Source organism: Micromonospora sp. L32 (assembly GCF_052068055.1).
In the GTDB taxonomy this organism is placed as follows: domain Bacteria; phylum Actinomycetota; class Actinomycetes; order Mycobacteriales; family Micromonosporaceae; genus Micromonospora; species Micromonospora purpureochromogenes.
This window is the reverse complement of sequence record NZ_JBQHDD010000002.1, coordinates 56,210-108,932: the sequence shown is the minus strand read 5'-3', so window position 1 is coordinate 108,932 and position 52,723 is coordinate 56,210. Positions and strand designations below refer to the sequence as shown.

The following is a 52,723-nucleotide window of genomic DNA, read 5'->3' as shown; positions in this document are numbered from 1 at the left end:
CGGCGCACTCCGCGGAGCCCGCGTTGCTGCTCTTCTTGTCGTTGCCGGTGCCGCAGGCGGTGGCGCCGAGCGCCAGCCCCAGTACGCCGGCGATCGCGAGAGCCTGGCGTGATCTGGCAAACGCCATGCCGTTCTCCTTCCTTGCCGGCGCGTGGAGGAGTCGAAGTCGCGCCGGTCCGATGGTCGTCCCCACATGTAAGCGCTTGCATCACCTCCGGTCCAGCCCTGGCCGGACACGGCCCGGTAACAATCCCGAAACCCGCCCAGCGGCCCTGGGAACGCTCCCGCGCAGTAGTCGCGACCTGCACCAAGCGCCACTTCCCATCGATGGAGGTTTCTGCCACGCTGTGCCCAGCAGATTGAAGAATCTCAACATTGGAGGTGCTGGATGCGTAGACGGTGGTGGAGCCTGGCCGCGGCCGCGCTGCTCGCCTCGGTGGCCCTGGTGGCCCCGGCGAGCCCCGCGCTGGCCGCGCCGACGTTCAAGGTGCCGTTCCCCTGCGGCCAGTCCTGGTCCGGGCAGACCCGGTCCGACCACAGCCCGGCGTACGCGATCGACTTCAACCGCACCGACGACCTCGGCGACCCGGTGGTGGCCAGCGCCCCCGGCACCGTCGACCGGGTCACCGACCTCGGCGGCACCAGCTACGGCAAGTACGTCCGGATCGACCACGGCGGCGGCTACACCACCTACTACGCCCACCTCAACGGCTTCAACGTCTCGGTCGGCCAGACCGTCGGCTATGGCAAGGTGATCGGCTGGGTGGGCAGCACCGGCGGCTCCACCGGGCCGCACCTGCACTACGAGCAGCGGCTCAACGGCAACGACATCCAGGTGCGGTTCAACGGCGCGCTGGCGCTCTACTGGGGCACCAAGAGCTACTCCAGCGACAACGCCTGCTCCGGCGGCACCGCCTCTGGCACGGTCAACACCGCCGGCGCGGACCTGACCGTGCGCTCCGGCCCGGGCACCGGCTACAGCGCGGTCGGCTCGGTCGCCGACGGGGCCAGCGTGACCATCTACTGCCAGACCACCGGCACCACGGTCACCGGCACGTACGGCACCAGCTCGATCTGGGACCGGATCGGCTCCGGCCGGTTCATCTCCGACGCGTACGTCTACACCGGCTACGACGGCTGGATCCCGAACGTGCCGCGCTGCTGAGGCGCGCGGACAGCGCGTAGAGCAGCGTCCGTCCGGCCGACGGCACAAACCCGACCCACCAGCGGGCGCGACAGACCCCGGACGCACGGCGCCGGGGTCGTCGCTGCCGCATCTCCAGGTCTGGGAGGACGGAGATTCCGGAAGCGACGACCCCGGCGGGTCCGGTGACGCGAAACCAGCGTCAATTGAAGATGCTGACACCACCCGGGCCGACCAGCAGGCCCACCACGATGAGGACGACGCCCCACAGGATCTGCCGGCGGAACAGCGCGAGGATGCCGGCGACCACGAGTACGACTGCGAGAATCCAGAGAATCAGCTCCATGGCGGCTGAGTACCCGTCTCTCCGATCCCGGAAACCTGGGAGATCATTCGAGGTGATCGCCCAGGTGGAAGATGCTGTACGCCTGCTTGATCACGGGGTGCGCGACGTTGCGGACGCGGACCCCGCCGGGGGTGGTGCCCCGCTCGGTGCCCGCGTGGGCGTGCCCGTGCAGGGCCAGCGCGGTCGGCGCCGAGTCGATCGCCTGACCCAGCTGGTACGACCCCAGGAACGGATAGATCTCCAGCGGTTCGCCGGCGAGCGTGTCCGGCACGGGGGAGTAGTGGGTGAGCGCGACCAGCCGGTCGCAGTCCAGCCCGCGCAGCGCCTTGCCCAGCGCATCGGCGCTCTCGTTGGTCGTCCGGACGAAGGCCTTCATCTCCGGCTCCCCGAAGTCGCTGGCGCACCGGCCGGCGAAGCCACCGCCGAAGCCCTTGACCCCGGCCACGCCGAGCCGGCCGCCGGCGCACTCCACCACCGTGCCCGTCCCCTCCAGCACGGTGATCCCGGCGCCCTCCAGCACCTTGATGACCTGCGGCACCTGGTCGCACTGGTGGTCGTGGTTGCCGAGCACGGTGATCACCGGCACCCCGAGCCCGCCGAACTCCCGGGCCACGCAGCGCGCCTCGGACTCGGTGCCGTGCCGGGTCAGGTCCCCGGCGAGCAGCAGCACGTCGGCGCAGTCCGGCAGCTCCTCCAGCGCCGGGCGGAACCGGCCGACCACGTCCTCGTCCACGTGCACGTCGCCGACGGCGGCGATCCGGATCATCGTCGGGCCCTCCTCACGGCAGCTCCTCGACCTGGGTCGGCGCCTGCGCGCGGATCACCCCGATGTCGCTGGTGATCGGCAGGTCCGGGAAGCGCTCCGAGACCCGCCGGAGGATCTCCTCCCGCCGGTGCGGGGTTTCCACCTCGCCGTAGAGGACCAGACCGCGTTCCCGGTGGACCACGGTGATGCCCTGCTCGGCGACGTCCGGATCCTCGGCGAGCAGCCGGTGGATCTCCGCCTCGACGTACTCGTCCGGCGGGCCGGCGCCATGCTCGGTCACGGTGTCTCCTCTCCCTCGGGGGTGCGGGCGTACGGCACGGGCGTGCCGCCGTACGGCACCACGTCGAGCCGGTCCAGCAGCACCAGGAACGCCTCGGCGTACGGCGAGTGCCGCGTCTCCTTCCGTACCCGTTCCCAGTCGATCTGTTCCCGCAGCGAGCGGGCCAGCGGCAGGCCGCGGGCGAAGTCGCAGTAGTGCTGCGAGAAGCTGAGCAGCTTGTGCACCATCAGCCGGGTCGCGGACAGCACCGGCATGTGGATGGCGTCCACCGGGCGCACCACGGTGTCGGCGAAGGTCTCCTCGGTCACCGGGGTCTCGATCGGTCGGTGGATCAGGTCCACCATCCGCCCCTCGTCGTAGACCTTGACCAGCCAGTCCTCCGGCGGACGCTCGGCGTTGAAGCCCTCGGCGACCAGCGCCTCCAGCGCCCGTTCGATGTCCTCCTCGCGGAGCAGGAAGTCCACGTCGTGCTCACTGGAGTGGCCGCCGTGCGCGTAGACGGCGAAGCTGCCGCCGAGGGCGAAGGGGATGTCGTTCTGCTTGAGCACGGCGGCGACCCGCTTGAGGGTGTGCAACAGGCTCTCGTCCCCGCGCTCGGCCATCTGGTTCTCCCGTCGTCGAGAAGGTGGACAGGCGGTCGGAAATGACGTTGCGTACCCGGCCCGCCCACCGCCCACACCTGGGCGGCGATCAGAGACTGGTCACCCGGCCATCAACCGGGCAAACCGCCGGTGGGCGAGCGCCGGTCGGATAACCTGTGCAGAGTGGCCAGATCATTGCGGGGGACCGGCGGCACGGCCCGACTTCGCCGGGTCGCCCTGATCGGCATTGACGGCTCGGGCAAGACGACCCAGGCGCACCGGCTCGCCGACGCGCTCACCGCGGCCGGCCGGCCCGCCACCTACCACCGCAACGCCGGCGGCCGGCGCTGGCTCGGCCGGCTCGCCAACCGGCTCGGCCGCCCCGACGCGCAGCGCCTGGTGGGGCGCAACGGCGTGCTGGCCGTGGAATCGGTGCTGCGCTGGCTGGCGATCGCGGCCGCGCTGCTGAGCTGCCTGGTGACCGGCCGCACGGCGGTGATGGACCGCTACTCCGCCTGCCAGTACGCCAGCATCCGGGCGCACGGCGGGCAGCGCTGGGAGCGGCTGGCCCGGGTCGGTTACCGGGTCTTCCCGCCCCCGCAGGTCACCTTCCTGCTCACCGTGGACCCGGCGGAGGCGTACCGGCGGATCGAGCGGCGCGGCGACGACCACGAGACGATGGGCTGGCTGACCGCCGCCGACACGGCCTACCGCACCCTGCCCGAGTACCCGAGCTTCGTGGTGGTCGACGCCGGTGGCGCGCCGGAGGACGTGGCGCGGCGCATCCGCGCCCACCTGGCGGCCTGGCTGCCGCCCGAGGCCGGCCCGCCGGCTGTCGAGGCGTCGGCCGCCGACCGGCCGGTCGCCGCGGCGATCCCGGGGCGGTCGCCGGTTCAGGCCCGCCCGTAGACCGGGACGGCCGCCCCGCTGGTCGGCGCGGAGTCGTCCGAGGCGAGGAAGCGGATCACCGGGGCGATCTCGGCCGGGGTCACCCAGCGGCGGTGGTCGGCGCCCGGCTGGGCGGCCCGGTTCGCCGGGGTGTCGATCACGCTGGGCAGCACCGTGTTGCAGCGGACGCCGGAGGCCCGGTACTCGACCGCCACCGCGTTGGCGAAGGCGAGCACGGCCGCCTTGGCGGTGGCGTACCCGGCCGCCCCTGGGAACGGCGCGAGCGCGGCCCGGGACGAGACGCAGACCACCGCGCCGCCGCCGGCCGCGATCAGGTGCGGCAGTGCCGCCTGGGTGACCAGGTAGGTGGGCCGCAGGTTGATCGAGAGCATCCGCTCGAACTCCTCGACCGGCGTCTCGTGCACCCGGCCGCCGCTGGCGTACCCGCCGACCAGGTTGACCACCGCGCGCAGCGGCGCTGCCGGGTCGTCGGCGGCGGCCCGCACGGCCCGCTCGACGCCCGCCGGGTCCATCAGGTCCGCGGTCACCCGGACCGGGCCGGACGCCGCCGGCCCCGCCCCGGTGGCGCTCTCCCGCTGGGGTACGACCACCCGCCAGCCCGCCTGGACGAAGGCGGCGGTGACCGCCCCGCCGAGCCCGCCCGTTCCGCCGGTGACCAGCACGCTGCGATCCGCCATGCGGGACACCGTAGCGTGGTGTTCGACCGCGGCGGACGGGAGCGTGATGCTGTGGTGACCGCATACGCTGCCGGAACGTGACGCGCGCGGGGGATACTTGTTGTCGGATACGCGCGGTGATGGTTGACGGGCCACCGTTCATGAAAGTAAGTTTCATCCGTGGCGAAGAGTACGAAGATTTCTGCGAGTCACGAGCCGGGTGGGCTGATCGTCCACATCAGCGGCCTGCTCCCCTCGCTGTCGCCCGCCGAGCAGCGGGTGGCCCGGCTGGTCGTCTCCGACCCGGCCGACGCCGCGCGGCGGACCATCACCGATCTCGCCACCGCCGCGGAGACATCCGAGGCCACCGTCATCCGGTTCTGCCGGTCGGTCGGCATGGACGGTTACCCCCAGTTGCGGATCCGGCTCGCCGCCGAGGCCGCCCGCCGGGTCGAGCCGCCGGACGCCCGGGTCGTCGGTGGTGACATCCCGCCCGGCGCGGACCTGGCGCAGATCATCGCCACCATCGCGTTCAACGACGCCCGGGCTGTCGAGGAGACCGCCGAGCAGCTCGACCCGGCGGTCTGCGAGCGGGTGGTCGACACCATCGCCGCCGCCGGCCGCATCGACGTCTACGGCGCCGCCGCCAGCGGCTTCGTCGCCTCGGACTTCCAGCAGAAGCTGCACCGCATCGGCCGCACCGCCTTCTACTTCCCGGACATCCACACCGCGCTGACCTCCGCCGCGCTGCTCGGCAAGGGCGACGTCGCCGTCGGCATCTCGCACACCGGCACCACCTCCGACGTCATCGAGGTGCTGGAGCAGGCCCGGGCGCGGGGCGCCGCGACCGTCGCGCTGACCAACTTCCCCCGCTCGCCGATCACCGAGGTGGCCGACTTCGTGCTCACCACCGCGGCCCGCGAGACGACCTACCGCTCCGGCGCGATGGCCAGCCGGCTCGCCCAGCTCACCGTCGTCGACGTGCTCTTCGTCGGGGTGGCCGCGCGGAACCGGGCGCGCGCCCGCAAGGCCCTGGAGGCGACCGCCGAGGCGGTCCAGTCGCACCGGGTCGGCCCGGGTCGGAGGCGCGGGTGACCGCCGGTCGGGTGGAGCCGGACGAGGCGGCGACCGTGGCCCGACCGGTGGTCCGGGTGGGCGCGCCGACCGAGCGTCGCAACCCGGACAGCGCCGACCTCGACCTGATGTCGACCCGGGACGTGCTCACCGTCATCAACGACGCCGACCGCCGGGTGCCGGCCGCCGTCGCGGCCGTCCTCGACGAGATCGCCGCGGCCGTCGACCTGGCCGTCGCGGCCCTGCGCGGCGGGCACCGGGTGCACTACTTCGGCGCCGGCACCTCCGGCCGGCTCGGGGTGCTCGACGCCGCCGAGCTGGCCCCCACCTTCAACTCCCCGCGGGACTGGTTCTGCGCCCACCTGGCCGGCGGCCCGGACGCGATGTGGCGCGCCGTCGAGGACGCCGAGGACGACGAGCGGGGCGGTGCCGCCGAGGCGGCCGAGTGCGTACGACCGGGCGACCTGGTCGTCGGCCTGGCGGCCAGCGGGCGCACCCCGTACGTCCTCGGGGCGCTCGCCGCAGCCCGGGCGCAGGGCGCCGCCACGGTGCTGCTCTGTGCGAACCCGGAGGCGCAGGCCGCCTCCTCGGTCGACGTGTTCATCGGGGTGGACACGGGACCGGAGGTGGTCACCGGGTCGACCCGGATGAAGGCGGGCACCGCGCAGAAGCTGGTGCTGAACAGCTTCTCCACGGCCGTGATGGTGCGCCTCGGCCGGGTCTACTCGAACCTCATGATCGACATGGTGGCCACCAACGCGAAGCTGCGCGGGCGGATGATCTCCATCCTGATGGAGGCCACCAACTGCTCGGAGGAGATCTGCCGGCGGGCCCTGCACGAGGCCGCCGGCGATCTCAAGACCGCCCTGGTCTCGCTGGTCTCCGGGGCCGAGGTGTCCGCCGCCCGGGCGGCCCTGGCCCGCAGCGCGCACCAGGTGCGCGGCGCGCTCGCCCTGCTCGCCTCCTGACCCCCTCCGCCGCCCCCCGGCCCGCCCACGGCCGGGTGAGACGCGGAACACGTCGCGGATGGGACGTCCCACACGCCCCGGATTGTTGTCCAGGGGGCGGGGTAATCAATCCCGGAGCGGATGAACCGACCGGTACACCGGCGCGTATCTGGCAGTGACCAGGATCGCAGCCGGGCGGTGACGAGGGTCGCTGCGTCGTTGGGGTCGCAATGGTGCGATTGCCAGGGGCGGAGGTCGATTTCCCCTGATCCGCCAGCCTGTTCGTGGTGCGGAGTCGGTGAGCCCCGAATGGGCGCTGACAGCAAACGTGGACTTGGCTTACAGCTGATACTCAGGCATTCGTGACACTTTCGACTCACGACATGGAATCCCCGACACGTCTCATCTGTTGTGTAGGTGTCAGCACCGACGGGCACAGCGGAGGTTACGGGGGAGGGCCGATGGACGTGGGGATGGCAAGGAACCGGGCAACCGGCGCGAGCGAGGGGACCGTGGGCAACGTGGACAAGAACATCGGCATGCGGACCGACGAGGTCGCCGAGGAGCGCGACCTGGTCGGCGTCTACCTTCACGAGATCTCCCGGACGCCGCTGCTGGACGCCGCCAAGGAGGTTGATCTCTCCAAGGCCATCGAGGCCGGCCTGTACGCCGAGCACCTGCTCGCCGAGGACCGCGTCCCCGAGGGCGTCGACCGGGACGACCTGGAGCGCCTGGTCGTCGAGGGCGAGCGCGCCAAGGATCTCTTCATCCGGGCCAACCTGCGGCTGGTCGTCTCGATCGCCCGCCGCTACGTCCGGTCCGGGATGCCCATGCTGGATCTGATCCAGGAGGGCAACACCGGCCTGGTCCGCGCGGTGGAGAAGTTCGACTACGAGCGCGGCTACAAGTTCTCGACGTACGCGACCTGGTGGATCCGTCAGGCCATCAGCCGGGCGATCGCCCAGCAGGAGCGGACCGTGCGACTGCCGGTGCACCTGGTCGAGGACGTCAACCGGATGCGCAACGTGGCCCGGCAGCTCACCCGTGAGCTGGGCAGCGACCCGGAGCCGGAGCAGATCGCGGCGGCCCTCGGCGTCACCGTCGAGCGGGTCAACGAGCTGGTCCGCTGGTCGCAGGACACGGTGTCGCTGGACACCCCGGTCGGCGACGACGGCGACACCAAGCTCGGTGACCTGGTCGCCGACAGCGACGCCCCGTCGCCGGAGGAGATCGTCCTCACCGGCCTGGAGCGGCAGCGGATCGAGGGTCTGCTCAACCACCTCGACGACCGGTCGGCCGGCATCATGCGGGCCCGGTACGGGCTCGAGGACGGTCGGGAGCACTCGCTCACCGAGGTCGCGTCGCGCTTCTCGCTCTCCCGGGAGCGGATCCGCCAGCTGGAGATCCAGGCCCTCGGCCGGCTCCGTGAGCTGGCCCGCGCCGAGGGGCTGCAGGCAGCCTGACCTGGTAGTAATGACGGCGAACGGCCGGCGTCCGATAGGGGGACGCCGGCCGTTCGCCGTGCCGGGACGGGGTCAGCGGACCCGGCCGTAGCCCTGGATCGGCATGATGTCCATGTCCCGCTTGAGCACGTTGCGCCCGGCGCTGGGCGCGTCGATGATCTGGCCGCCACCGACGTACAGGGCCATGTGGCCCAGGCCGCTGTAGAAGACCAGGTCTCCCGGGCGGAGATCACCGCGGCCGATGTGGGTCACCACACCCCACTGCATCCGGGTGTTGTGCGGCAGGGACTTTCCCGCCGCCCGCCAGGCGGCCGAGGTGAGGCCGGAACAGTCGTAACCGTTGGGACCGTCGGCACCCCAGACGTACGGCTTGCCGATCGCCCCGTACGCGTAGCGCACGGCCACCCCGGCGCTGCCCGCCACGGCGGGTGCGTCGGGGGCGGAGCGGGCGGCCGGCCGCGGGCTCGGCGCCTCGGTGGCCTGGCCGTACGCCGCCCGGCGCAGCTCGTAGAGGCGGGCCAGGTCGCGCTCGATCTTCTTCCTGGTGTTCGCGATGCTGCGCGCCTGTGCGGCCTCCCGGGCCAGCGTCGCGTCCAGCCGGTTCTTCTCGTCGACCAACCTGCGTTGGCTGGTGGTGAAGCCGGCGATGCGGTCCTGGCGTTCCCGGGTGAGCCGGTCGATCGTGCTGAGCCGGTCCAGCAGGGAGGCGGACCCGCCCGGTTCCAGCAGCGCCTGCGCGGTCCGCAGGCCGCCGGTCTTGTACGCGGTGACGGCCATGTGCCCGACGTCCGCCCGGCTCCGCGCGGTCTGCTCCTCCAGCGGGCCGATCCGCGCGTGCAGCGCGGCCGCGGTCTTCTTGTTGGCCTTGATCTCCTCGTTGAGCTTGTTGTAGGACTCGACGACCCGTTCCAGCTCGGTCGAGGACTTCTCGATCCGTGCGGTCAGCTCGGCCACCGACGGCTCGGCCCGAGCCACCGACGACGGGGCGATCAGCGCGGCCGTGAGGCCGGCGACCGTGAGCGTTCGCACCAGCATCCGTAAGGACGACAAGAGCGGAAGGCTCCTCTCCACGGGCCCTCGGGGGATGCTGACGCCCCCGACGGCACCGGCTCGGGGCCATCCGGACGGATGGCGGCCGACCGCGCCGGCCCGCCCAACGTAACCCGGGACGGGAGTGACGCGCAGAGGAAGCCGGGGCGAAAGTTGGCAAAGGGGCAGGAAAGGCCGCTGCGCAGCGTGACATCCCCTGACGCCGTTGTGCCGTGGCGTGCGGCGTGTCGCGGGTGCTTCGTCGCTCTTGGTCGCTTGCGCCGGATTCGTCGTTCTGGGCGGATGTCGTGGCACGTGAGCGACGACCGCCGGACAAACCCGAAATGGACGCCAGATGCGGGCGGCCCTGATCGGCCGGGCGCGGCGGAGGCGGGAATCCGACCGGCACGGCTGGCGGGCGGGCAACAGAATGGAACCCGGTGCCGGGAATCCCGCCGTGAGCAGGCACGGGGCGGTGGGAGAGCCGACGCCGCCGGCCCCTGGGAGGATGCCGTGCAGCAGGCAGACCGCTCCGCCACCCGCCCGCCGCGCTCGTCGCGCGGGACGACCCTGCTCTACGCGCGCCCGGGGATCGTGGTGACCACCGAACGGTTCACCGTCGGTCGGAACACCTTCGCCGTCGCCGACCTCACCCACCTGCGGGTGGGGCGCGGGCCGCACGACCGGCTGGCCGTGCGCGCCGTCGCGGTGACCGCCACCCTGATCACCGGCGTCGGCGTGCTGCTCGGCTTCACCGGTGGGCTGCAACGGCTCACCGCCGGGGCGTACCTGACCCTCGGGGTGGTGTTCCTGCTGCCGGTGCTGCTGGCGCTGGCCGGCGACCGCTGGCGGCCGCCGGCGTACGAGCTGTGGGGGCACTGCGGCGGCGTCGAGGTGCTGCTGTTCAGCAGCGACGACGAGCGGCAGTTCGGGCAGGTCAGCCGGGCGTTGAACCAGGCCCGGGAACTGCACCCGTATCCCGACGCGGAGGACCCGGCCGCCGCGGCCGGCTACTGGCGACCGCAGCCCCGACGGGCCTAGGTCGCCGCCCGCACGGGCCTAGCGCGCGGCGACCGGCTCCGGGGCCTGCGGCTGCCGGGCGGCGAGATCCCGGGTGACCCTGCGCTCGGCGACGAACGACACGAACGGCACCGTGCCGGCGAGCATCACCAGCAGCATCCGCTTGAGCGGCCAGTTCACCCGGCGGCCCAGGTCGAAGGTGGCGGCCAGGTACAGCATGTAGAGCCAGCCGTGCGCGGTGCCGACGACCGCCACCACGATCGGCTCGTCGAACGCGTACTTCAGCGGCATGCCGATCAGCACCAGCACGGCCAGCGCCACGCCCACGATCCAGGCGATCACGCGGTACCGGGTAAGGGCTCCGCCCACCGTCGTCCGTCCTTCCGCACCGGCCTCAGCCGGGATAGTCACCGGGCCTCGCGCCCGGATTGGCGTTCAACCATGTCAGGTAGCGGTTGTACTCGGTCAGGTCCGCGTCGTCCGGGGCGTCGACCGCGGCCGGCACCCGGGCCACCCGCACCGGGCGGCGTACCCCCGGGGCGCCCGGATCCGGCGCGGCGCCACCGGCCGTCTCCGGCGCGGCGGCGGCCGGGCCGCGCAGCGTGTGCCGGACCTCACGCCACCAGACGAAGACCACGAAGCCGGCGAAGATCGGCCACTCCACGGCGTACGCCCAGCTCAGCGTGTTGCCCGAGGCCGCCCGGCTGATCTGCCACCAGCCCAGCGCCAGGAACCCGACGACCAGCACGACCATGGCCACGTGGCGGGCGATCCACGCCGGTGTCCAGAGCCGTTTCATGGCATTGAGCGTACCGGGACGGCCGGGCGTCTCCGACGCGGTGTCGTAGGAGGGTTTGGTGACACCCCGGCTGGGCATCCGTTTAGCTGCCAGCCCGAACGAGCCCGAGGGGGCGACATGACCGAATCAGTACGCCAGTCCGGTGACGTCAGCCCGGAGCAGCGGATGACGGAGTGGGACGGCGACCACGCCCGCGACACGTCGGCCACCGGCGCGCACGTCGACGGAGAGCTGCTCGGGGTGGACCCGGCGGAGCTGGACGACGAGGACCTGATCCGGGAGATGCAGAGCCTGCACCGCACCCGGCTGGACACGCTGCGCCACGCGGCCGACTCCGCGCTCGCCCACCACCTGCGCCGCACCGCCGAACTGGAGACCGAGTACCTGGCCCGGCACCCCGGGCGCGAGGTGGATCCGAGCCGGCTGCGGGACGCCTGATGGGCACGCACGCCGAGCGGGGGATGTCCGCGCCGCCCGAGGTGGTGTTCAACACCGCGACCGACCCGGACCGGGCCTCGGCCTGGCTGCCGGAGCCGCTTCGGTCCGACGGTGGGGAGCACCCCCAGGCCAGCGCCGACGACCTGCGGGCCCGGTGGAGCAGCGACTCCGCCCCCGGGTGGTCGGCGGAGATCCAGGTGGAGCCGGCCGACGCCGGCGGGTCCCGGGTCCGCCTCGACCTGACCGGCGGGGACGACGGCCTGGCCGACGAGACCCTTACCAACCTCGCCCGCGAGGTGGCCGACAACCTGACCGCGGGATGAGCGGAACGTGACGAGAAACGAGGAGACGTAGTGACCCAGGGCGGGCTGAAGCAGAAGGTGGCGCGGCTGCGCCAGGCGTACGCGCCGCACGAGCACCGGCCGCTGGGCGGTTACCTGGCCGCGATGGGCACGTACGCCACCGTCACCGCGTCCCTGGCCGGCCTGGTGCGGGCGACCGGCCGGCCGGTGCCCGACCGTCCCGCCCCGGCCGACGTGGTGCTGCTCTCCATCGCCACGCACAAGCTCAGCCGGTTGCTCTCCAAGGACGCGATCACCAGCCCGTTGCGGGCCCCGTTCACCCGTTACGACCACCCGACCGGCAGCGGCGAGGTGATGGAACACGTCCGCGACCGGGGCAGCTCGACCCGGCACGCCATCGGCGAGCTGCTGAGCTGCCCGTTCTGCCTGGCCGTCTGGGTCGCCACCGGCCTCACCGGCGGCCTGGTGCTCGCGCCCCGGCTGACCCGGCTGGTGGCCACCGCGCTGACCGCCGTCGCCGCCTCGGACTTCCTCCAGATGGGGTACGCCGTCGCCCAGCGGGCCGCCGAGGGCGGGGAGCACGACGAGGAGTGACCCGTACGCGCGAAGAGGGCCGGCGGTGCCGGCCCTCTTTCGCGTCGTCCCGCTCAGGTCGGGGTGGTGCCGTGGTCCTCGCCGGCCCAGCCGCGCGAGGCCTCCGGCTCACGCTCGTCGGCGTCCTCGTCGGTGATCACGTCGCGGTCGACCGCGGTGCGGTCGTGCTCGTTGGCGAAGTCCGGCTCGGGGGTGGTGTCCCGGCCCTCCGGGGGCTGGCCGAGCGCCGGCACGGACTCGTGCTCATGCCCCTCGTGGTGCGTCATGCCGTCGTCCTCTCGTCGTCCTCGTCCACCCCCGTGCGCCGCGCGCTCAGGCCACCGAACCGCCCAGCAGGTCGGCCACCTCGTCCGCCGCGTACTCGCCCTGCGGAAGCGCGGCGATCCGGGAGAGCAGCGTCGGCGGCAGCTCCGCGGCGACCGCCCGGCGGTAGATGTCCGCCTGGCTGATCCGCTCCTGGCCGTGGTAGATGTCGTCGAGCAGCTCGTCGAGCTGCCGGGTGTCGACCTCGTCGGTCACCGGTGCGTCATCGGTCACTCCGCCCAGCTACCCCCACCCGAATCGCCCAAACCCGTGCAGAGGCTGTCGGGTCTCCCGACACCCGCTCAGGCGGGGGTGGGCAGGGCCGCCCGGCGGGCGCGGACGGCGGCGGCCAGGTGGTCCAGGACCTCGGCGGTGGTGTCCCAGCCGATGCAGGCGTCGGTGACCGAGCGCCCGTAGGTCAGCTCCCGGGTCGGGTCCAGGTCCTGGCGGCCGTCGAGCAGGAAGCTCTCCAGCATGATGCCGACGATCCCGCGCTGCCCGGCGGCGAGCTGGGCGGCCACGTCGGCGGCGACCTTCGGCTGGTTGCGGTGGTCCTTGCCGCTGTTGGCGTGGCTGGCGTCGACCACCAACCGCTCGGGCAGGCCGGCGGCCCGCAGCAGGTCCAGCGCGCCCGCCACCGACTCCGCGTCGTAGTTCGGCCGGCCACCGCCGCCGCGCAGCACCAGGTGCCCGTCGGCGTTGCCCCGGGTGTGCATGATCGCCGGGGTGCCGGAGACGTCGATGCCGGGGAAGACGTGCGGCACGCCGGCCGCCCGGATCGCGTCCACCGCCGTGCCGATGCTGCCGTCCGGGCGGTTCTTCATGCCGATCGGCATGGACAGCCCGGAGGCGAGCTGCCGGTGCACCTGGCTCTCCACCGTCCGGGCGCCGATCGCGCCCCAGGCCACCGTGTCGGCGATGTACTGCGGGGTGATCGGGTCCAGGAACTCGCAGCCCACCGGCAGGCCGAGGCGGAGCACGTCGAGCAGCAGCGCCCGGGCGGTCCGCAGGCCGAGGTTGACGTCGCCGGAGCCGTCCAGCGCCGGGTCGTTGATCAGGCCCTTCCAGCCCACCGTGGAACGCGGCTTCTCGAAGTAGACCCGCATCACCACCAGCAGGTCCTCGGCGTGCCGGTCGGCGGCCTCGCGCAGCAGGTGGGCGTACTCCAGGGCGGCGGCCGGGTCGTGCACCGAGCAGGGGCCGACCACCACCAGCAGGCGGTCGTCGGCGCGGTCCAGCACCCGGCCGACCGCGCGTCGGCCGGCCAGCACGGCCGAGGCGAGCGGGGCGTGCAGGGGCAGGTCGTGCAGGAGCAGGGCGGGCGTGGTCAACGGCACGACGCGGTCGATCCGTTGGTCGATGACCGCGTCGGTCTCCGGGGTGGTCACGGTGGGCATCCTTTCGCCGACCGTGCCCGGGGCCGGTACCCGGGTGGAGCCGGCTGCTCGTACGCAGAAGGGCAGGAGCTTCAAGCTCCTGCCCGGCCGGCTCGAAAACGAAGGTGACGTCAGCTCATGGCGAGGTCACCGGCGTCGGAGCCGGCTGCCTAAACCATCGATACGAGCGCGTCACGTCGGCCAGCGTACCCGACCGGACGGGCAAGGCTCACCGGGGCGTCCGGAAAGCCTCGCCTCATGTTTACCTCCGTCGATGCCACCACGGGTAACTTCATCGGCACCGCTCGCATCCCCAGGAGGTAACCGATGGACCGTCGTACCGTCCTGCGCGCCACCGCTGCCGGCGGGGCCGCCGCCTTCGCCGGCAGCCTCTGGTCCGGCGCCGCGCTCGCCGCCCCGGCCCAGCCGGGCGTCGGCCCGTACGGGCCGCTCGGCACCGCCGACGCCCGCGGCCTCCAGCTGCCCGCCGGCTTCACCAGCCGGATCGTCGCCCGGTCCCGGCAGGTCGTGGCCGGCACCTCGTACACCTGGCACGACGCCCCGGACGGCGGCGCCTGCTTCGCCACCGGCACCGGCTGGATCTACGTCTCGAACTCGGAGATCACCACCACCGGCGGCGCCTCGGCGATCCGGTTCAACGCCGACGGCACGATCGCCTCGGCATACCGGATCCTGTCCAACACCAACCGCAACTGCGCCGGTGGGGCGACCCCGTGGGGGACCTGGCTCTCCTGCGAGGAGGTCAGCCTGGGATACGTCTACGAGACGTACCCGCAGGGCGGGACGAGCGCCGTGCGCCGGCCCGCGCTCGGCCGCTTCAACCACGAGGCGGCGGCCGCCGACCCGGTCCGCAAGGTGATCTACCTGACCGAGGACGAGAGCAGCGGCTGCTTCTACCGGTTCCGCCCCACGGTCTGGGGTGACCTCTCCGCCGGCACCCTGGAGGTGCTGGTCGCCGGCACCGCCACCAGCGGCCCGGTGAGCTGGGCGCGGGTGCCCGACCCGGACGGCTCGCCGACCACCACCCGCCAGCAGGTCTCCGGCGCGAAGAAGTTCAACGGCGGCGAGGGCTGCTGGTACGCCGACGGCACCTGCTGGTTCACCACCAAGGGCGACAACCGGGTCTGGGCGTACGACGCGGTCAACCAGCGGATCGAGCTGGCGTACGACGACTCGCTGGTGACCGGCGGCACGGCGCCGCTGACCGGGGTGGACAACATCACCGGCGCCCGCTCCGGCGACCTCTACGTCGCCGAGGACGGCGGCAACATGGAAATCAATCTGATCACCCCGGACGAGGTGGTCGCGCCGTTCGTCCGGATCACCGGGCAGTCCTCGTCGGAGATCACCGGCCCGGCGTTCTCCCCGGACGGCAGCCGGCTCTACTTCTCGTCCCAGCGCGGCACCTCCGGCTCCTCCTCCGGCGGGATCACCTACGAGGTGCGCGGCCCGTTCCGCTGAGTCTCCGCCCGGCCGGTCCGGCGCCGCACGCGCCGGACCGACCCACGGCGATCTTGTGGCGTGTCGGGCGGGCCGGCGGGGTATGAGACCCGGCATGAGTCACGAGCAGAGCGACCAGGAACGGGTGGAGTCCCGCGCCCACCTGCTGCCCGAGGAGGCGTCGGTCGGCAGCGAGGACGCGCAGGCGCAGGCCGACGCCATCCTCACCGAGTCCGACATCCGGGAGGAGGACCAGAACGCCGCCCCGGACACGGTGCTGGAGCACCGCACCTCTGATCAGACCGTGACCCCGATCGAACCCCCCGACTGATCGACCGCGCCCCGGCCCCGGCGGGACCCCCGGTAGCTCTGCTCACGCAGCCAGGCGAGCGGACCCGCCATCCGCAGGCCCGCCGGCAGGTTCCGCACCGGGTCGAAGGCCAGCGCGGCGTCCGTCCGGGCGTCCAGTTGCCCGCCGAGGGTGACCTGGCCGAACGGCCGCCACGGCCCGACGGCGGACGCGACCGCGAGCACCAGCCGCGGCGCATCCGCCCGGGTTGCCGCGGCGACCTCGGCCAGACTCCGGCCCAGGTCGGAGGAGTCCGGGTCGGCCAGCGCCGCCAGCCAGAGCCGCCGCGTCCCCACCCGGAAGGGCATGATCGAGCTGTACGTCCCGGCGAAGCGCCGCCGGGGCAGCGGCATGTTGCGCAGCACCGGGGCGGCCCCGCTGGAGCTGACCAGCAGGTCGAACGCCCGGGCGTCGGCCAGGTGCAGCCGGACCGCCAGCCCCAGCACGTCCGGCCAGCCGTCCGGGGTGGGCACGCCGCGGGAGAACCGGACGGTGGCGCGGTGCCGGCCCGGCTCGTCGAGCAGCGCGACGCCGGTCGGCGGTCCGGGCGTACCCCAGATCATCACCTCGGCGGTGAACGACCGGCCGGTCGGGTGCAGCAGGCGGGCCCCGCGCCAGCGGGTCAGGACGGCGGCGGCCCCGGCGACGGCGACGGAAGCGCCGGCGGCGACGGACTGCGAGGGGGTCGGCATGCCGCTGCGGTACCCCGCGCCGCCCGGTAGATGCCCGCCGCGCCGCGTGGGCTCGCCGACGGATGAGCAGTCCCCTTTCCGTCCGGGAGATCGGATAGCGTCGGGTCATGCCCGACAGCGGTTACCCCTGGCCCATCGAGACGACCCGACTGGACAACGGCCTGCGCGTGGTGGTGAGCGAGGACCGCACCGCTCCGGCGGTGGCGGTCAACCTCTGGTACGACGTGGGCTCCCGGCACGAGCCGACGGGGCAGACCGGTTTCGCCCACCTCTTCGAGCACCTGATGTTCGAGGGCTCGCTCAACGTCGCCAAGACCGAGCACATGAAGCTCATCCAGGGCTCCGGTGGTTCCCTCAACGCCACCACCAACCCGGACCGGACGAACTACTTCGAGACCGTCCCGGCCGAGCACCTGGAGCTGGCGCTCTGGCTGGAGGCCGACCGGATGGGCGGCCTGGTCCCGGCGCTCACCCAGGAGACGCTGGACAACCAGCGCGACGTGGTGAAGAACGAGCGCCGCCAGCGCTACGAGAACGTGCCGTACGGCGACGCCTGGCTGCGGCTGCTGCCGCTGCTGTATCCGCCCGGCCACCCGTACCACCACGCGACGATCGGCTCGATGGCCGACCTGAACGCCGCCGACCTGGTCACCTTCCAGGCGTTCCACACCACCTACTACGCGCCCAACAACGCGGTGCTCACCGTCGTCGGCGACGCCTCCGCCGCCGAGGTCTTCGCGCTCGCCGACAAGTACTTCGGCGCGATCCCCGCGCGCGAGGAGATCCCGGCCGCGCCGGACGGCCGGACCGTCACGGCCACCGGCCGGGCCGCCGTCGAGACCGTCACCACCGACGTCCCCGCCCCCCGGGTGTACGTCGCGCACCGCACCCACCCCTTCGGCACCCCCGGGTACGACGTGGCCACCGTGCTCGCCGCGGTGCTCGGCAGCGGCCGGGGCAGCCGCCTCTACCAGCGCCTCGCGGACGGGGAACGGATCGCCCAGCCGGACCTGGTCGGGGCGTACGGAGTCGACCTGGCGCACGCCCCGGCGCCGCTGATCGCCACCGCCACCGCCCGCACCGGGGTGGGCGCCGAGCGGCTGGCCGCCGGGGTCGCCGAGGTGGTCGACGAGCTGGCCACCGTGCCGGTGACCCACGCCGAGCTGGACCGCGCCAAGGCGCTGCTGAGCACCGCCTGGTGGCGGCAGATGTCCACGGTGGACGGCCGGGCGGACACCCTCGGCCGGTACGCCACCCAGTTCGGCGACCCGGCCAAGGCCGCCGAACGGTTGCCGGCCTGGCTGGCGGTGACCGCCGACCAGATCGCCGAGCAGGCCGCCGAGCTGCTCGGCGCCGACGACCGGGTGACCCTGACCTACCTGCCGGAGGAGACCCCATGACGCTGATCACCGCCCGTCCCGGCGCGGGCACCCCCCGCCCGTACCGGTTCCCCGCCGTGGTCCGCCGGGAGGTCGCCGGCGGCCGGGTGGTCGCCGCGCACCTGCCCGGGCAGAACCTCGCCGTGGCGGTGCTGCTGCTCGACGCCGGGGCCGGCCGCGAGCCGGTCGGCAAGGAGGGGCTCGGCGGGGTGCTGGCCAAGGCGTTGGAGGAGGGCACCGCCCAGCGGGACGCCACCACCTTCGCGCTCGCCGTCGAGGGGCTCGGCACCGAGCTGGTGACCGGGCTGGACTGGGACTCCTTCCAGGTCAGCGTGCAGGTGCCGGTGGACCGGTTGAGCGCGGCGGTGGAGCTGCTCGCCGAGGCGGTCCGTACGCCCCGGCTCGACCCCGACGACGTGCGCCGGGTCCGCGACGACGAGGCGACCGCGCTGCGGATGGACTGGGCCAACCCCGGCCCGCGCGCCGACGCGGCGCTCCGCGCCGACCTCTTCGGCGCCGACAACCGGTGGGGCCGCCCGATGTACGGCGACCCGGACTCGGTGGCCGCGCTGGACGTCGAGGACGTCACCGTCTTCCACTCGGAGTGGTTCCTGCGGCCCGGCACGCTGATCGTCGCCGGCGACCTGGACCGCCTCGACCTGGACGCGCTCGCCGCGGCGGCGTTCGCCGGCACCGGCGGCGGCCCCGCCGATCGCGGTGGCCCGATCGAGGTGCCGCTGCACACCGGGCGGCGGATCCTCCTGGTGGACCGGCCCGGCTCGGTGCAGTCGACGCTGCGGCTCGGGCACCCGTCGCCGCACCGCGCCCACCCGGACCACGTGCCGATGACGCTCGCCGGCACGGTCCTCGGCGGGGCGTTCACCTCCCGCCTCAACCACCTGATCCGGGAGGTGCGCGGCTACACGTACGGCATCCGGGGCGACTTCGCCTCGTCCCGCCGCTTCGGCCGGTTCGCGGTCAGCTCCGGCGTGCAGAACGCGGTGACCGCGCCGGCCCTGGTGGAGGCGGTCGGGGAGATCACCCGTACCCGGGTCGGCGGGGTGACCGCCGACGAGCTGGCGGTGGCCAGCTCCTGGCGGGCCGGCCAGCTGTCGGTCGAGTTGCAGAGCCCGCGGGCGATCGCGTCGGCGCTGACCACCCTGGTGGTGCACGACCTGCCGGACGACTACCACGCCCGGCTGCGGGAGGCGCTGCTCGCCGCCGACGTGGCGGAGGTCTCCGCCGCGGCCGCCGCCCACCTCCACCCGGAGTCGCTGACCCTGGTGGTGGAGGGCGACGCGGCGGTGATCCGCGACGAACTCATCGCGACCGGGCTCGGCGAGGTGACGGACGCCACGCTCTGATCGGGGCGAATCCGGTCCGGGCGGTGGGAAAGCATTCCCGCCCGGACCGGCCGCCTGGGTAGCCTCGCGGGCATGAGGATCGGCATTGTGGGGGCCACCGGCCAGGTCGGTGGCGTGATGCGGCAGGTGCTGGCGGAGCGCGACTTCCCGGCGGAGCAGGTGCGGTTGTTCGCCTCCGCCCGGTCGGCCGGGCGCACGCTGCCCTGGCGCGACGGCGAGGTGACGGTCGAGGACGCGGCGACCGCCGACTACTCCGGGCTGGACATCGTGCTCTTCTCGGCGGGCAAGGGCACCGCGAAGGAGTTCGCCCCCCGGGTCGCCGCCGCCGGCGCCGTGGTCATCGACAACTCCTCGGCGTTCCGGATGGACCCGGAGGTGCCGCTGGTGGTGGCCGAGGTCAACCCGCACGCCGCCGCCGTCCGCCCGAAGGGCATCATCGCCAACCCGAACTGCACCACGATGGCCGCCATGCCGGTGCTGCGCCCGCTGCACGCCGAGGCGGAGCTGGTCGGCCTGGTCGTCTCGACGTACCAGGCGGTCTCCGGGGCCGGCCTGGCCGGGGTCGCCGAGCTCGACGAGCAGGTCCGCAAGGTCGCCGAGGACGCCAGCGCGCTCGCCTTCGACGGCGCCGCCGTGCAGTTCCCCACGCCGCGCTCCTTCGCCCGGCCGATCGCCTTCAACGTGCTCCCGCTCGCCGGCTCGATCGTCGACGACGGCTCCTTCGAGACCGACGAGGAGCAGAAGCTGCGCAACGAGAGCCGCAAGATCCTGGACATCCCGGGGCTGAAGGTCTCCGGCACCTGCGTCCGGGTGCCCGTCTTCACCGGTCACTCGCTGCAGATCAACGCCCGGTTCGCCCGGCCGCTCACCCCGCAGCGGGCCCGCGAGCTGCTCGACGGCGCGCCCGGCGTGGCCCTGGCCGAGGTGCCGACCCCGCTGGAGGCCGCCGGCCAGGACCCGACGTACGTGGGCCGGATCCGCGCCGACGAGACCGTCGAGCACGGCCTGGCGCTGTTCTGCTCCAACGACAACCTGCGCAAGGGCGCCGCGCTGAACGCGGTCCAGATCGCCGAGCTGGTCGCCGCCGAACTCCGCTGAGCGACCCGCCCGGCGCGGTGGGACCGGTCGATCCGGGTGCGGGCGACCCGCCGGACGGGCATATTGGTGCCTCTCAGGTGTGTCGCCCGCGCGGCGTACCACGCCGTCGACGTCGACGCGGAGGATCCCATGGCGGACGAACGGGCCCGAGCGGCCCTGACCGATCTCATCGCCGGCCGCCGGGTCGGCGTGCTCGCCACCATCAAACGGGACGGCCGGCCGCAGCTGTCCAACGTGCTCTACGCCTTCGACCGCGAGCGGGAGCTGATCCGCGTCTCGGTCACCGACGACCGGGCCAAGACCGCCAACCTGCGCCGCGACCCCCGGGCCAGCTTCCACGTCAGCAGCGACGACGGGTGGGCGTACGCGGTGGCGGAGGCGCGGGCCGAGCTGACCCCGGTGGCGGCCGGACCGGACGATCCCACCGTCGAGGAACTGATCGGGCTCTACCGGGCGGTGCAGGGCGAACACCCCGACTGGGACGACTTCCGCGCCGCCATGGTCGCCGAGCGGCGCCTCGTGCTGCGCCTGCACGTCGAGCGGCTCTACGGCATGCCCCCGCCCGGCTAGGGGCTGTCGCGGCGGCGGTGTGGCGGCGGCCCGGCGGGTATACGGGGCTCCTGCGTAACGCCGGCGACCGCACGGCCGGCGGGAACGGGGGAGCCGATGAGCGCCGAGCGGGCACGACCGGGACCGGTCGCGGCGCAGGAGGAGGCGGCGCTGCGGTCGGACACCGCACGGGCCGTCGGGTTCAGCGACGCCGTCTTCGCGATCATCATCACGGTGCTGGTCCTGGAGCTCAACCCGCCCGAGGTGCACCCCGGCGGGATGGGGCACCTCCTGCTCGAACAGTGGCCCACCTACCTGGCGTACGTCACGTCGTACCTGTGGGTCGCGGTGGGCTGGCTCAACCACAAGGGCACCTTCCACCGCATCCGCAGCACCGATCGCGGCCTGCACTGGTGGAACCTCGGGGTGCTCTTCAGCACCGCGCTGCTGCCGTTCGCCACGGTCGTCGTCTCCCGGTCGGTGCAGGCCGGCGACCGGGCCGACGAGACGGTGGCGGTGGTGCTGTACGCGGCGGTCGGGGTGATCCTCTCCGCCGCCTGGCTCGGGCTCTACCACTACCTCAGCCGGCACGAGGACCTGTTGCAGGAGCGCGTCCCGGCCCGGTTCTTCGCCGTCGAACGCGGTCGGGCGGTGTTCGGCATCGGCGGGTACGCGGTCGCCGCGCTGGTCGGCTGGCTGGGCGCGGTGCCGGTGGCACTGGTGATCTTCCTGCTGCTGCCGCTGTTCTACGCGCTGTCCAGCAACGGCTTCTACGACCTGCGGCGGCGGCTGCGGCGGCACCGGTGAGCACGCGTTACCTGCTGCTGCGTGGCGGGTAGACGGGGCCTGCCGACACCGAGAGGGGAGCACCATGACAACGGTCGGAGAGTTCATGACGACCCGGTTGGTGACGATGGACGGCAACGACACGCTCACCGCGGCGGCGCAGGAGATGCGCGACAGCGCGATCGGCGACGTGGTGGTGACCGCGGGAGACGACGTGGTCGGCATCGTCACGGATCGGGACATCACGGTCCGTGCGGTGGCCGAGAACATGGATCCGAACACCACCAGGCTCAACCAGGTCACCAGCAAGGACGTGGTGACGGTCAGCCAGTACGACGACGCCGTCGCCGCGGCCGACCTGATGCGCACCTACGCCGTACGCCGGCTGCCGGTGATCGACGACGGCAAGCTGGTCGGCCTGGTGTCGATGGGTGACCTGGCGGTCGAGCGGGAGCCGCAGTCGGTGCTGGCCGACATCAGCGCCGACGAGCCCAACAACTGACCTGTCCGCCGCGGGTCGTGACGCCGGCTCCCCTCGTGGGGGCCGGCGTCCGTCCTGCCCGGGGTGCCCTCAGGCGGACTCCACCCGGACCGTCACGGCGGACGCCCCACGGGCCAGTCGTACCGTCTCGGCCTCCGCCTCGATCCGCTCGCCGGCCCGAGCCGACAGCCGGGTGAACGGGGCGACGGTCAGGTCGAGCCGACCCCGGCCGGACTGCCTGGCCCGCCAGGTGCCGCTGATCTCGCCGTCGACCAGCAGCGCGCCCGGGTTGCCGAGCATCCGCCACAGCTCTCGCTGGTGCGCCCGGTCGGGGACCAGGACGTCCCGGTCCCGCGCCTGGAGGAACGGGTCGCCGGTCGGCAGGAGGCGGACGCCGTCCAGCGGCTCGGCGCCGCGCAGCGCGTCCAGGCGGTCGGTGGGCAGCCACGCCCGCCGGCCGTCCACCCGGACCTCGGTCAGCTCGGCCGCCGGCCACACCGCTCGCAGCTCGGTGGCGGAGGTGCCCAGGAAGCCGGCCACGTCCGCCACGGTGGCCGGCCCGAGCAGGCGGAGATACGCCAGCACCAGGCCCGCCGTGCCCGCCGCCCGGGTGGGCAGGGGCGGCCGGTCGGCCAGCGGCGCCAGCCGGGCCCCCCGCCCGGACACCTCCAGCCGGACGCCGCCGACCAGCCCGGCCTGCTGGAAGAGGGACCCGGAGACGTGCCGCGCCGCGCAGGGCCCGCAGTCGTAGCTCAGCTCGGCGGGGATGCGGTCGGTGACCGCCCGGCTCACCGCGCCCTTGTCCATGGCGGTGGTGACCACCTCCCGGAAGGCCTGCGCGGTGCGCTGAAAGGCGACCGTGCCGAGCTTCGTCACCCCGGCGCGGATCCGCCCGGCCACCCGGCGCGCGGCGTCGGCGTCGCTGAGCGGCCACAGCGCGGCGGCCAGCCCGGTCAGCTCGGCGCGGCGGTGCAGGTGCGGCGCTCCCCGGGCGGCCCAGACCAGCTCCAGGCGGTCGTCGTCGAGGCCGTCGGCACCCCGCGCGGCCAGCGCCAGCCGGGCCGAGCCGTAGGGGGTGTCCTGCACGCCCAGGTCGAGCACCGCCAGGTCGGCCGGGCGCAGCCCGGGCCGGTCGAGCTGCTGCGCCGCGGCCCGGTGCGCGAGCACCCGGCCGCGGTCGACCGTCGGCACCGCCGCCATCGGCCCTCCCGTCGTCGTCCGTCGAGCAGGCTACTGCGCAGGTACGACGCCCGCCCGGACTCACCCGATCCGGGCGAGGTTGACGGCGTGCCGGACGGGGACCCGGTCGGCGTACGTCGTGATGCCGTGGATCGACGGGGGGAGTGGATGGTGGACCCGACCACGAGGTTCTTCGAGGATCTCGACCGGCGGGGTTACGAGCCCCTGCTGGACAAGACCTCGGGGACGTTGCGCTTCGACCTGCACGAGGGGGCGCAGACGACGCACTGGCTGCTCCAGATCGACCGGGGCAGGCTCGAGGTGAGCCAGGAGGACCGGGAGGCGGACACGGTGATCGGCACCGATCCGGTGTTCTTCGGAGACATGGTCGCGGGCCGCGAGAACGCGATCGCCGCGGTGCTGCGGGGCGACATGACCGTCTCGGGTAACCCGCGACTGTTGCTCCAGGTGGAACGGATCTTCCCGGGTCCCGTCACCTCCACCGGCCCCCGTCACGAATACCGCAGGGAGGCCCGCTGATGGCGCAGAGCAACATGATCCGCATCCTGGACGGCAACACCTTCGTCGTCTCCCAGGACACCGGCGACATCGAGGCGACGCCGAGCGAGCCGACCGGCCTGTTCTCCCTCGACACCCGCTTCCTGTCGAAGTGGGTGCTCACGGTCAACGGCGAGCGGCTCAACGCGCTCTCCTTCGACGACCTGCAGTACTACGAGGCGCGGTTCTTCCTGGTGCCCGGCATGGCCACCCACTACATCGACGCCAAGCTGTCGATCATCCGGGAGCGCGCCGTGGGCGGCAGCTTCCGTGAGCAGGTGACCATCCTCAACCACGACGAGAAGCCGGTGGACCTGGAAATCCGGATGGACGCCGGCTCCGACTTCGCCGACCTGTTCCAGGTCAAGGACGAGATCCTGAACAAGAAGGGCGAGATCTACACGGAGGTGGAGGCGGACCGGTTGCGCCTGGGCTACCGGCGGGGCAACTTCCGGCGGGAGACGGTGATCACGGCGTCCCGCCCGGCCCGCTACGACAAGAACGGGTTCGCGTTCAGCGTCCACCTGGAGCCCAACGAGCAGTGGGACACCGCCATCCAGGTGGACACGGCTGCGCTCGGCCCGGGCGGTCGGGACCTGCGGATGGGTGTGCGGGCGCACGGCACCGAGCGGCTCGCCCTTGAGCACGACCTCCAGGAGTGGGTGGCCAAGGCTCCCAAGGTCAACAGTGAACACCCGGAGCTGGCGTCGACCTACCGGCGCAGTCTGATCGACCTGGCGGCGCTGCGCTTCTCGCCGCTGTCGCTCGGTGGCGCGGCGCTCCCCGCGGCCGGCCTGCCCTGGTTCATGACGATGTTCGGCCGGGACAGCATCCTGACCAGCCTGCAGGTGCTGCCGTTCGCCCCCGAACTGTCCAAGACGACGCTGCGCATCCTGGGCGCCCTGCAGGGCACCCGGTTCGACGACTTCCGGGACGAGGATCCGGGCCGGATCCTGCACGAGATGCGCTACGGCGAGACCGCCGCCTTCGAGGAGCAGCCGCACTCGCCGTACTACGGGTCGGTCGACGCCACGCCGCTCTTCGTGATCCTGCTCGACGAGTACGAGAAGTGGAGTGGGGACGTCGCGCTGGTCCGCGAGCTGGAACGGGAGTGCCGGGCCGCGCTCAAGTGGATCGACGACTACGCCGACCTGGTCGGCAGCGGCTACATCTGGTACGAGCGGCGCAACAGCGAGACCGGCCTGGAGAACCAGTGCTGGAAGGACTCCTGGGACTCGATCCAGTACCGCGACGGCACGCTGCCGCCGTTCCCCCGGGCCACCTGTGAGGTGCAGGGCTACGCGTACGACGCGAAGCTGCGCGCCGCCCGGATGGCCCGGGAGTTCTGGGAAGACCCGGGGTACGCCGACCAACTGGAGCGGGAGGCGGCGCAGCTCAAGGAGCGGTTCAACCGGGACTGGTGGGTGGAGGACGGCGAGTACTACGCCCTCGCCCTGGACCCGGAGGGGCGTCAGTGCGCCACGCTGAGTTCCAACATCGGGCACCTGCTGTGGAGCGGGATCGTCGACCAGGACCGGGCCGAGAAGATCGCCCACCACCTGGTCGGTCCCCGGCTCTTCTCCGGTTGGGGCGTGCGCACCCTCGCCGAGGGCGAGGTCCGCTACAACCCGATCGGTTACCACAACGGCACGATCTGGCCCTTCGACAACTCCTTCATCGCCTGGGGCCTGCGCCGGTACGGCTTCAACGAGGAGGCCGCCACCATCGCCAGCGGCATCCTCGACGCCGCCCGGTACTTCAACGGGCGGCTGCCGGAGGCGTTCGGCGGCTATCCCCGGGAGCAGACCAAGTTCCCGGTGGAGTACCCGACCGCGTGCAGCCCGCAGGCGTGGTCCACGGGCACCCCGCTGTTGCTGCTGCGCACCATGCTCGGGCTGGAGCCGCACGAGGGGCACCTGGCGGTCGAGCCGATGCTGCCGGTGGGCATGGGGCGGATCGAAGTGCTGGACATCCCGGGCCGGTGGGGTCGGGTGGACGCCTTCGCCCGGGGCCGGTTGGACCTGGAGAAGCTGGCCGACTGAGCCGCGTTCCGCCTGCTCTCCCGCCGCCCGCTCAGGGCCGGTGGGGGAGCAGGCAGAACTCGTTGCCCTCGGGGTCGGCGAGGACCGTCCAGCCCGGCAGCTCTCGGACCACGGTGGCGCCGGCCGCCAGCACGTCGGCCCGCTCCTCGGCGTCGCCCACCAGGTCGAGGTGGATCCGACCGGGGGCGGGCAGGTCGGGCACGGGGGAGATCCACACGTCGGGGCGGTGCCCGTGCGGGTCGCGCAGCAGCACCGACTCGCCCGGGTCCAGCGCCCGGTCGGCGAGCTTCGCCTCGTCCTCCGGCACCACCGGCAGCCCGGTGACCACGCTCCAGAAGGGCGCCAGCAGGTACGGGTCGCGGCAGTGGATCACGATGGAGTGCAGCTCCGGCATGCGTCGACGGTAGCCCCGCCGACTCCTTGCGGCGGAGGATTTCCCCACCGGTCAGCGGGCCGGCAGGACGGTGTCGAGGAACCCGGCGGTGACCGCCCGGATGTCCGGCCGGTCCAGGGCCGGGGCGTGGCCGCCGTGGGTGATCCAGGTGTGGGTGGGATGGCCGGCGGCGACGAGCGCCCCGGTGAGGGCGACCGACTGGCCCACCGGGACGGCCGCGTCGCCGGTGCCGTGCACCAGCAGCACCGGCACCCGGTTGCCGAGGTGGCTGGCGACGGTCGCGTCGACGGTGGCGGGGTCACCGGCGGCCGGCGGGTGGCCGAGCAGGTCGGCCCACGGGTCGTCGGGCGCCCGCGACCGGCGCCACTCGTCGTCCAGCGGGTCGCTCACCGGCCAGTACGCCAGCCCCGCCGCGACGTCGTCCGGCCGGTCGATCCCGCGCAGCGCCAGGTGCAGGGCCAGGGTGCCGCCGGCCGAGTCGCCGGCGACGAGCAGCGGCAGCCCGCCCGCCTCGTCCCGGGCGGCCCGCGCCGCCCGGCGTACGTCGTCGAGCTGCGCCGGCCAGTGCGCCTGGTGGGAGAAGCGGTAGGTCGCCGCCACCACCCGCAGCCCGAGCCGAAGCAGGGCCGCCCCGTCCTCGTCCGACCGCCCACGCCACCCACCGCCGTGGATCCAGAGCAGCACCGCGCGTTCCGTCATCCCGCCATCCTGGGCCGCGGGCGCAGGCCGGGGCGAGCCCTTCTGCCAGCGGCAGAGCGACGGACCCGGGGCCGCAACACCGGGGCCGTCTCCGGCCCTACGGGTCCGTAACCTACGCGGGGTAAAGTTGGCGAATGTCGGAACTCGTGTACCCCCCTGTGATCGCCGCCGCCAAGACGATGTTCCGGGTCCTCGACCTGCGCCTGACCGTCGATGGCAGCCACCACGTGCCGCGTACCGGCGGGGCCGTGCTGGCCAGTAACCACGTCAGCTACCTCGACTTCATCTTCTGCGGCTACGGGGCGCACGAATCCCGCCGGCTGGTCCGGTTCATGGCCAAGCACGAGGTCTTCGCGCACAAGGTCTCCGGCCCGCTGATGCGCGGCATGAAGCACATCCCGGTGGACCGCCGCGCCGGCGCCGGGTCGTACAACGCGGCGGTGGGCGCGCTGCGGCGCGGCGAGGTGGTCGGCGTCTTCCCCGAGGCGACGATCAGCCGCTCGCTCACCGTCAAGGAGCTCAAGAGCGGGGCCGCCCGGATGGCGCAGCAGGCCGGCGTGCCGCTGCTGCCGGTGGCGGTCTGGGGCACCCAGCGGCTCTGGACCAAGGGCCGGCCCAAGAACCTGACCCGCCGGCACACCCCGATCACCATCCTGCTCGGCGAGCCGATGGACCCGGCCGACTGGCCGGACACCAACGCCATGACCGTCGAGCTGAAGAGCCGGCTGTCGGCCCTGGTGGACCGCGCCCAGCGGGAGTACCCGGACAAGCCGGCCGGCCCGGAGGACGCCTGGTGGCAGCCGGCCCACCTCGGCGGCACCGCCCCCACCCTGGAGGAGGCCGCCGAGCTGGACCGGCGCGGGCGGCGCACCACCGCCTCCTGAGGCTTCCGCTCCGGCACCGCCCCGCACGACGCCCCGACTCCCGTGGGCCGGGGCGGTGACCGGATCGTTCCGCATCCGGGCATGATGGTGTCTGCCGCCCCGGCAGCCACCCGGCCAGGATCAAAGCCATGAGCAGAGCAGCACTCGTCGTCATCGACGTCCAGGAGTCCTTCCGTCAGCGCCCGATCTGGGCCCACGCGTCGCAGCCCGACATCGTGCGCCAGGTCGACCGGCTGGTCGACGCCGCGCGTCGCCGAGGCGACCTGGTGGTCTGGGTCCTGCACGCCGAGCCGGGCAGCGGGACGGTCTTCGACCCGGCGCTCGGCCACGTTCGGCTGATCGAGGGGCTGACCCCGGTGGCCTGCGAGCCCACCCTGGTCAAGACGTCCCACAACGCCTTCACCACCACCAACCTCCAGCAGCTCCTCACCATGGCCGGCATCCGCGAGCTGGCCGTCTGTGGCATCCGTACCGAGCAGTGCGTCGAGACCACCACCCGGGTCGGCTGCGACCTGGGCTACGAGATGACGTTCGTGACCGACGCGACGGTGACCTTCCCGACCCCGCACCGGGACCTGCCGCCGACCGCCACCGTCGAGGAGATCCTGGCCGACCCGCGCACCCTCTCCGGCGAGGAGATGACCGCCCGGACGGAGTATGCCCTCGGCGGCCGTTTCGCCACCGTCCGCACCGTCGACGAGGTGGCCGGGGCGACCCCGGTCGGCGCGCGGAGCTGACCCCGATGGCCCGGGTCGTCTTCCTGCTGGTCCCGCAGCTGCACCTGCTGGACCTGGCCGGCCCGGCCCAGGTCTTCTCCACCGCCGCCGACAACGGGTACGACTACCGGCTGCACTACGTCGCCGAGCGGGACACCGTGCCGACCGTGCAGGGCGTACCGCTGGGGGCCGCCACCGGGTGGCCGGAGCTGGACGCGGACGACCTGGTGGTCGTACCCGGCTGGCGGCCGCGGGCGCACGGCCCGGCGGGGCCGGTCGGCCGGGACGACCTGCGGCGCCTGGCCGACCACCACGCCTGCGGCGGCACGGTGGCCAGCATCTGCGCCGGCGCGTTCGCGCTCGGCCGGGCCGGCCTGCTCGACGGGCGGCGCTGCACCACCCACCACGAGGTGCAGGACGACCTGGCCCGGGTCTTCCCGGCCGCCCGGGTGGCCCGGGACGTGCTCTACGTGGTGGACGATCGGGTGGTGACCTCCGCCGGCATCGCCAGCGGCATCGACGTGGCGCTGCACCTGGTGGCCACCCGGCACGGCCCGGCCGCCGCCGCCCGGATCGCCCGAACCCTGGTGGTCTACGCCCGGCGCAACGGGCACGAGCAGCAGGCCAGCGCGATGATGCGGCACCGCTCGCACCTGTCCGACGCGGCCCACCGGGTGCAGGACCTCATCGACAGCCGGTTCTCCGAGCCGCTGCCGCTGGCCGACCTGGCCGCCGCCGGCGGGGTCGCGGAACGCACCCTGACCCGGCTGTTCCGCCAGGCCACCGGGCTCACGCCGCTCGGCTACCAGCAGCTGCTGCGGGTCGAGCGGGCCGAGCACCTGATCGGGCACGGCGCGACCGTCGAGTCCGCCGCCCGGGCCGTCGGGTTCACCGACGCCCGGATGCTGCGCCGGCTACGGGCCCGGGCTCACTCGCCGACCGCGTCCCGCGCCGACGGCGCCGGCGTGCGGTAGTAGTCGTCCCGGGACAGGAACTCCACCGGCAGCGAGCCGGGCAGCGTCACCCGGACCACCCCGTCCAGCGGACCGGGCGCCGCCCGGCGGGCCAGCTCGTCGCGCTCCGGCGGGGAGAGTTCGACCAGGTCCGGGTGGCTCAGCCGGAACGTGGCCACCGACCGGCGGACCAGCCGGGCCAGCTCCGTCACCGTGTCGGCCGGACCGCCGAGGGCGAGCGCCGGCTGCTGGATGGTCCGCAGCGCGTCGCAGACCACCAGCAGCTCCCCGTCGGCCGTCGAGTCCGGGGCGGACCGCTCCGCCGTCGGCCGGGCGGGTGGCGGCAGCTCCAGGCGGGACGGCCACTGCCAGCGGATCTGCCCGCTGACCAGGCGGGACAGCCGAAGAGCGCGCCGGTGCCGGGCGTCGCTACGGCCGTCCCGCCCGGAGACCACGGCCAACTCGGCGCCGGCGCACACGTACGCCAGCCGCCGGTCGGTGACGGTGACGGTGGCCGGCGCGGGCAGCACCCACTGCCGCCGGGTGCCGGTGGGGCTGAGCAGGCAACCGGCCACCGGGGTACGCAGCCGCCGCAACACCCGCTCGCCCGGCTCGGGGACCAGCTCGTAGCGCCGGTCCAGCACCGGCCGGAGCTCGTCGTCCGGCGCGTCGAAGCGGTGCGGTGCGATGAAGAACGGGGACGCGTCCTCGCGCATCGTCACGACCTCCCGGCGGTTGACCTCCTGCCGGTAAGCCTCGCCCAGCCCGCCGGGCCTGTCATGACAGCCGTTAGGGGGTCGGCCGGTCGGCCGCCGCCTGCGACCGGTAGATGCCGATCTCCTCCGGTCGGACGAGGCCGTCCTCGATCGCCCGGGCCAGCAGCGCCGCCTTGGTCGCCGCCGGCCGGCCCGCCCGGGTGTACTTGATCCGCGCCCGGTCCACGTACTGCTTGACGGTGTGCTCGCTGATCCGCATCCGACGGGCCACCGACGCCTTCGACATCGACTGGAACCAGAGCAGCAGCGCCTCCCGTTCCTTGTCGGACAGGGCCGGACGGTCGGGGCGGGGGTCGCCCACCATCGCCCCGGCCAGCGCCGGTGGTACGTACGGGCGGTCGCTGGCGGCGGCCAGCACGGTCGCCACGCAGTGTTCTCGCCCCTCGTGCTTGGCCAGGAACGCCGCCGCTCCGGCGTCCAGCGCGGCGAGCATCGTCGCCGGGTCGGTGTGCTCGGAGTAGACCACCACCCGCCGACCGGCGGCGCTCAGCTCGGCCAGTTTGTCGATCACCATCCGTCCGTGCAGGCGCAGGTCCAGCAGGACCACGTCGGCGTCCGGCGCGTCCCGCAGCACCTGGTCCGGATCGTCCCCGGTGGCCAGGACACGCAGCTGCGGCTCGGCGGCCAGCCAGGCCCGCACCCCGTCGATCACCACCGGGTGGTCGTCCACGATGGCCACCCCGACGGGCCGGTCACCGCTCACGTCCTGCGCCACCGGGTCTGCGTCCACCTGATCTCCCCGTCCCGCTCCTGCACGTGCTCCACCTGGCCGTCGTCCTCGACGTGGCTGGGCGGACCGGTCCCGGCGGAATCGTCCACCTCGGGAGTGACCAGGCTGACCACCACCTCGTCCGGGCCGGCGACCACGGTCAGCCGGGCCCAGCGCCGCGCCTCGGCCAGCGCGGCGGTCGGCGGGTCCACCAGTCGGCGGCGGACCTCCACCGGCAGCAGCGGGGGCGTGCCGATGGCCACCAGGTCGATCGGCAGGCCGTTCCGCTCGGCCAGGTCGGCGGCGGCGCGCAGCTCGTGCAGCAGCGGGTCCGGCACGTCGTCCGACTCGGCGATCAGCCGGCGCAGCCGGGCCGCGGCGAGCACGCACCGGCGCTGCACCAGCGGGTCGGCCGGGTCGGCGCGCCCGTCGGCCAGCTCGGCCAGCACCTCCTCGGCGGCGCCGCTGACCAGGGCGAGCCGGGCCTGCCGCTCCCGCCGGGCCCGCTCGGCGGCGTCCCGCTCGGCGGCCACCGCGAAGGTGGCCGTCGCCGTCGCGGCGCGTTGCCGGGCCAGGCCGGCGATCACCGCCGCGCCGGTGAAGACCGCGATGGGCAGCGACGACGTGCCGTAGACGTACATCACGTACCGGGTCAGGTCGGCGGGGGCGGTCGCGCCGTGCCCGAGCAGCGCGGCCAGCGCGATCAGCGAGTGGGCGGCGAGCAGCGCGAGCAGCCAGGGGATCCGCCGCCCCCAGAGCACCAGCACGAAGAACCAGCCGAGGGTGCCCCAGACCCAGTTGGCGGCGGTGAACAACAGCTCCCGCCCGCTGGCCGCGAAGACCGCCGCGTCCACCGCCAGCAGCACCGCGACCAGCGGCAGCGCTGGCGGCCGGGCCCCGCCCAGCAGCCGGGCCGCGGCGTACCCGCCGGTCGCGGCGACGACCAGCCAGCCGGCCGCGACCACCGCCGGCGCCGCCAGCTCGGACCACGACCCCAGCAGCGCCGGCAACCCGATCACCGCGTGCCAGACCAGCGCGATGGCGACGGCCGCGATCCGGGCGCCCCGGTCCGAGGCGCGGGCCACGTCGACCGCCGGGACGTCGTCCGGCGGCGGGAGGCTCGCCGGGGACGGATCGACCCGGGGTACGGCGACCGGGCCGGCGTCGAGGTCAGCCGACATGGGGCCATTCCAACCGGATCCGGGTGCCCTCGCCAGGGGCGGAGGTCACCTCAGCGTGCCCGCCGACCTCGGCCAGCCGCCCGCGTACCGACTCGCGCAGCCCGTACCGGTGGGCCGGGACGGCGGCCGGGTCGAAGCCGGGACCGTCGTCGACCACCTCGACCACGACGGTCTCCGCCTCAGTGGTCAGCCGCAGCGTCACGGTGGCGCCGGGCGCGTGCCGGGCCACGTTGGCCAGCGCGGCGGCGGTGGCGTCCGCGAGCGCGGTGGCGGCCGCTGTCGGGGCGGCGCAGGGCGCCAGCTCGGCGGTCACCGCCAGCTCCGGATGGGCGTCGCGCACCGCCCGCAACCGCTCGTCGACCGCGACCCGGCCGCCGACCGGCGCGGACCGCGCGTCGGCGAGCCCGACGAGGGTACGCAGATCGGCCCCGGCCCGCCGGCGCAGCGCGGGTGACCCGTCGGGCACCGCACCGAGGCCGACCATGGTGAGCGTGCCGAGGACGGTGTCGTGCAGGTCCCGGTTCTGCCGTCGCTCCGCCTCCCGGGCGGTACGGGCGATCAGCGCGTCCCGGCGCAACCCCTGGTAGGCGGCGAAGGCCCGGTCGGCCCGGCCGATCCGCCGGCGCATGACGGCGGTCATCATCGCCGCCAGCCCGGTCTGCCCGAGCAGGGTCGCCGCGTGGGCGGTGGCCTCGGCCGGGTTGCCGGCGGCGGTGGCGCCGGTGGCGTAGGCGGCGGTGAGCAGCAGCCCCGCCGGGACCGACCAGCGGGCGGCGGCGGTGGCCTGCGTGTTGATCACCGTGGTGCTGGCCAGCACCGCGATCCAGCTGCCCTCACCCGGCAGCACCTCCGGCGCGACCAGGTGGGGGATGAGCAGGCATGCCGCCGTGGTGAGGGCCACGTCCCCGGTGACCAGCGCGGGGCCGATCCCGGCGCGCAGCGCGCGGACGGCGTAGAGCACCGACCACGCCGTCAGCACCGCGACCGCCACGAGCAGCGCCCCGGTCCGCACCGGCGGGGTGCGCACCGTCAGCGCGGTGACCGCCCCGACCAGCCCGCAGGTGAGCCGCAGCAGGGCCGGCAGGGTGGTGAAGATGAGCGTGAACGCGCCACCGGCCGGCCGGTCCAACAGCGACGGCGGCGAGGTCGGAGCGGGTACGGCCGACATCGGGGAGGCGTCCTTCGGGCAGCGACCCGTCCGGGTCCGCGCAGCGGTAGATCGACGACGGAGAATAGCACGGTACGTCCGTTCCGATCACCTTCGGTACGCGTCGTGTCGCTGACAGGTCACCAGGCTCCCACCGTCGCGGCGGCGAGCAGGTGGCAGCTGACCCCGATCACCGCCGGGTCGCACTCGAACGCCCGCGCGCAGGCGACCGCCTCGCGGAACACTGTGGACTCCTCGGCCGCGCCGAGCGTCTCCAGCACCGGCCAGAGCGGACCCTCGATGCCGTACACGGTGACCGCCGGCAGCCCGGCGGCGGTGAACTCGTCCACCAGCTGCTCGGGGCGGTGGAAGTAGGCGGTGGTGAAACCGGTGGCCGGGTCGTTGACCCCCGTCGCGTACGCAGCCAGGATCGCCGGCCGGGTGTCGTCGTCCACCCGGCCCTGCCGGACCAGGTCGATCATCGGGGTGTTGCGGCTGATCGCGGCGGCCAGCACCGGCCCGCCCGGACGGGTGACCCGGGCGGCCTCCCGCAGCGCGGTGACCCGGTCGCCCCGCTCGGTCAGGTGGTAGAGCGGGCCGAGCAGCAGCGCGGCGTCCACACTGGCGGCGGCGTAGGGCAGGTGCCGCGCGTCGCCCGCGCTGGCGCTCGCCACCGGGTGGTCGCGCCGGGCCGCCGCCGCGTGCGCCGGCACCAGGTCGACCAGGTGCACCGGGTGGCCGGCGGCGGCCAGCCAGCCCGCGTACGCCCCCGGGCCGCCGCCCAGGTCGAGCACCGTCGCGGGCGGCGGCAGCAGCCGCGCCAGCAACTCCCGGGTACGGGCTCGCTCCAGCCGCCCCTGCGGCGTGCGGTCCAGTCGGCCGGCCTCGTCGTAGACGTCGGTGTAGTAGCGGCGGATGTCCGGCTCGGGTGATCGGGTCGGTGGCATCCGTCGATGGTGGGGGCCGGTGCGCCGGACGTCACCCGGTTTCCGCGCCGCATCGCGGGTGGGTCCGGCGTCGCCCTCATGGAGGGCCGGTGTGACGTATCGGGGGAGGCCGGCGCTGAGGGGCACGGAAGGTGTGGTCCGGAAGGCGCCCCGGGCACACCGCCACTCCGTCATCCCCCAAGACCGGAGACCTCATGCTGCACACCGCACTGGCGAAGCTGCTCACCCTGAAGGTCGGTGCCACGGCGCTCGCCGTGACCGCCACGGGTGGGGTGGCGCTCGCCGCCGCGAACCACGCCCTGCCGAATCCGCTGGCCGGGGCGAGCGCCAAGCCCTCGGCGCACGCCACCGGCGCCCCCGCCGACAAGGCGAAGGGCGAGAAGTCGCCGGACGCGAAGGGCAGCCCCTCGCCGTCCCTGGTCGGCCTCTGCCGCGCCTACACCGCCAAGGCCGGCGACAACCCGGGCAAGGCGCTGGAGAGTTCCGCCTTCACCGTGCTGATCACCACCGCCGGCGGCCGGGAGCAGGTGGCCGACTACTGCGCCACGCTGCTCGCCGCCGAGAAGGGCAAGCCGTCCCACCGCCCCTCGGTCCCGCCCAGCCACCCGACCGGCAAGCCGGACGCGCGACCCAACCCGCAGGACACCACCCGTACCGGGGGCCCGGGCGGCGGCCACAAGCCGGCCGCCCCGACCGCCAGCTGAGCTCCGACGCCGGGCGGGGCACCTCACCCCCATTCCCCCCCTCCGCCCCGCCCCGGCGTCGGTCAGGCCGCGTCGCACCGATTACTCACCCCCCTTGGTGGTCGGTGCGACGCGCGCCGCACCCCCGCCCCGCCGGGGGCGAGCCGGGGCGGCGGTTCGCGGCCGCCGCCCCGGCGGGTCCGCACCGGGGCCTGGCCGGGTCTCCCGGTCTCGCGACCGGTCGTCGTACCGTCGGTCAGCTCGCCGCCCAGCCGGCGGCGTTGCTGGTGGACTCCCGCGAGATGCCGGAGCCGGTGTCGGGCCACTCCCCGAAGCGTTCCTCGTGCAGGTGGGCGAAGAAGTAGCACATTTCCTCGCAGTCGGCGTCCAGCACGGCCATCCCCGGGTCGGCGCGCACGGCTTCGTAGAACGCCCGACCCAGCGCGACGATCCAGCCCCGGCAGTAGAGGAACCCGTCGTCGGAGCCGTCGGTCACCTCGTGGACGTCCTCCCGGTCGATGTCGTGGAGCTTCCGCTCGACGACGCGGTCGAGGTCGGTCAGCTCCCGGCCGGACAGCTCGGCACAGAGCGCCCGGAGATTGGCGAGGAACGGGTCGAGCCAGTCGTCGATCGCGTACGGGTCGACGTCGTCGGCCTCCGGGTCGCGGGTCGCCAGGGCCCGGCGCAGCGCCGCCGGCTCCGGGCCGAGCCGCTCCCAGGCGGCCTCGACCAGTGCCCAGAAGCGGGCCTCGTCCTCCACAGTGGGCACCTGGATCGCGTCAGCGGTGTCGGTCACCGGCGGAGGGTAGCGAGCCGGACCGACAACCGGCCCGCCGCTTCCGGCCGGCCGTCGTCGGGCGGCCGGGTGGACGCCCACGGGGCTAGATTGGGGCCGTGACCGGGCGGATCAGGCCGCGGGAGTTCCACCGGCTCGACGGCGTCGAGGACTGGCGGATGCTCTTCCACGCGACCTGCGCGCACTTCCGCACCGGGTCGTTCGCCCGGGGCGTCGCCCTGGTGGCGGCGATCGGCGGGCTCGCCCACGCAGCGGGCCACCATCCCCATGTCGACCTGCGGCCCGACGGCGTGACCGTACGGCTGCTGACGCCCGACGTGGACTGGCCCAGCGAACGCGACGTCACGCTGGCCCGGCAGATCTCCGAGGCGGCGCGCGAGCTGGACGTGCCCGCCGACCCCGCCGCCCTCCAGCAGGTCAACGTCGCCGTCGACGCCCTCGTCATCCCCGAGGTGCTGCCGTTCTGGCGCGCCCTGCTCGGCTACCGGGACAAGGGGCCCGAGGACCTCGTCGACCCGCACGGCCACGGGCCCTCGTTCTGGTTCCAGCAGATGGACGTCCGGCGCACCGCGCGCAACCGGCTGCACGTCGACGTCTCCGTGCCGCACGACCAGGCCGAGGCGCGCATCGCGGCGGCGCTCGCCGCCGGGGGTCGCCTGGTCACCGACCGGAACGCCCCGACGTGGTGGGTGCTGGCCGACGCTGAGGGCAACGAAGCGTGCGTGGCCACCTGGCTGGGCCGCGACTGAACGTCGGCGAGCCGCCCCGGCGGGGCCCGCCGGCAACTCGGTTGCGGCGCTCACCCCGGTTCGCTGAGGATGGCCGCGATGAGCGCTCTCAAGATGCACGCCGACGAGATCGAGACCGACGTCGACCTGGTCCGTCGCCTCCTGGCCGGACAGTTCCCGCACTGGGCCGGGCTGCCGATCCGGCGGGTCCCGTCGTACGGCACCGACCACGACATCTACCGGCTCGGTGAGCACCTCGTCGTCCGGCTGCCGCGGATCGGTTGGGCCACCAGGCAGGCAGCCCAGGAGGCGGAGTGGCTGCCGAAGCTCGCACCGCACCTGCCGCTGGCCCTGCCCGTGCCGGTGGCGATGGGGCGTCCCGCCGAGGGCTATCCCTTCGACTGGTCGGTCTGCGAGTGGCTGCCGGGCGAGAACGCGAACGGCACGATCGACGACCTGGACCGGGCGGCGGTCGATCTCGCCGCGTTCGTGGCCGCGCTGCGCCGGATCGACACCACCGGCGCCTTCCCCCGCCTTCCCGGCAAGCGGGGCGCACCGCTCGCGGAGCTCGACGAGGGCGTCCGGCGGGCGGTCGCGCGGCTCGGCGACCGGATCGACGGTACGGCGACCCTGCGATCCTGGCAGGAGTCGCTCGACGCCCCGGCATGGGACGCCCCGGAGGTCTGGGTGCACGGTGACCTGCTGCCGGGCAACCTGCTCGTCGTCGACGGCCGGCTGTCGGCGGTCATCGACTTCGGCGGCCTCAACGTCGGTGATCCCGCCTGCGACCTGCAACCGGCGTGGAACGTGTTCGCCGGCGCCAGCCGCGAGCGGTTCCGCGCCGAACTGGACGTCGACGACGCGTCGTGGCTACGGGGGCGTGGCTGGGCGCTGTGCCAGGCCGTGATGGCCCTGCCCTACTACTGGGAGACCAACCCCGGCATCGTCCGGCAGGCCACGCACGCCCTGACGCAGGTCCTGGGCGGCCGGCACTGACCTCCCGGCCGGCTTTGTTGACACCTACCTGGCCGGCACGGCCTTCACCGGCGGGCAGCCGTATTCCGGGTCCGATCCGCTGTGCGGCCGGGTGTGGCCGAGCAGCCTGCGATACGGTCGGAGGCTGTGACCGCGCCTGAGATCACCGTCGCCACCCTGGAAGACCGTGAACGGGTCATCAGTTCGCTGGTCGCCGCCTTCACCAAGGACCCCGTCCTCCGGTACCTGTTTCCCGACGAGGCGACCTATCCCCGGTACGCCGCCGCCTTCTTCGGGCACCTCTTCGACAAGCGGGTGGGCAAGGAGACGATCTGGACGATCGAACGGGGCGCGTCGGTCGCGATCTGGGAGCCTCCCGCGAGCCAGAGCGAGTGGCCGGACGACGACCTCGTCGCCCAACTGCCCGCTGACGCACTGGCCCGCGTCCACGCCTACGACGAGGCCGTGCACGCGGCACTGCCGGCCGCCCCCTACTGGTACCTCGGCGTCCTGGGTACCCACCCGCAGAACGCCGGCCGCCGGTGGGGCCACGCCGTCATGACAGCCGGACTGCTGCGCGCCGCCGCAGACGATCTGCCGGCGATCCTGGAGACCAGCAACCCCGACAACGTCGAGGTGTACGGCCGCGCCGGCTGGGAGGTGGTGCGCGCCTTCACGGAGCCGCTGCCCACTTGGATCATGCGGCATCCGGGCTAGGCGTCAACCCGCCGGCTCGTCGGTGACGTAGGGGCCTAGCCGGGGCAGCGTCACATGGACGTGAAGGACGATGTGCGCGTAGTCGAGACAGGGGCCTTCAACCAGGCCTCGTGAATGCCCGCCATGGCGCGCCCGGCGGGTGGCGGAGGAAGGAGCAGGCATGTCAACCGAACCGGAGCCCGGCCTCGCGCCCGAACACACGAGCCCCCGGTATGCCGAGGCCGATCCGATCGTGATGACGGTCGACGGGCAGGACTTCCGCATTCGTGAGCGCGCTGAGAAGCCCGGCGAGTACGACTTCGACTGGCTCAGCGGGCCGCACGAATACGGCTTCGGGATCACCAGAGCTGACGGCTACGCAATGACGCTGCCTGAGATCGAGGAGGCCATCCGGAACTTCCTCGCTGAGATCGATCCCGCCACGGGATACCTGAAGGAGTAGTTGAGCGGGCGTGACCTTGCCCATTACTTCTGGGGCTATGTCGATCGGGTGGCCGTGGACGAGGCCAGGAAACTCCGCGCCGCCGCGCCGCCGGTGCCCAGCAGGCGGTGGATGAGAGCGAGGCGGCGTAGGCCCGCTACTGCTTCCCGGCCATGTACCGGCAACGGGCCGCCCACCAGCAAGGTAGGCGGCCCGTTCTGCTGTGCGTGTGTGGGGACTACACCCAACGCCCGCCGTTGGGGCCTGCCTTGGCCATGCCGAGCAGGTGGGCCAGCCGGTACCGCAGTACGCGCGCCTGCCCGATCGACAGGACGAGGCTGGCCGCGGCGCTGCCTTCCACACTGGTCAGGTTCACCATCGGCTCGGCGGCCGGGTGCAGAGCCTGGACGAGGGCCACGTCAACGATGAACGTCTCCGGCCGGTTGGTGTTCACGTGCCGGGCGCGGGAGCGATGCTCGCCTCGGCGCTGGCAGTCGGTCCGGTCGCACCAGCGCGGGTGGCCCTGGTCGGCCGGCTCGGCAAGCGTGCCGGTCGCGTAGACGTGCACGTAGCCGCAGGGCCGAGCCACGTCGGGTGCCAGGCCGACCGGATGGGCGTCCAGCCCGGCGCGGGCGATTAGGGCGGTGGCGTGGGTGGTGTGCGCGGGGCAGGTGTACGCGCAGGCGTCCAGGGAGTAGGCGGTGTACAGCTCGATGCGGACCGTCGCGGGCTCTCCGCAGATGGGCAGGGTGGGTAGGGTGCTCACGGGTCGCCTCCTAGCTAGGCGATCAAGGCCCTCGATCAGCGGCGCAATCGCTGGTCGGGGGCCGCCTCTGTTCTGGCCACGACAAACGTACAGTCCATGTACGTCTAGTGACTAGACGTCTAGAGTCTGGACAACCCCGAACACGTACAGATCATGTGCGTGCCTACGCTCTCGCCCATGACGAGCCCGCTGTCCAATGTGCCGCTCTACCGGCAGTTGGCAGATCTGCTTGCCAAGCAGATCGAAGAGGGCAAGCTCCTTCCCGGGCAGCCGTTGCCGAGCGAACTGCACTTGCAGCAGACCTACGGCGTTGCCCGAGGCACCGTGCGGATGGCCATGCGCGAGCTGCGCGACAGGGGCCTGGTCGTCACCGTTCACGCGCGGGGCACCTTCGTTGCCGAGCAGGGTTGACCACGGCTGACGCGGTTGTACCGGGCTATGTCGAAGATCAGCCTGATCAGCGTTTCCGCTGGTGACAGTGGTGCGCCCGGCAGGATTCGAACCTGCGGCCTTGGGATTAGAAGTCCCCTGCTCTATCCGCTGAGCTACGGGCGCGCGGCGTGCGTGTCGCGCCAAGAGGGTACCGCCGCACCCCCGGGCCGCGGGGGAACGGGTGCCCGCTGCGGCGCGGTGATCAGCGTCGCACGCCGTCGCTCGTCCGGTCATCCGGGTTCCGGCCGGGCGCGCCCCGTACCCTCGGTTTGTGCTGCTGGAACCGGACGCCGAGAACGAGGTCGCCTACGAGCTGTGCCAGCTCCTGGGGCGCGCGATCCTGCCGGTCCGCCCGGCCGGTTCGGCCGACGACGGGCCCGCCGGCACCGCGTTCTTCTTCGCGCATCCGACGGGGGAGTACCTGCTCACCGCCGACGTCGTGACCCGGGTCGAGGCCGGCGAGGTCGGGCTGCGGCCGAGCGTCACCGAGCCCGCCGGGGTGGCCCCCGACGCGCTGGTCCTGCCGCACTTCGCCGACCGGTGGGCGCACCTGCCCGATCTCGGGGTGGCGGTGCTGCCGACCGCCGGGCTGCACGAGCGGGCGGCCGGGCAGGGCTGGGGCTGGCGTACCCAACCGGTGCCGGACGCGGTCGCGGCCGGCGCGGACGACGTCGCCCGGATCGGCGCGGAGCCGGTCACCGCGATCGTGCTGGCGCTGGGTGTCGGCGACGACGGGTCGTGCCCGCTGGAGGTGGCCGTCGAGCGGGCCGTCCGCGCGGGCGACGGCCTGCGGATCACCGGCGAGCTGCCCGCCGGGTACGTCGGCGCGCCCGTCTTCGGCGTGCAGGCCGACCCGGCCGGGGAGGTCGGGTTGCGCTGCCTGGGCCTGGTGCTGCCCGGCGAGGGCGACCACCGGGTGGCCACCTTCGACCGGATCGCCGCCGAGCTGCCGACCGGCGGCTGAGCGCCGCTCAGCCGGCCTGCGGCGCCCCCGCCGGTGCGGTGTCCGCGGCCGGCTCCCGGCTGCCCGGGACCGCGGCGCCGGCCGGGTCCGTCGCGTCGGGGCCGGCGCTCGTCGGGCCCGCGCCGAGGAACGCCTCGGCCCACCGCCCGACCTCGGCGAAGACCTTTTCGCGTACGGCGGGGCCGGAGAGCGTCAGGTCGTGCAGGCCGCCGTCGAAGCGGGCCAGGGTGACGTGGCGACCGAGCCGGGGCGCCCAGCGCACCATGTGCTCGACGTCGAGGACGGCGTCGGCCAGGGCCGCCGCATCGTGCCACTTGGTGCCCTTGAAGCTGCGGGTCGAGCAGGCCAGCAGCACGGGCACCGGGATCTCCAGCCCGGCGCGCAGCTGCCGCTGGGCGGTGCGGATGGCGTTGATCCAGCCGGCCCGGACGGGGAACCCGGCGAGCGGCTTCCAGGCCAGGTCGTACGTCCACTCGCCGCGGTGCTCGGCGTGCAGGCTCTCGCCGTACACGGTGCCCAGGCCGAAGGGGAGGACGCGCTGCGGCGCGCGGCGGCCCAGCCGGGAGACGGCGGCCGCGAGGGGTCGACGGACCAGCCAGGGGGCGTTGATGTCGAAGAACGGGCTGTTGAGGAAGAGCCCGTCGACCAGACCGGCGTCGCGTCGGGCGTGCGCCCAGAGCGAGAGGATCAGGCCGCCGGTGGAGTGGCCCATGGCGAGCAGGGTGTCGTGCCCGTCGTCCTCGCGGATGATCTTCGCGGCGGCGTCCAGCTCTGGGAAGTAGTCGCCGAGGTCGCGGCAGAAGTTCGGGGTCTGGTGCGACAGCAGGCTGCGACCGTACTTGCGCAGGTCGAGCGCGTAGAAGTCCCAGCCGCGCTCGGCGAAGAAGTCGGCGACGTGGGTCTGGAAGAAGTAGTCGACGAAGCCGTGCACGTAGAGCACGGCCCGCCCGGTGGGGCGCTCGGCACGCCGCCGGACCAGGGTGGCGACCACCGGTCCCTCGTCGTCGGCGCCCAGGTCGATCGTCTGCCGCTCGTACGGCGGCCCCAGCACGTCCGGTTCCACGAAGGCGACGGTACGCCCGGAAGCTACCGGGCGGTAGCCCCCCGTTGCCGTCCCCGTCCGACCGCACCGGTCGGACGAGGACGGTCGAGGCGTGGCTCAGGCTGTCTCGGCGTCGACCCGTTCGAGGCCGGCGTCGGCGTCGGCCACCTGGTCGGGGCCGGGCTGGCCGATCTCCCGGACGTGCTTGTTGTGCCGGGGCTCCTGCCGCGTCTTGGCGTCGTTGAGCCGCCGGCGCAGGTCGTCGCGGACGTCGTGGAGCGCCGCGCGCAGCTCCTCCTCGCTGGAGGTGGTGACGATCTTCTGCCGACCGGCGATCCAGCACTCCAGCGTGACCTTCTGCCCGCGCGCCTCGCGGTCCTTCACCGACACCTCCAGCTCGGTGGCGTCGGCGTGGAACGCGGCCAGCCGCGCGTCCAGGGTCGCGAACTGTTCCACGATCCAGTTCCGGTCGCCCTGGGAGAAGCCGGCGCCGACGCGCAGGCACTCGGCAACGGTCGCCGGGTTGGTCACCGCGCTCATCGCCGCACCTCCCGCTCGGTGCGGACGGGGCCGGTGGTACGCGAGCTGAGAATCATCGTCACTGACCTTTCTCATCGAACCTCGTGCCGTGCTGGCTCTCGGTTGATCAAATCCATACCCAGCCGGAGTCGATCCCACGCCGGGTGACCCCGCCTTCCGATCCTGGTCACACCCGGTACGGCCACCCAGGGCCGCCCGGCCCTAGCAGACCGGGACCTTGATCAGGTCGTTGTCCACAGCCCCTCCCGTCGTCCACAACCCCGGTCCGGCCGCTCGCCCCGTGGCGCCTACCCGGCCAGGCTCGGCACCGAGTCGACTCGCCACGGCAGGCCCTGAACCCCTGGGAGGGGACAATGTTCGATACCTATGTAACAATTGTCGGTAATGTTCTGACGGCCCCCGAGTGGCGCCGCACCACGCAGAGCAAGACCTTGGTCGCCAACTTCAAGGTCGCCTCGACCGCCCGCCGGCTCGACCGGGACAGCGGCCGGTGGGTGGACGGCAACAGCCTCCGCGTCCGGGTCAACTGCTGGCGCAAGCTGGCCGAGGGGGTGGCGGCCTCGGTGATGGTCGGCGACCCGGTGGTGGTGGCCGGCCGCCTCTACACCCGCGACTGGACCGACGACGCGGGCAACCACCGCACCCTCTACGAGCTGGAGGCGGTCGCCGTCGGGCACGACCTGTCCCGCGGCCGGGGCCGGTTCCTGCGCAACAAGCCGACCATGGCCACCAGCACCGTCGAGGACGCCGAGGCGGCCGGCCGGGTGCAGGGCGAGCCGACCGAGCCGGTGCCGCACGAGCAGGCGCCGGCCGCGCCGGACGACCGGCCGTTCGACGAGGACTTCGAGTTCTCCGGCTTCGCCGTGCCCCGCGCCGGCCACGAAGTTCCCGGCACCGACTTGGCGGAGCTGACCGACCCGTTCGACGAGGAGGGCGACGACGCTCCGGCGTCCGGCGACGAGCTGGCCCCGGTGCCCGGGGACGGCGAACAGGGCGCCGGGGAGGGCGAGCTGGACGCCGCACCGGAGGAGGCCGCCGTCGCGCCGGCCGGGCGGGGTCGGCGCGGGCGCGGCCGGGTGCCGGTGCCGGCCTGACCGGGCGGGCCGGAGCGGTGAGCCGCGCCGGTGGCGCCGCTGCGGCCCGACGGGGGTGTACGGACGGGGGCGGGGTGGCGACGGCGGCGTCGGTCACCCCGCCGTACGGCTAGGCTGGCCGGCCGGAGGTGGTGCGAGGTGCGTCAGGCGACCGCCGCGGCGAACGCGGCAGGGCTGGTGGCGGGGTACGCCCTGGACTCCCTGCTCGGCGACCCGCGTCGCTGGCACCCGGTGGCCGGCTACGGCCGCGCGGCCGGTGCCCTGGAACGGCGGGTCTACCGCCCCGACCGGGCCGCCGGCGCCGTCTTCACCACGCTCGCCGTCGGCGCGCCGGTGCTGCTCGGTGCCGCCGCCACCGTGGCGACCCGGCGACACCCGGTGCTGCAGGGCCTGCTCGTGGCCGCCGGCACCTGGACGGTGCTGGGCGGGCGCACCCTGCGGCACGAGGCCGACGTGATGGGGTCCGCCCTGCGCGGCGGCGACCTGCCGGCGGCCCGGCGCCGCCTGGGCCACCTCTGCGGGCGGGACCCGTCCGCGCTCGACGAGTCCGAGCTGGCCCGGGCCACCGTCGAGTCGGTCGCCGAGAACACCTCCGACGCGGTGGTCGCCCCGCTGCTCTGGGGAGCGGTCGCCGGCCTGCCCGGCCTGCTCGGTTACCGCGCGGCCAACACGCTCGACGCCATGGTCGGCCACCGCTCGCCCCGCTACGCCCGCTTCGGCACCCCCTCCGCCCGCCTCGACGACGGGCTCAACCTGGTGCCGGCGCGGCTGACCGGGCTGCTCACGGTCGCCCTCGCCCCGACCGCGCACGGCGACCGGGCCCGCGCCTGGCACGTCTGGCGCCGCGACCGCGACGACCACCCCAGCCCCAACGCCGGCCAGTGCGAGGCGGCGATGGCCGGTGCCCTCGGCGTCCGGCTCGGCGGGCGAAACGTGTACTTCGGTCGCTCGGAGGTGCGGCCGTTCCTCGGCGACGGCCCCCGCCCCGAGGCGCGGCACCTCCGGCGGGCCGCCCGGATCTCCGGCGCCGTCGGGCTGGCCGCGCTCGGGATCGCCGCGACCTACCCGCTGACCGTCGGCCGGCTGGTGGACGCCGCCGGCCGGCGGACGCTGCGCGCACTGCGTCCACGGTTCGCCCCCACCACGGACCGGCGACCGGCTGGCCCGGCGGTCGCCGCCCGGGGCGTGGTCGACGCCGGGGCGGGCCGGGGGAGTGGACGGTGAGCGGCGGGCTGCTGGTCGCCGGCACCACCTCCGACGCCGGCAAGAGCGTGCTCACCGCCGGCATCTGCCGCTGGCTGCACCGCCGGGGGGTCGCGGTGGCCCCGTTCAAGGCGCAGAACATGTCCAACAACTCCGCGGTGGTCGTCGGCCCCGACGGCCGCGGCGGGGAGATCGGCCGCGCGCAGGCGATGCAGGCCGCGGCCTGCGGGCTCGCCCCCGACCTGCGGTTCAACCCGGTGCTGCTCAAACCCGGCAGCGACCTGGCCAGCCAGGTGGTGCTGCTCGGCGAGGCCGTCGACACCGTCACCGCCGGTAACTTCCGCGAGCTGCGGCCGAAGCTCGCCGAGACCGCGTACGCGGCCCTGGCCGAGCTGCGCGAGGCGTACGACGTGGTGATCTGCGAGGGCGCCGGCAGCCCGGCCGAGATCAACCTGCGGGCCGGCGACTACGTCAACATGGGCCTGGCCCGGCACGCCGGCCTGCCCACCATCGTGGTCGGCGACATCGACCGGGGCGGGGTGTTCGCCTCGATGTTCGGCACCGTCGCCCTGCTCGACCCGGCCGACCAGGCGCTGGTCGCCGGCTTCGTGATCAACAAGTTCCGGGGCGACCTGGGGCTGCTCCAGCCGGGGCTGGACATGCTGCGGGGGGTCACCGGCCGCCCGACGTACGGGGTGCTGCCCTGGCACCTCGACCTCTGGCTCGACGCCGAGGACTCCCTCGCGTACGGGCGGGTGCTCGGCCGGCCCGCCGCGCCACGCGGCACCGACTGGCTGGACGTCGCCGTGGTGCGGCTGCCCCGGATCAGCAACGCCACCGACGTCGAGGCGCTCGCCACCGAGCCGGGCGTCCGGGTCCGGCTGACCGTCGAGCCCGCCGAACTGGCCGCCGCCGACCTGATCGTCCTGCCCGGCTCCAAGTCCACCGTCGCCGACCTGGCCTGGCTGCGCGAGACCGGCCTCGCCGACGCCGTCACCGCGCACGCCGCTGCCGGCCGGCCGCTGCTCGGCATCTGCGGCGGCTTCCAGATGCTCGGCCGGGCCATCCACGACCCGGTGGAGAGCCGCCGGGGCAGCGTCCCCGGGCTGGGCCTGCTCCCCGTCGAGATCACCTTCGACCGGCGCAAGACCGTCCGGCAGGCGGTGGGCACCGCCGCCGGTGGCGTCCCGGTGCGCGGCTACGAGATCCACCACGGGTACGTCTCGACCGCCGACCCGGGCCTGCCCCCGCTCCTGACCTACGCCGACGGCGACGGCGAGGGCGCGCGGCTCGGCGCGGTGTACGGCACCCACTGGCACGGCGCGTTCGAGTCCGACGAGTTCCGCCGCCGGTTCCTCACCGAGGTGGCCCGGACCGCCGGGCGGCACGGTTTCCGGGTGGCGCCGGACACCGCCTTCGCCGCCGCCCGCGAGCGCTCGCTCGACCTGCTGGGGGACCTCGTCGAGGAACACCTCGACACCGACGCGCTGTGGCGGCTGGTCGAGACCGGCGCGCCGGCCGACCTGCCGTTCATCCCGCCCGGCGCCCCGCCGGCGACCTGATCATCCCGGGAACCGGCCGCGCCGCCGCCTGATCGACACCGGTTACGGGGGGAAGTGGTGGTATCCCGTTCGCTGGGATACCGCAACCTCGCCGACATCGCTGAGCGGGCGCGGCCCGGCCCGACTGGCGCGGCCCGGTCAGGGGCGGATGTCGGCGGGCTCGTCGGAGAACGGCAGCCCCGCCTCCCGCCACGCCTGCACCCCGCCGATCATGTCGGTCGCGTTGCGCAGCCCCAGCGCCTGCAGGCTCGCCGCCGCGAGGCTGGAGGCGTAGCCCTGCCGGCACACCACGACGATCTCCCGGTCGTACCCGGTCGCCTCGGGGATGCGCCACTCGCTCGCCGGGTCCAGCCGCCACTCCAGCACCGTCCGGTCGATGACGACCGCGCCGGGCAGCTCGCCCTGCTCGCGGCGCTGCGACTCGGTACGGGTGTCGACCAGCAGGGCACCGGCCCGCACCGCCTCGACCGTCTCCTGCGGACTCAGCCGGCGCAGCCCGGCACGGGCCTGTTCCAGCAGGGCGTCCACGCCCGGACTCATCACGTCATGCAGCACATCCAGATCATGCCGGTCACCGGAGCGACCGCCGGGCGAAACGGCCGGGCGGAAGACGGAACCAGGCTCACGGGGGACAACACCGCGATTACCCGGCGCGACCAGGGCAGACGGCCACCGGGCCGGGCGTTCGCGCGGCTCCCGGCGGCGCTAGCGTCGGCCGGGTGACAGGAGACCGGGAGGACGCCGGCGAGGTTCCCGGCCGGGTGCCGGGAGACCGGGAGGACGCCGGCGAGGAGCCCGGCCGGCCGCGGGTGGCGGTGGTGGAGGCGTACGCGGCGCTGGCCCGCCGGGTGCTGGCCCGGCCGGCGCGGCTGGGGCGTACCCGACTGGTGGCGGTCGACGGGCCGAGCGGCGCGGGCAAGAGCGTGTTCGCCGCGCGCCTCGCGGACGCCCTCGCCGCGCTGCCCGGCGGCGAGCGGCCACCGGTGGTGCACACCGACGACCTGCTCGACGGGTGGGACGACCAGTTCACCTTCTGGTCCCGGCTGGAGGAGCGGGTGCTGGCGCCGCTGCGGGCCGGGCAACCCGGGGCGTACCAGCGCTACAGCTGGGTGCGGCGGGGCTTCCTGCCCCGGGCGGTGCCGGTGCCGGTCGCGCCGGTGCTGGTGGTGGAGGGGGTGAGCGCGGCGCGGGCGGCGATCCGCCCCGAGCTGAGCCTGGCGGTGTTCGTCACCGCCCCGGCGCCGCTGCGGCGGGCCCGGGCGCTGGACCGCGACGGCCCGCAGATCCTGCCGGAGCTGCGTCGCTGGCACGCCGGGGAACGCGCGCACTTCGCCGCCGACCGCACGTTCGCGCACGCGGACCTGGTGGTCGACGGCGCGCCGGCGCTGCCGCACGACGCCGCGCGCTACCTCGTGCGCCACCCCGCGAGCTGCGGCGACGCGGCCTCGCGAGGTGCGCCGGGGTAAGGCCGTCATACGATGCCGGTCATGACCACACCGATCATGTCCGAGTCCGAGGTGCGGGCCGCCGTCGAGCGTGAACTGCCCGGTGTCCGCGCCGATCTGGAACGACTCGTCCGCATCCCCGGCATCGCCTTCGAGGGCTTCGACCACTCGCACGTGGAGCGCTCCGCCGAGGCGGTCGCGGAGTTGCTGCGCGGCTGCGGCCTCGACACCCGGATCGTGCGCTCCGGCGGCCAGCCGGCGGTGATCGGGACGAAGCCGGCGCCGCCCGGGGCGCCCACCGTCCTGCTGTACGCCCACCACGACGTGCAGCCGGTCGGCGACCTGTCGCTCTGGGAGTCCGACCCGTTCGAGCCGGTCGAGCGGGACGGCCGCCTCTACGGCCGGGGCGCCGCCGACGACAAGGCCGGCATCATGGCGCACGTCGCGGCGCTGCGCGCCTTCGGCGACCAGCTCCCGGTCGGCGTGGTCCTCTTCATCGAGGGCGAGGAGGAGTACGGCTCCGACTCCCTGGAGCGGCTGCTCGCCGAGCACCGCGACGAGATCGCCTCCGACGTGATCGTGATCGCCGACTCCACCAACTGGGACATCGGCGTGCCGGCGCTGACCACCTCGCTGCGCGGCATCGTCAACTGCTTCGTCGAGGTGCGCACCCTCGACCACGCGGTGCACAGCGGCATGTTCGGCGGCGCGGTGCCGGACGCGCTGACCGCGCTGGTCCGGCTGCTGGCCACCCTGCACGACGACGCCGGTGACGTGGCCGTCGAGGGTCTCGTCGGGCGGGAGGGCGCCAGCGTCGACTACCCGGAGGACCGGTTCCGCGCCGAGGCCGGGCTGGTCGAGGGGGCCGCGCTCTTCGGCACCGGCCGGATCACCGACCGGCTCTGGACCAAGCCCGCGCTGGCGGTGCTCGGCATCGACGCCCCGGCCACCGGCGAGGCGCCGAACGCGTTGGTCCCGTCGGCCAAGGCCAAGCTGAGCGTACGGCTGGCGCCGGGCGACGACCCGAAGCGGGCGTACGACACGCTCCGCGCCCACCTGGAGAAGCACGCGCCGTGGGGCGCCCGCGTGACGGTCACCTTCGAGCACGACGGCGACCCCTGCGTCATCGACGCCTCCGGGCCGATGTTCGACGCCGCCCGGGGCGCCTTCCGCACCGCCTGGGACGGCACCGACCCGGTGGACATCGGCGTCGGCGGCTCCATCCCGTTCATCGCCACCTTCCAGGAGATGTTCCCGCGGGCGGCGATCCTGGTCACCGGCGTCGAGGACCCGCACGCGCGGGCGCACGGCCCGAACGAGAGCCTGCACCTGGGCGAGTTCGCCCGGGTCTGCCTGGCCGAGGCGCTGCTGCTGGCCCGGGTGGCCGAGGCGGGACGCCAGGTCGATTAGGTGACGGAACCGTAACTTCGGGGCCGATGTCGGAGTTTGCGGTGTGTCGGGCGCAGGGCTGTTATAGCCTTTCGAACATGCGTACGAACGACGTGATGGCGCGGCTCGAAGCCGCCGTGAGTGCTCTGGGGGACGTCGACGTCTCCGCGTGGCCCGAGGACACGCTCAAGGAACAGCTCGGCGAGCTCTCGGCCGCGCTGGTCGCCCTCGACGGCGTCCTCTCCCGGGTCGCCGACGAGGTGCGGGCCCGGGGCCTGCGCATCGAGGAGCCCGTCTCCGCCTGAGAGGCCGTCGGGAAACCTCGCGCCGGCTGGACTCCGCCTCGCTCGCCCCGGGGCTTCCCGACAGCCTCTGACCCGCGCCGCCCACCAGGACGGCCCGGGCACGGCAATGCCCGGGTGGTGTCGGGGGTGGCTGGCAGGATGAGGGCGTGCGGTTCCTCGACCTGGCAGCCACCTCCGCGGCGGTCGGCGCCACCAGCGGCCGGCGGGCCAAGGTGGAGCTGCTCGCCGCCGCGCTGCGGGCGCTCGACCCGGCCGAGGTGCCGGCCGGGTCGAGCTACCTCGCCGGCGAGCTGCGCCAGCGGCAGACCGGCGTCGGCTGGGCCGCCCTGCGCGACCTGCCCGCACCGGCCGCCGAGCCGTCCCTGACCGTGGCCGCCGTGGACGCGGCGGTCGACCGGATCGCGGCGGTCAGCGGCCCCGGCTCGCAGGCCCGCCGGCGGGAGCTGCTGGGCGCGCTCTTCGCCGCCGCGACCGCCGACGAGCAGCGGCTGCTGGTCGGGCTGTTCAGCGGAGAGCTGCGCCAGGGTGCCCAGGCGGGGCTGCTCGCCGACGCCATCGCCCGGGCCGCCGAGGTGCCGGTCGCCGCCGTCCGCCGGGCCCTGCTGCTCGCCGGCGACCTGCGCGCGGTGGCGGTCGCCGCGCTCTCCGGGGGCGCCGCCGCGCTGGCCGAGTTCGGGCTCCAGGTCGGCCGACCGCTCGCCCCCATGCTGGCGCAGAGCGCCCCGTCGGTCGACGCGGCGCTCGACGCCACCGGCGTACCGGCGGTGGTGGACGTCAAGCTCGACGGCATCCGGATCCAGGTGCACCGCTCCGGCGACGACATCGCCGTCTTCACCCGCAGCCTCGACGAGTGCACCGCCCGGGTCCCCGAGGTGGTCGCCGCCGTGCGCGCGCTCCCCGCCCGCGAGCTGGTGCTCGACGGGGAGGCCATCGGGCTGGATGCCACCGGCCGCCCGCTGCCGTTCCAGCAGACCTCCAGCCGGGCCGCCCGCCGCACCACGCCGAGCACCACCGGCGGCGCTCCGGTCGCCCCGGCGGTGCTCGCCGCCGCCCAGACGACCGGCGAGACGGTGCTGACGCCGTACTTCTTCGACCTGCTGCACATCGACGGCGAGGATCTGATCGACCGGCCCGGCCGGGAACGGTGGGCGGCGTTGGCCGGCGCCGTCGACGAGTCGCTGCTGGTCGGGCGGATGGAGGTGGAGGACGCCGAGCGGGCCGGCGTGGCCTTCGCCGCCGCCGTCGACGCCGGCCAGGAGGGCGTCGTGGTGAAGGCGCCGGACGCGCCCTACGACGCCGGCCGGCGCGGCGCGGCCTGGGTGAAGGTCAAGCCCCGGCACACTCTCGACCTGGTGGTGCTGGCGGTGGAGTGGGGCAGCGGCCGGCGGCAGGGCTGGCTCTCCAACCTGCACCTCGGCGCGCGGGATCCGCGCACCGGCGACTTCGTGATGCTCGGCAAGACGTTCAAGGGCCTCACCGACGAGCTGCTGCGCTGGCAGACCGAGCGGTTCCTGTCGCTGGCGGTCGAGCGCGGCGACTGGGTGGTCCGGGTCCGCCCCGAGCAGGTGGTCGAGATCGCCTTCGACGGGGTGCAGACCAGTTCCCGCTACCCGGGCGGGATGGCGCTGCGCTTCGCCCGGGTGGTGCGCTACCGCGAGGACAAGTCCGCCGCCGAGGCGGACACCATCGACATGGTCCGGGCGATCCACGCCGGGCGGGCCGGCGGCTGACCCGCGCCGCCGCCGGGATCAGAACGTCGACAGCGACCGGGCGTAGTTCACCTGGTTGTTGATGTGCTGCACCTGGCCCTGGTCCATCACCGGGATGCGGGCCACGTACTGGTGTGCCCCGTTGACGACCGTCACCTGGACCGTGCCGTGGTGCCGGGTCTCCTTGACCAGCAGGAAGAGCAGGCTGAAGAAGGTCAGGCAGAAGAAGCCCACGATGGCGCAGACCAGCGCCCAGGTGGCGATCTTCTCCTCCTTCTGCCAGAAGTCCGTCACCTGCCAGGACGCGCCGGCCAGCGGCAGCACCCCGGTCGGCGTCCGGATCACCGGCGGGGTGACCACGATCTCGCCGATCTGCACCGCCACCACGTCCGGCCGGGCCGGCGGGTAGCCGGCGGGCAGCAGCGCCGGCGCGGAGAACTGGGCCGGCACCGGGAACGGCGCCGACGGCGCCGAGAAGTGGGCCGGCGGCGCGGAGAACCGCGCCGTCGCGGGCGGCGCGGAGTACGCCACGGGCAGCTGCGCGGTCGGCGGCGACTGCGAGGGTACGTGCGCGACGGGTCCCGCCGGCGGCATGGCGTACGGCGCGGTCGGGGCGGCGGGGTACGGCGCGATCGGGCCGGCGGAATGCGGCGCGGGGAACTGCGCGGTGGGTGCGGTGTGCGGTGCCGGCGGCGCGGAGAACTGGGCGGTGACCGGCGGGGCGTCCGAGGGCGGCATGGCGCTCCACGGGTCGTAGGCCGGGTACGCCGCCGTCGCCGGCTCCGACCGGGCGGTGGTGGGATCAGGGGTCGCCGGCTCGTTGATCACGGGCGGACACTACAACGTCCTCCGCTGTCCCGTGGCCCGCCCGAGTGTCCGGTTTCGTCGGGCTGAGGAGACCGCCGATCGCGCCGTCAGGCCGGGGTGACGGGTTCCGCTGCCCGGTCGACCGGCTCCTTCGGCGCGTCCAGCCCCGCCGCCCGCCGGGCCTCCCGGCGGGCGACCCAGCCGTAGCCGAAGAGTGACATCGCGGCGAAGAGCCACCACTGGATCACGTAGCCGAAGTTCTGCCAGTTGTTGGCGTGCCCGATCGGCACCGCGCGGAACGCCGGGTCGTTCGCCGGGGTCTGCTCGTCCAGCAGCAGGTACGCCCCGTGCACCGGGTACGGCAGCTCGCGGGCGATTTTGTCGACGGTGACCCGGCGGGTCTCCAGCCGGCCGTCGCGCCGGTCCACGCCGGCCCCGCCGGACTCAGTGGGGTGCACCCGGCCGACCACCGTCACCTCGCCGGTCGGCAGGGCGGGCACCTGCGGCATGGCCATCGCGCCGCCCGGCGCGGGCGGGACCCAGCCCCGGTCGACCAGTACGGCCGTGCCGTCGGTCAGCACCAGCGGGGCGAGCACCTCGAATCCGACCTTGCTGTCGACCGTCCGGCCACGGATCAGGACCACGTTCGTGGCGTCGTACCGGCCGGTGGCGGTGACCCGGCTCCACTCGACCCGCTCGGCGGGGGCCGGGCCGACCGAGCCCGCCGCGCCGGTGGGTGCGGGCAGCGCGTCGCGCAGCGGCGCGGGGGTGCCG

63 protein-coding genes, 1 tRNA gene and 1 pseudogene (2 of these 65 cut by a window edge) are annotated in these 52,723 nt (G+C 74.1%); 36 read left to right on the top strand and 29 right to left on the bottom strand.

Features of this window, described 5'->3' with window-relative positions:
- A protein-coding gene (locus ACTMTB_RS05145; RefSeq protein WP_238449322.1) for an ABC transporter substrate-binding protein crosses the window boundary here: on the bottom strand, positions 1–127 show its 5' end (the start). Its footprint begins 1,214 nt before the window's first position; 127 of the gene's 1,341 nt are visible here — the first part of the coding sequence; its start codon is at positions 125–127; its stop codon lies off the left edge, out of view.
- A gap of 261 nt (positions 128–388) precedes the next feature.
- On the opposite strand from ACTMTB_RS05145, the gene ACTMTB_RS05140 reads away from it, so the two are divergent.
- The gene (locus tag ACTMTB_RS05140) at positions 389–1,165 is read left to right on the top strand and encodes a peptidoglycan DD-metalloendopeptidase family protein (RefSeq protein WP_441142828.1); all 777 of its coding nucleotides are present in this window, start codon (positions 389–391) and stop codon (positions 1,163–1,165) included.
- 181 nt (positions 1,166–1,346) lie between these two features.
- Here ACTMTB_RS05140 and ACTMTB_RS05135 read toward each other — a convergent pair whose 3' ends face one another.
- The 4 genes and pseudogenes from ACTMTB_RS05135 to ACTMTB_RS05120 form a co-directional block, all read right to left on the bottom strand.
- Positions 1,347–1,490: a GPGG-motif small membrane protein gene (locus ACTMTB_RS05135; protein WP_165947907.1), complete on the bottom strand. Its 144-nt coding sequence runs from the start codon at positions 1,488–1,490 to the stop codon at positions 1,347–1,349.
- Positions 1,481–2,256 (bottom strand): annotated as a pseudogene (locus tag ACTMTB_RS05130) (metallophosphoesterase family protein). Before ACTMTB_RS05130 ends, ACTMTB_RS05135 begins: the two are co-directional and overlap by 10 nt.
- Before the next feature lie 13 nt (positions 2,257–2,269).
- Positions 2,270–2,536, bottom strand: a complete 267-nt coding sequence (locus ACTMTB_RS05125) for a hypothetical protein (RefSeq protein WP_088960633.1) — start codon at positions 2,534–2,536, stop codon at positions 2,270–2,272.
- Positions 2,533–3,213 (bottom strand): nucleotidyltransferase, encoded by a 681-nt coding sequence (locus ACTMTB_RS05120; RefSeq protein ID WP_441142825.1) that lies wholly within the window; start codon positions 3,211–3,213, stop codon positions 2,533–2,535. Before ACTMTB_RS05120 ends, ACTMTB_RS05125 begins: the two co-directional genes overlap by 4 nt.
- A gap of 87 nt (positions 3,214–3,300) precedes the next feature.
- Here ACTMTB_RS05120 and ACTMTB_RS05115 point away from each other — a divergent pair, with 87 nt between their 5' ends.
- The gene (locus ACTMTB_RS05115; protein WP_441142823.1) at positions 3,301–4,026 is read left to right on the top strand and encodes a dTMP kinase; all 726 of its coding nucleotides are present in this window, start codon (positions 3,301–3,303) and stop codon (positions 4,024–4,026) included.
- On the opposite strand, the gene ACTMTB_RS05110 is transcribed toward ACTMTB_RS05115, so the two are convergent.
- Positions 4,011–4,703 (bottom strand): SDR family NAD(P)-dependent oxidoreductase, encoded by a 693-nt coding sequence (locus tag ACTMTB_RS05110; RefSeq protein ID WP_441142821.1) that lies wholly within the window; start codon positions 4,701–4,703, stop codon positions 4,011–4,013. The genes ACTMTB_RS05115 and ACTMTB_RS05110 overlap by 16 nt on opposite strands.
- A 159-nt stretch (positions 4,704–4,862) precedes the next feature.
- Between ACTMTB_RS05110 and ACTMTB_RS05105 the strand changes: the two genes are divergently transcribed.
- The 3 genes from ACTMTB_RS05105 to ACTMTB_RS05095 all read left to right on the top strand — a co-directional run bounded on the left by ACTMTB_RS05105 (position 4,863) and on the right by ACTMTB_RS05095 (position 8,166).
- Positions 4,863–5,777, top strand: a complete 915-nt coding sequence (locus ACTMTB_RS05105) for a MurR/RpiR family transcriptional regulator (RefSeq protein WP_334571474.1) — start codon at positions 4,863–4,865, stop codon at positions 5,775–5,777.
- Complete coding sequence (gene murQ, locus ACTMTB_RS05100) at positions 5,774–6,724, top strand: N-acetylmuramic acid 6-phosphate etherase (RefSeq protein ID WP_280836066.1); 951 nt, start codon at positions 5,774–5,776, stop codon at positions 6,722–6,724. Before ACTMTB_RS05105 ends, murQ begins: the two co-directional genes overlap by 4 nt.
- A gap of 452 nt (positions 6,725–7,176) precedes the next feature.
- Positions 7,177–8,166 carry a sigma-70 family RNA polymerase sigma factor gene (locus ACTMTB_RS05095; RefSeq protein ID WP_210775679.1) on the top strand — a complete coding sequence of 330 codons (990 nt, stop codon included), beginning with the start codon at positions 7,177–7,179 and terminating at the stop codon, positions 8,164–8,166.
- A gap of 72 nt (positions 8,167–8,238) precedes the next feature.
- Here the strand turns inward: ACTMTB_RS05095 and ACTMTB_RS05090 are convergent, their stop codons facing one another.
- Positions 8,239–9,216, bottom strand: coding sequence for an NlpC/P60 family protein (locus ACTMTB_RS05090; RefSeq protein WP_441142818.1), 978 nt, complete (start codon positions 9,214–9,216; stop codon positions 8,239–8,241).
- 492 nt (positions 9,217–9,708) lie between these two features.
- Here ACTMTB_RS05090 and ACTMTB_RS05085 point away from each other — a divergent pair, with 492 nt between their 5' ends.
- Entirely contained in the window at positions 9,709–10,236 is a 528-nt protein-coding gene (locus tag ACTMTB_RS05085) for a DUF6232 family protein (RefSeq protein ID WP_441142816.1), read from the top strand.
- Between the two features lie 18 nt (positions 10,237–10,254).
- On the opposite strand, the gene ACTMTB_RS05080 is transcribed toward ACTMTB_RS05085, so the two are convergent.
- The gene (locus ACTMTB_RS05080) at positions 10,255–10,584 is read right to left on the bottom strand and encodes a DUF3817 domain-containing protein (RefSeq protein WP_210775676.1); all 330 of its coding nucleotides are present in this window, start codon (positions 10,582–10,584) and stop codon (positions 10,255–10,257) included.
- A gap of 25 nt (positions 10,585–10,609) precedes the next feature.
- Entirely contained in the window at positions 10,610–11,014 is a 405-nt protein-coding gene (locus ACTMTB_RS05075; RefSeq protein ID WP_441142813.1) for a hypothetical protein, read from the bottom strand.
- A 117-nt stretch (positions 11,015–11,131) separates the two neighbouring features.
- Here ACTMTB_RS05075 and ACTMTB_RS05070 point away from each other — a divergent pair, with 117 nt between their 5' ends.
- The 3 genes from ACTMTB_RS05070 to ACTMTB_RS05060 are packed head-to-tail and all read left to right on the top strand — an operon-like array spanning position 11,132 to position 12,348.
- Complete coding sequence (locus ACTMTB_RS05070; protein ID WP_441142811.1) at positions 11,132–11,452, top strand: DUF6158 family protein; 321 nt, start codon at positions 11,132–11,134, stop codon at positions 11,450–11,452.
- Positions 11,452–11,775, top strand: coding sequence for a hypothetical protein (locus ACTMTB_RS05065; protein WP_350799688.1), 324 nt, complete (start codon positions 11,452–11,454; stop codon positions 11,773–11,775). Before ACTMTB_RS05070 ends, ACTMTB_RS05065 begins: the two co-directional genes overlap by 1 nt.
- 30 nt (positions 11,776–11,805) lie before the next feature.
- Complete coding sequence (locus tag ACTMTB_RS05060) at positions 11,806–12,348, top strand: DUF1360 domain-containing protein (protein ID WP_441142809.1); 543 nt, start codon at positions 11,806–11,808, stop codon at positions 12,346–12,348.
- A gap of 53 nt (positions 12,349–12,401) precedes the next feature.
- Here the strand turns inward: ACTMTB_RS05060 and ACTMTB_RS05055 are convergent, their stop codons facing one another.
- The 3 genes from ACTMTB_RS05055 to ACTMTB_RS05045 all read right to left on the bottom strand — a co-directional run bounded on the left by ACTMTB_RS05055 (position 12,402) and on the right by ACTMTB_RS05045 (position 14,048).
- The gene (locus ACTMTB_RS05055; protein ID WP_441142807.1) at positions 12,402–12,614 is read right to left on the bottom strand and encodes a hypothetical protein; all 213 of its coding nucleotides are present in this window, start codon (positions 12,612–12,614) and stop codon (positions 12,402–12,404) included.
- A gap of 46 nt (positions 12,615–12,660) precedes the next feature.
- The gene (locus ACTMTB_RS05050; protein ID WP_334571487.1) at positions 12,661–12,885 is read right to left on the bottom strand and encodes a hypothetical protein; all 225 of its coding nucleotides are present in this window, start codon (positions 12,883–12,885) and stop codon (positions 12,661–12,663) included.
- A gap of 68 nt (positions 12,886–12,953) precedes the next feature.
- Entirely contained in the window at positions 12,954–14,048 is a 1,095-nt protein-coding gene (locus ACTMTB_RS05045) for a 3-deoxy-7-phosphoheptulonate synthase (protein WP_441142804.1), read from the bottom strand.
- Positions 14,049–14,354: 306 nt separating this feature from the next.
- On the opposite strand from ACTMTB_RS05045, the gene ACTMTB_RS05040 reads away from it, so the two are divergent.
- Positions 14,355–15,509, top strand: a complete 1,155-nt coding sequence (locus ACTMTB_RS05040; protein ID WP_441142802.1) for an alkaline phosphatase PhoX — start codon at positions 14,355–14,357, stop codon at positions 15,507–15,509.
- 94 nt (positions 15,510–15,603) lie between these two features.
- Complete coding sequence (locus ACTMTB_RS05035; protein ID WP_179801491.1) at positions 15,604–15,819, top strand: hypothetical protein; 216 nt, start codon at positions 15,604–15,606, stop codon at positions 15,817–15,819.
- Here ACTMTB_RS05035 and ACTMTB_RS05030 read toward each other — a convergent pair.
- On the bottom strand, positions 15,786–16,529 hold the full coding sequence (locus ACTMTB_RS05030) for a phosphodiesterase (protein WP_441142800.1): 744 nt from the start codon (positions 16,527–16,529) through the stop codon (positions 15,786–15,788). The genes ACTMTB_RS05035 and ACTMTB_RS05030 overlap by 34 nt on opposite strands.
- 107 nt (positions 16,530–16,636) lie before the next feature.
- On the opposite strand from ACTMTB_RS05030, the gene ACTMTB_RS05025 reads away from it, so the two are divergent.
- The 6 genes from ACTMTB_RS05025 (at position 16,637) to ACTMTB_RS05000 (ending at position 22,207) form a co-directional block, all read left to right on the top strand.
- The gene (locus ACTMTB_RS05025; RefSeq protein ID WP_441142798.1) at positions 16,637–17,929 is read left to right on the top strand and encodes a M16 family metallopeptidase; all 1,293 of its coding nucleotides are present in this window, start codon (positions 16,637–16,639) and stop codon (positions 17,927–17,929) included.
- Entirely contained in the window at positions 17,926–19,272 is a 1,347-nt protein-coding gene (locus tag ACTMTB_RS05020) for a M16 family metallopeptidase (protein WP_441142796.1), read from the top strand. Before ACTMTB_RS05025 ends, ACTMTB_RS05020 begins: the two co-directional genes overlap by 4 nt.
- Positions 19,273–19,344: 72 nt before the next feature.
- Entirely contained in the window at positions 19,345–20,370 is a 1,026-nt protein-coding gene (locus tag ACTMTB_RS05015; protein WP_441142794.1) for an aspartate-semialdehyde dehydrogenase, read from the top strand.
- A gap of 129 nt (positions 20,371–20,499) precedes the next feature.
- Positions 20,500–20,940 (top strand): PPOX class F420-dependent oxidoreductase, encoded by a 441-nt coding sequence (locus ACTMTB_RS05010; RefSeq protein WP_441142792.1) that lies wholly within the window; start codon positions 20,500–20,502, stop codon positions 20,938–20,940.
- Between the two features lie 96 nt (positions 20,941–21,036).
- A complete protein-coding gene (locus tag ACTMTB_RS05005; protein ID WP_441142790.1) occupies positions 21,037–21,726 on the top strand; it encodes a TMEM175 family protein in 690 nt (229 codons plus the stop codon).
- A 64-nt stretch (positions 21,727–21,790) separates the two neighbouring features.
- Positions 21,791–22,207, top strand: coding sequence for a CBS domain-containing protein (locus tag ACTMTB_RS05000; RefSeq protein WP_088960657.1), 417 nt, complete (start codon positions 21,791–21,793; stop codon positions 22,205–22,207).
- 69 nt (positions 22,208–22,276) lie between these two features.
- Here the strand turns inward: ACTMTB_RS05000 and ACTMTB_RS04995 are convergent, their stop codons facing one another.
- On the bottom strand, positions 22,277–23,386 hold the full coding sequence (locus ACTMTB_RS04995) for a DNA glycosylase AlkZ-like family protein (protein ID WP_441142788.1): 1,110 nt from the start codon (positions 23,384–23,386) through the stop codon (positions 22,277–22,279).
- 147 nt (positions 23,387–23,533) lie between these two features.
- On the opposite strand from ACTMTB_RS04995, the gene ACTMTB_RS04990 reads away from it, so the two are divergent.
- Both ACTMTB_RS04990 and ACTMTB_RS04985 read left to right on the top strand, forming a co-directional pair.
- On the top strand, positions 23,534–23,905 hold the full coding sequence (locus tag ACTMTB_RS04990) for an SCP2 sterol-binding domain-containing protein (protein ID WP_357611182.1): 372 nt from the start codon (positions 23,534–23,536) through the stop codon (positions 23,903–23,905).
- Positions 23,905–25,965: an amylo-alpha-1,6-glucosidase gene (locus tag ACTMTB_RS04985; RefSeq protein WP_441142785.1), complete on the top strand. Its 2,061-nt coding sequence runs from the start codon at positions 23,905–23,907 to the stop codon at positions 25,963–25,965. The genes ACTMTB_RS04990 and ACTMTB_RS04985 overlap by 1 nt, the downstream gene beginning before the upstream one ends.
- A 31-nt stretch (positions 25,966–25,996) precedes the next feature.
- Here the strand turns inward: ACTMTB_RS04985 and ACTMTB_RS04980 are convergent, their stop codons facing one another.
- Together ACTMTB_RS04980 and ACTMTB_RS04975 are read right to left on the bottom strand one after the other, a co-directional pair.
- Entirely contained in the window at positions 25,997–26,359 is a 363-nt protein-coding gene (locus ACTMTB_RS04980; RefSeq protein WP_334571502.1) for a VOC family protein, read from the bottom strand.
- A 51-nt stretch (positions 26,360–26,410) separates the two neighbouring features.
- The gene (locus ACTMTB_RS04975; protein WP_441142783.1) at positions 26,411–27,058 is read right to left on the bottom strand and encodes an alpha/beta hydrolase; all 648 of its coding nucleotides are present in this window, start codon (positions 27,056–27,058) and stop codon (positions 26,411–26,413) included.
- Between the two features lie 134 nt (positions 27,059–27,192).
- On the opposite strand from ACTMTB_RS04975, the gene ACTMTB_RS04970 reads away from it, so the two are divergent.
- From ACTMTB_RS04970 to ACTMTB_RS04960, 3 genes are all read left to right on the top strand, one after another.
- The gene (locus tag ACTMTB_RS04970) at positions 27,193–27,942 is read left to right on the top strand and encodes a lysophospholipid acyltransferase family protein (protein ID WP_441142781.1); all 750 of its coding nucleotides are present in this window, start codon (positions 27,193–27,195) and stop codon (positions 27,940–27,942) included.
- A gap of 128 nt (positions 27,943–28,070) precedes the next feature.
- Positions 28,071–28,679 carry an isochorismatase family protein gene (locus tag ACTMTB_RS04965; protein WP_441142779.1) on the top strand — a complete coding sequence of 203 codons (609 nt, stop codon included), beginning with the start codon at positions 28,071–28,073 and terminating at the stop codon, positions 28,677–28,679.
- A gap of 5 nt (positions 28,680–28,684) precedes the next feature.
- Positions 28,685–29,632 (top strand): GlxA family transcriptional regulator, encoded by a 948-nt coding sequence (locus ACTMTB_RS04960; protein ID WP_441142776.1) that lies wholly within the window; start codon positions 28,685–28,687, stop codon positions 29,630–29,632.
- On the opposite strand, the gene ACTMTB_RS04955 is transcribed toward ACTMTB_RS04960, so the two are convergent.
- From ACTMTB_RS04955 to ACTMTB_RS04935, 5 genes are all read right to left on the bottom strand, one after another.
- Complete coding sequence (locus ACTMTB_RS04955; RefSeq protein WP_441142774.1) at positions 29,587–30,327, bottom strand: hypothetical protein; 741 nt, start codon at positions 30,325–30,327, stop codon at positions 29,587–29,589. The two genes, ACTMTB_RS04960 and ACTMTB_RS04955, sit on opposite strands and share 46 nt — an antisense overlap.
- A 73-nt stretch (positions 30,328–30,400) precedes the next feature.
- The gene (locus ACTMTB_RS04950; RefSeq protein WP_441142772.1) at positions 30,401–31,117 is read right to left on the bottom strand and encodes a response regulator transcription factor; all 717 of its coding nucleotides are present in this window, start codon (positions 31,115–31,117) and stop codon (positions 30,401–30,403) included.
- Positions 31,087–32,277 (bottom strand): hypothetical protein, encoded by a 1,191-nt coding sequence (locus tag ACTMTB_RS04945; protein ID WP_441142771.1) that lies wholly within the window; start codon positions 32,275–32,277, stop codon positions 31,087–31,089. The genes ACTMTB_RS04950 and ACTMTB_RS04945 overlap by 31 nt, the downstream gene beginning before the upstream one ends.
- Positions 32,267–33,445, bottom strand: a complete 1,179-nt coding sequence (locus ACTMTB_RS04940; RefSeq protein WP_441142769.1) for a sensor histidine kinase — start codon at positions 33,443–33,445, stop codon at positions 32,267–32,269. Before ACTMTB_RS04940 ends, ACTMTB_RS04945 begins: the two co-directional genes overlap by 11 nt.
- Positions 33,446–33,564: 119 nt before the next feature.
- Positions 33,565–34,371: a class I SAM-dependent methyltransferase gene (locus ACTMTB_RS04935; RefSeq protein ID WP_441142767.1), complete on the bottom strand. Its 807-nt coding sequence runs from the start codon at positions 34,369–34,371 to the stop codon at positions 33,565–33,567.
- Positions 34,372–34,565: 194 nt separating this feature from the next.
- Here ACTMTB_RS04935 and ACTMTB_RS04930 point away from each other — a divergent pair, with 194 nt between their 5' ends.
- The gene (locus ACTMTB_RS04930) at positions 34,566–35,075 is read left to right on the top strand and encodes a hypothetical protein (protein ID WP_441142765.1); all 510 of its coding nucleotides are present in this window, start codon (positions 34,566–34,568) and stop codon (positions 35,073–35,075) included.
- A 235-nt stretch (positions 35,076–35,310) separates the two neighbouring features.
- Here the strand turns inward: ACTMTB_RS04930 and ACTMTB_RS04925 are convergent, their stop codons facing one another.
- On the bottom strand, positions 35,311–35,850 hold the full coding sequence (locus ACTMTB_RS04925; protein ID WP_441142763.1) for a DUF4240 domain-containing protein: 540 nt from the start codon (positions 35,848–35,850) through the stop codon (positions 35,311–35,313).
- Positions 35,851–35,948: 98 nt separating this feature from the next.
- Between ACTMTB_RS04925 and ACTMTB_RS04920 the strand changes: the two genes are divergently transcribed.
- The 4 genes from ACTMTB_RS04920 (at position 35,949) to ACTMTB_RS04905 (ending at position 38,712) form a co-directional block, all read left to right on the top strand.
- A complete protein-coding gene (locus tag ACTMTB_RS04920) occupies positions 35,949–36,599 on the top strand; it encodes a VOC family protein (RefSeq protein WP_441142761.1) in 651 nt (216 codons plus the stop codon).
- A 78-nt stretch (positions 36,600–36,677) separates the two neighbouring features.
- A complete protein-coding gene (locus ACTMTB_RS04915; RefSeq protein WP_441142759.1) occupies positions 36,678–37,574 on the top strand; it encodes an aminoglycoside phosphotransferase family protein in 897 nt (298 codons plus the stop codon).
- Positions 37,575–37,700: 126 nt separating this feature from the next.
- A complete protein-coding gene (locus ACTMTB_RS04910; RefSeq protein ID WP_441142757.1) occupies positions 37,701–38,270 on the top strand; it encodes an N-acetyltransferase in 570 nt (189 codons plus the stop codon).
- Between the two features lie 160 nt (positions 38,271–38,430).
- Positions 38,431–38,712, top strand: a complete 282-nt coding sequence (locus ACTMTB_RS04905; protein WP_441142755.1) for a hypothetical protein — start codon at positions 38,431–38,433, stop codon at positions 38,710–38,712.
- Positions 38,713–38,929: 217 nt separating this feature from the next.
- Here ACTMTB_RS04905 and ACTMTB_RS04900 read toward each other — a convergent pair whose 3' ends face one another.
- Positions 38,930–39,457: a hypothetical protein gene (locus ACTMTB_RS04900; protein ID WP_441142753.1), complete on the bottom strand. Its 528-nt coding sequence runs from the start codon at positions 39,455–39,457 to the stop codon at positions 38,930–38,932.
- 177 nt (positions 39,458–39,634) lie between these two features.
- Between ACTMTB_RS04900 and ACTMTB_RS04895 the strand changes: the two genes are divergently transcribed.
- Positions 39,635–39,868 (top strand): GntR family transcriptional regulator, encoded by a 234-nt coding sequence (locus tag ACTMTB_RS04895; RefSeq protein WP_257028134.1) that lies wholly within the window; start codon positions 39,635–39,637, stop codon positions 39,866–39,868.
- 68 nt (positions 39,869–39,936) lie between these two features.
- On the opposite strand, the gene ACTMTB_RS04890 is transcribed toward ACTMTB_RS04895, so the two are convergent.
- Positions 39,937–40,012, bottom strand: a tRNA-Arg gene (locus ACTMTB_RS04890).
- A 148-nt stretch (positions 40,013–40,160) separates the two neighbouring features.
- On the opposite strand from ACTMTB_RS04890, the gene ACTMTB_RS04885 reads away from it, so the two are divergent.
- On the top strand, positions 40,161–40,853 hold the full coding sequence (locus ACTMTB_RS04885; RefSeq protein ID WP_441142751.1) for a hypothetical protein: 693 nt from the start codon (positions 40,161–40,163) through the stop codon (positions 40,851–40,853).
- Positions 40,854–40,860: 7 nt separating this feature from the next.
- On the opposite strand, the gene ACTMTB_RS04880 is transcribed toward ACTMTB_RS04885, so the two are convergent.
- Positions 40,861–41,916, bottom strand: a complete 1,056-nt coding sequence (locus ACTMTB_RS04880) for an alpha/beta hydrolase (protein WP_441142749.1) — start codon at positions 41,914–41,916, stop codon at positions 40,861–40,863.
- 96 nt (positions 41,917–42,012) lie between these two features.
- Positions 42,013–42,435 carry an HPF/RaiA family ribosome-associated protein gene (locus ACTMTB_RS04875; protein WP_441142747.1) on the bottom strand — a complete coding sequence of 141 codons (423 nt, stop codon included), beginning with the start codon at positions 42,433–42,435 and terminating at the stop codon, positions 42,013–42,015.
- Between the two features lie 353 nt (positions 42,436–42,788).
- On the opposite strand from ACTMTB_RS04875, the gene ssb reads away from it, so the two are divergent.
- From ssb to ACTMTB_RS04860, 3 genes are all read left to right on the top strand, one after another.
- A complete protein-coding gene (gene ssb, locus ACTMTB_RS04870; protein WP_441142745.1) occupies positions 42,789–43,529 on the top strand; it encodes a single-stranded DNA-binding protein in 741 nt (246 codons plus the stop codon).
- Between the two features lie 138 nt (positions 43,530–43,667).
- Positions 43,668–44,753 (top strand): cobalamin biosynthesis protein, encoded by a 1,086-nt coding sequence (locus tag ACTMTB_RS04865; protein WP_441142744.1) that lies wholly within the window; start codon positions 43,668–43,670, stop codon positions 44,751–44,753.
- Positions 44,750–46,294 carry a cobyric acid synthase gene (locus ACTMTB_RS04860; RefSeq protein ID WP_441142743.1) on the top strand — a complete coding sequence of 515 codons (1,545 nt, stop codon included), beginning with the start codon at positions 44,750–44,752 and terminating at the stop codon, positions 46,292–46,294. Before ACTMTB_RS04865 ends, ACTMTB_RS04860 begins: the two co-directional genes overlap by 4 nt.
- Positions 46,295–46,432: 138 nt before the next feature.
- Here ACTMTB_RS04860 and ACTMTB_RS04855 read toward each other — a convergent pair whose 3' ends face one another.
- Positions 46,433–46,834 (bottom strand): rhodanese-like domain-containing protein, encoded by a 402-nt coding sequence (locus ACTMTB_RS04855; RefSeq protein WP_154942725.1) that lies wholly within the window; start codon positions 46,832–46,834, stop codon positions 46,433–46,435.
- Between the two features lie 179 nt (positions 46,835–47,013).
- Between ACTMTB_RS04855 and ACTMTB_RS04850 the strand changes: the two genes are divergently transcribed.
- The 4 genes from ACTMTB_RS04850 to ACTMTB_RS04835 all read left to right on the top strand — a co-directional run bounded on the left by ACTMTB_RS04850 (position 47,014) and on the right by ACTMTB_RS04835 (position 51,163).
- Positions 47,014–47,760 carry a uridine kinase family protein gene (locus ACTMTB_RS04850; protein WP_441142742.1) on the top strand — a complete coding sequence of 249 codons (747 nt, stop codon included), beginning with the start codon at positions 47,014–47,016 and terminating at the stop codon, positions 47,758–47,760.
- A 36-nt stretch (positions 47,761–47,796) separates the two neighbouring features.
- Positions 47,797–49,149 (top strand): dipeptidase, encoded by a 1,353-nt coding sequence (locus ACTMTB_RS04845; protein ID WP_441143977.1) that lies wholly within the window; start codon positions 47,797–47,799, stop codon positions 49,147–49,149.
- 77 nt (positions 49,150–49,226) lie between these two features.
- Complete coding sequence (locus ACTMTB_RS04840; protein ID WP_088975693.1) at positions 49,227–49,433, top strand: hypothetical protein; 207 nt, start codon at positions 49,227–49,229, stop codon at positions 49,431–49,433.
- Between the two features lie 146 nt (positions 49,434–49,579).
- Positions 49,580–51,163: an ATP-dependent DNA ligase gene (locus ACTMTB_RS04835; protein WP_441142740.1), complete on the top strand. Its 1,584-nt coding sequence runs from the start codon at positions 49,580–49,582 to the stop codon at positions 51,161–51,163.
- Between the two features lie 18 nt (positions 51,164–51,181).
- Here ACTMTB_RS04835 and ACTMTB_RS04830 read toward each other — a convergent pair whose 3' ends face one another.
- Positions 51,182–51,970 (bottom strand): hypothetical protein, encoded by a 789-nt coding sequence (locus ACTMTB_RS04830; RefSeq protein WP_441142738.1) that lies wholly within the window; start codon positions 51,968–51,970, stop codon positions 51,182–51,184.
- Between the two features lie 86 nt (positions 51,971–52,056).
- On the bottom strand, positions 52,057–52,723 hold the 3' portion of the coding sequence (locus ACTMTB_RS04825) for an SURF1 family cytochrome oxidase biogenesis protein (protein ID WP_441142736.1). Its footprint extends 149 nt past the window's final position; the window shows 667 of its 816 coding nt (coding positions 150–816); its start codon lies beyond the right edge, outside the window; the stop codon is at positions 52,057–52,059.

Excerpts from the sequence above, each read along its gene's own strand:
- ACTMTB_RS04990 (WP_357611182.1), top strand. The coding sequence starts at position 23,534 with ATGGTGGACCCGACCACGAGGTTCTTCGAGGATCTCGACCGGCGGGGT.
- ACTMTB_RS05015 (WP_441142794.1), top strand. The coding sequence starts at position 19,345 with ATGAGGATCGGCATTGTGGGGGCCACCGGCCAGGTCGGTGGCGTGATG.
- ACTMTB_RS04945 (WP_441142771.1), bottom strand. The coding sequence starts at position 32,277 with ATGTCGGCTGACCTCGACGCCGGCCCGGTCGCCGTACCCCGGGTCGAT.
- ACTMTB_RS04985 (WP_441142785.1), top strand. The coding sequence starts at position 23,905 with ATGGCGCAGAGCAACATGATCCGCATCCTGGACGGCAACACCTTCGTC.
- ACTMTB_RS05005 (WP_441142790.1), top strand. The coding sequence starts at position 21,037 with ATGAGCGCCGAGCGGGCACGACCGGGACCGGTCGCGGCGCAGGAGGAG.
- ACTMTB_RS05035 (WP_179801491.1), top strand. The coding sequence starts at position 15,604 with ATGAGTCACGAGCAGAGCGACCAGGAACGGGTGGAGTCCCGCGCCCAC.
- ACTMTB_RS04935 (WP_441142767.1), bottom strand. The coding sequence starts at position 34,371 with ATGCCACCGACCCGATCACCCGAGCCGGACATCCGCCGCTACTACACC.
- ACTMTB_RS04905 (WP_441142755.1), top strand. The coding sequence starts at position 38,431 with ATGTCAACCGAACCGGAGCCCGGCCTCGCGCCCGAACACACGAGCCCC.
- ACTMTB_RS04930 (WP_441142765.1), top strand. The coding sequence starts at position 34,566 with ATGCTGCACACCGCACTGGCGAAGCTGCTCACCCTGAAGGTCGGTGCC.
- ACTMTB_RS04980 (WP_334571502.1), bottom strand. The coding sequence starts at position 26,359 with ATGCCGGAGCTGCACTCCATCGTGATCCACTGCCGCGACCCGTACCTG.
- ACTMTB_RS04995 (WP_441142788.1), bottom strand. The coding sequence starts at position 23,386 with ATGGCGGCGGTGCCGACGGTCGACCGCGGCCGGGTGCTCGCGCACCGG.
- ACTMTB_RS04895 (WP_257028134.1), top strand. The coding sequence starts at position 39,635 with ATGACGAGCCCGCTGTCCAATGTGCCGCTCTACCGGCAGTTGGCAGAT.
- ACTMTB_RS04855 (WP_154942725.1), bottom strand. The coding sequence starts at position 46,834 with ATGAGTCCGGGCGTGGACGCCCTGCTGGAACAGGCCCGTGCCGGGCTG.
- ACTMTB_RS05110 (WP_441142821.1), bottom strand. The coding sequence starts at position 4,703 with ATGGCGGATCGCAGCGTGCTGGTCACCGGCGGAACGGGCGGGCTCGGC.
- ACTMTB_RS04970 (WP_441142781.1), top strand. The coding sequence starts at position 27,193 with ATGTCGGAACTCGTGTACCCCCCTGTGATCGCCGCCGCCAAGACGATG.
- ssb (WP_441142745.1), top strand. The coding sequence starts at position 42,789 with ATGTTCGATACCTATGTAACAATTGTCGGTAATGTTCTGACGGCCCCC.
- ACTMTB_RS04875 (WP_441142747.1), bottom strand. The coding sequence starts at position 42,435 with ATGAGCGCGGTGACCAACCCGGCGACCGTTGCCGAGTGCCTGCGCGTC.
- ACTMTB_RS05095 (WP_210775679.1), top strand. The coding sequence starts at position 7,177 with ATGGCAAGGAACCGGGCAACCGGCGCGAGCGAGGGGACCGTGGGCAAC.
- ACTMTB_RS05040 (WP_441142802.1), top strand. The coding sequence starts at position 14,355 with ATGGACCGTCGTACCGTCCTGCGCGCCACCGCTGCCGGCGGGGCCGCC.
- ACTMTB_RS05140 (WP_441142828.1), top strand. The coding sequence starts at position 389 with ATGCGTAGACGGTGGTGGAGCCTGGCCGCGGCCGCGCTGCTCGCCTCG.
- ACTMTB_RS05030 (WP_441142800.1), bottom strand. The coding sequence starts at position 16,529 with ATGCCGACCCCCTCGCAGTCCGTCGCCGCCGGCGCTTCCGTCGCCGTC.
- ACTMTB_RS05010 (WP_441142792.1), top strand. The coding sequence starts at position 20,500 with ATGGCGGACGAACGGGCCCGAGCGGCCCTGACCGATCTCATCGCCGGC.
- ACTMTB_RS05045 (WP_441142804.1), bottom strand. The coding sequence starts at position 14,048 with ATGCCCACCGTGACCACCCCGGAGACCGACGCGGTCATCGACCAACGG.
- ACTMTB_RS05000 (WP_088960657.1), top strand. The coding sequence starts at position 21,791 with ATGACAACGGTCGGAGAGTTCATGACGACCCGGTTGGTGACGATGGAC.
- ACTMTB_RS05075 (WP_441142813.1), bottom strand. The coding sequence starts at position 11,014 with ATGAAACGGCTCTGGACACCGGCGTGGATCGCCCGCCACGTGGCCATG.
- ACTMTB_RS04955 (WP_441142774.1), bottom strand. The coding sequence starts at position 30,327 with ATGCGCGAGGACGCGTCCCCGTTCTTCATCGCACCGCACCGCTTCGAC.
- ACTMTB_RS05065 (WP_350799688.1), top strand. The coding sequence starts at position 11,452 with ATGGGCACGCACGCCGAGCGGGGGATGTCCGCGCCGCCCGAGGTGGTG.
- ACTMTB_RS04975 (WP_441142783.1), bottom strand. The coding sequence starts at position 27,058 with ATGACGGAACGCGCGGTGCTGCTCTGGATCCACGGCGGTGGGTGGCGT.
- ACTMTB_RS04960 (WP_441142776.1), top strand. The coding sequence starts at position 28,685 with ATGGCCCGGGTCGTCTTCCTGCTGGTCCCGCAGCTGCACCTGCTGGAC.
- ACTMTB_RS05025 (WP_441142798.1), top strand. The coding sequence starts at position 16,637 with ATGCCCGACAGCGGTTACCCCTGGCCCATCGAGACGACCCGACTGGAC.
- ACTMTB_RS04940 (WP_441142769.1), bottom strand. The coding sequence starts at position 33,445 with ATGTCGGCCGTACCCGCTCCGACCTCGCCGCCGTCGCTGTTGGACCGG.
- ACTMTB_RS04915 (WP_441142759.1), top strand. The coding sequence starts at position 36,678 with ATGAGCGCTCTCAAGATGCACGCCGACGAGATCGAGACCGACGTCGAC.
- ACTMTB_RS04965 (WP_441142779.1), top strand. The coding sequence starts at position 28,071 with ATGAGCAGAGCAGCACTCGTCGTCATCGACGTCCAGGAGTCCTTCCGT.
- ACTMTB_RS05135 (WP_165947907.1), bottom strand. The coding sequence starts at position 1,490 with ATGGAGCTGATTCTCTGGATTCTCGCAGTCGTACTCGTGGTCGCCGGC.
- ACTMTB_RS04845 (WP_441143977.1), top strand. The coding sequence starts at position 47,797 with ATGTCCGAGTCCGAGGTGCGGGCCGCCGTCGAGCGTGAACTGCCCGGT.
- ACTMTB_RS04840 (WP_088975693.1), top strand. The coding sequence starts at position 49,227 with ATGCGTACGAACGACGTGATGGCGCGGCTCGAAGCCGCCGTGAGTGCT.
- ACTMTB_RS05070 (WP_441142811.1), top strand. The coding sequence starts at position 11,132 with ATGACCGAATCAGTACGCCAGTCCGGTGACGTCAGCCCGGAGCAGCGG.
- ACTMTB_RS05020 (WP_441142796.1), top strand. The coding sequence starts at position 17,926 with ATGACGCTGATCACCGCCCGTCCCGGCGCGGGCACCCCCCGCCCGTAC.
- ACTMTB_RS05055 (WP_441142807.1), bottom strand. The coding sequence starts at position 12,614 with ATGACGCACCACGAGGGGCATGAGCACGAGTCCGTGCCGGCGCTCGGC.